At 66.9% G+C, this 56596-nt stretch carries 52 protein-coding genes, 7 tRNA genes and 1 riboswitch (1 of these 60 running past the window's edge); of the genes, 38 read left to right on the forward strand and 21 right to left on the reverse strand.

The features are described 5' to 3' along the window. From ACQ3DC_RS16395 to ACQ3DC_RS16435, 9 genes are all read left to right on the forward strand, one after another. On the forward strand, positions 1-245 hold the end of the coding sequence (locus tag ACQ3DC_RS16395; RefSeq protein ID WP_157238469.1) for an aconitate hydratase. The gene continues 2581 nt to the left of window position 1, outside the view; 245 of the gene's 2826 nt are visible here — the last part of the coding sequence; its start codon lies beyond the left edge, outside the window; its stop codon occupies positions 243-245. Between the two features lie 127 nt (positions 246-372). Beyond that, positions 373-2346, forward strand: a complete 1974-nt coding sequence (dxs, locus tag ACQ3DC_RS16400) for a 1-deoxy-D-xylulose-5-phosphate synthase (RefSeq protein ID WP_321215964.1) — start codon at positions 373-375, stop codon at positions 2344-2346. Continuing rightward, positions 2343-2960, forward strand: coding sequence for a DUF402 domain-containing protein (locus ACQ3DC_RS16405; protein WP_321215965.1), 618 nt, complete (start codon positions 2343-2345; stop codon positions 2958-2960). Before dxs ends, ACQ3DC_RS16405 begins: the two co-directional genes overlap by 4 nt. Beyond that, positions 2957-3517 (forward strand): hypothetical protein, encoded by a 561-nt coding sequence (locus ACQ3DC_RS16410; protein WP_157238467.1) that lies wholly within the window; start codon positions 2957-2959, stop codon positions 3515-3517. The genes ACQ3DC_RS16405 and ACQ3DC_RS16410 overlap by 4 nt, the downstream gene beginning before the upstream one ends. A 9-nt stretch (positions 3518-3526) precedes the next feature. Beyond that, on the forward strand, positions 3527-4504 hold the full coding sequence (locus tag ACQ3DC_RS16415; RefSeq protein WP_430752770.1) for an aldo/keto reductase: 978 nt from the start codon (positions 3527-3529) through the stop codon (positions 4502-4504). An 8-nt stretch (positions 4505-4512) separates the two neighbouring features. Further along, a complete protein-coding gene (locus tag ACQ3DC_RS16420) occupies positions 4513-5538 on the forward strand; it encodes a nucleoside hydrolase (protein WP_157238466.1) in 1026 nt (341 codons plus the stop codon). Positions 5539-5700: 162 nt separating this feature from the next. Continuing rightward, a complete protein-coding gene (locus tag ACQ3DC_RS16425) occupies positions 5701-6519 on the forward strand; it encodes an ECF transporter S component (protein WP_157238465.1) in 819 nt (272 codons plus the stop codon). An 8-nt stretch (positions 6520-6527) separates the two neighbouring features. Next, complete coding sequence (locus ACQ3DC_RS16430) at positions 6528-7271, forward strand: energy-coupling factor transporter transmembrane component T (RefSeq protein ID WP_430752771.1); 744 nt, start codon at positions 6528-6530, stop codon at positions 7269-7271. A gap of 3 nt (positions 7272-7274) precedes the next feature. Continuing rightward, positions 7275-8867 (forward strand): ABC transporter ATP-binding protein, encoded by a 1593-nt coding sequence (locus ACQ3DC_RS16435; protein ID WP_430752772.1) that lies wholly within the window; start codon positions 7275-7277, stop codon positions 8865-8867. Between the two features lie 13 nt (positions 8868-8880). On the opposite strand, the gene ACQ3DC_RS16440 is transcribed toward ACQ3DC_RS16435, so the two are convergent. The 9 genes from ACQ3DC_RS16440 to ACQ3DC_RS16480 all read right to left on the reverse strand — a co-directional run bounded on the left by ACQ3DC_RS16440 (position 8881) and on the right by ACQ3DC_RS16480 (position 19181). Continuing rightward, positions 8881-11040 carry a 3-hydroxyacyl-CoA dehydrogenase NAD-binding domain-containing protein gene (locus ACQ3DC_RS16440; protein WP_430752773.1) on the reverse strand — a complete coding sequence of 720 codons (2160 nt, stop codon included), beginning with the start codon at positions 11038-11040 and terminating at the stop codon, positions 8881-8883. Beyond that, a complete protein-coding gene (locus tag ACQ3DC_RS16445) occupies positions 11037-12326 on the reverse strand; it encodes a thiolase family protein (RefSeq protein ID WP_370460314.1) in 1290 nt (429 codons plus the stop codon). Before ACQ3DC_RS16445 ends, ACQ3DC_RS16440 begins: the two co-directional genes overlap by 4 nt. Positions 12327-12591: 265 nt before the next feature. Beyond that, on the reverse strand, positions 12592-13935 hold the full coding sequence (locus ACQ3DC_RS16450) for an HRDC domain-containing protein (RefSeq protein WP_321215971.1): 1344 nt from the start codon (positions 13933-13935) through the stop codon (positions 12592-12594). 122 nt (positions 13936-14057) lie between these two features. Then, entirely contained in the window at positions 14058-14708 is a 651-nt protein-coding gene (locus ACQ3DC_RS16455; RefSeq protein WP_323057353.1) for a DUF3000 domain-containing protein, read from the reverse strand. A gap of 67 nt (positions 14709-14775) precedes the next feature. Continuing rightward, positions 14776-15861 (reverse strand): threonine aldolase family protein, encoded by a 1086-nt coding sequence (locus ACQ3DC_RS16460; RefSeq protein WP_430752784.1) that lies wholly within the window; start codon positions 15859-15861, stop codon positions 14776-14778. Between the two features lie 8 nt (positions 15862-15869). Next, the gene (locus tag ACQ3DC_RS16465; protein ID WP_321216243.1) at positions 15870-16634 is read right to left on the reverse strand and encodes an SDR family NAD(P)-dependent oxidoreductase; all 765 of its coding nucleotides are present in this window, start codon (positions 16632-16634) and stop codon (positions 15870-15872) included. 8 nt (positions 16635-16642) lie between these two features. After that, positions 16643-18010, reverse strand: coding sequence for a DUF6421 family protein (locus tag ACQ3DC_RS16470; protein WP_430752774.1), 1368 nt, complete (start codon positions 18008-18010; stop codon positions 16643-16645). Between the two features lie 143 nt (positions 18011-18153). Next, positions 18154-18675, reverse strand: a complete 522-nt coding sequence (gene msrB / locus ACQ3DC_RS16475; protein ID WP_157238458.1) for a peptide-methionine (R)-S-oxide reductase MsrB — start codon at positions 18673-18675, stop codon at positions 18154-18156. A 14-nt stretch (positions 18676-18689) separates the two neighbouring features. Further along, complete coding sequence (locus ACQ3DC_RS16480) at positions 18690-19181, reverse strand: hypothetical protein (RefSeq protein ID WP_157238457.1); 492 nt, start codon at positions 19179-19181, stop codon at positions 18690-18692. 124 nt (positions 19182-19305) lie between these two features. Between ACQ3DC_RS16480 and ACQ3DC_RS16485 the strand changes: the two genes are divergently transcribed. Beyond that, the gene (locus tag ACQ3DC_RS16485) at positions 19306-20586 is read left to right on the forward strand and encodes an alpha/beta hydrolase family protein (protein ID WP_157238456.1); all 1281 of its coding nucleotides are present in this window, start codon (positions 19306-19308) and stop codon (positions 20584-20586) included. Here ACQ3DC_RS16485 and ybaK read toward each other — a convergent pair. From ybaK to ACQ3DC_RS16500, 3 genes are read right to left on the reverse strand one after another with little or no spacing between them, the layout of a single operon-like run. Further along, entirely contained in the window at positions 20563-21069 is a 507-nt protein-coding gene (gene ybaK, locus ACQ3DC_RS16490; protein WP_157238455.1) for a Cys-tRNA(Pro) deacylase, read from the reverse strand. The genes ACQ3DC_RS16485 and ybaK overlap by 24 nt on opposite strands. A gap of 21 nt (positions 21070-21090) precedes the next feature. Beyond that, the gene (locus tag ACQ3DC_RS16495) at positions 21091-21549 is read right to left on the reverse strand and encodes a SufE family protein (protein ID WP_197432387.1); all 459 of its coding nucleotides are present in this window, start codon (positions 21547-21549) and stop codon (positions 21091-21093) included. A 38-nt stretch (positions 21550-21587) separates the two neighbouring features. Then, positions 21588-22511 carry a sulfurtransferase gene (locus ACQ3DC_RS16500; protein WP_157238453.1) on the reverse strand — a complete coding sequence of 308 codons (924 nt, stop codon included), beginning with the start codon at positions 22509-22511 and terminating at the stop codon, positions 21588-21590. Positions 22512-22727: 216 nt separating this feature from the next. On the opposite strand from ACQ3DC_RS16500, the gene zapE reads away from it, so the two are divergent. Continuing rightward, the gene (gene zapE, locus ACQ3DC_RS16505; protein ID WP_157238452.1) at positions 22728-23765 is read left to right on the forward strand and encodes a cell division protein ZapE; all 1038 of its coding nucleotides are present in this window, start codon (positions 22728-22730) and stop codon (positions 23763-23765) included. Between the two features lie 136 nt (positions 23766-23901). Here the strand turns inward: zapE and ACQ3DC_RS16510 are convergent, their stop codons facing one another. The 6 genes from ACQ3DC_RS16510 to ACQ3DC_RS16535 all read right to left on the reverse strand — a co-directional run bounded on the left by ACQ3DC_RS16510 (position 23902) and on the right by ACQ3DC_RS16535 (position 24872). After that, positions 23902-24165 (reverse strand): antitoxin, encoded by a 264-nt coding sequence (locus ACQ3DC_RS16510; RefSeq protein ID WP_321215975.1) that lies wholly within the window; start codon positions 24163-24165, stop codon positions 23902-23904. Between the two features lie 159 nt (positions 24166-24324). Then, positions 24325-24396: transfer RNA gene (locus ACQ3DC_RS16515), tRNA-Val, on the reverse strand. A 40-nt stretch (positions 24397-24436) separates the two neighbouring features. After that, positions 24437-24509: transfer RNA gene (locus ACQ3DC_RS16520), tRNA-Gly, on the reverse strand. Between the two features lie 58 nt (positions 24510-24567). Beyond that, positions 24568-24642, reverse strand: a tRNA-Val gene (locus ACQ3DC_RS16525). A 39-nt stretch (positions 24643-24681) separates the two neighbouring features. Further along, positions 24682-24752 (reverse strand) — tRNA-Cys (locus ACQ3DC_RS16530). A gap of 47 nt (positions 24753-24799) precedes the next feature. Continuing rightward, positions 24800-24872: transfer RNA gene (locus ACQ3DC_RS16535), tRNA-Gly, on the reverse strand. A 297-nt stretch (positions 24873-25169) separates the two neighbouring features. Between ACQ3DC_RS16535 and ACQ3DC_RS16540 the strand changes: the two genes are divergently transcribed. From ACQ3DC_RS16540 to hisF, 14 genes are all read left to right on the forward strand, one after another. After that, positions 25170-25241: transfer RNA gene (locus tag ACQ3DC_RS16540), tRNA-Val, on the forward strand. 102 nt (positions 25242-25343) lie between these two features. Continuing rightward, positions 25344-26204 carry a cytochrome gene (locus ACQ3DC_RS16545; protein WP_321215976.1) on the forward strand — a complete coding sequence of 287 codons (861 nt, stop codon included), beginning with the start codon at positions 25344-25346 and terminating at the stop codon, positions 26202-26204. Positions 26205-26267: 63 nt separating this feature from the next. Then, the gene (gene def, locus ACQ3DC_RS16550; RefSeq protein WP_430752775.1) at positions 26268-26879 is read left to right on the forward strand and encodes a peptide deformylase; all 612 of its coding nucleotides are present in this window, start codon (positions 26268-26270) and stop codon (positions 26877-26879) included. Continuing rightward, the gene (fmt, locus tag ACQ3DC_RS16555; RefSeq protein ID WP_323057349.1) at positions 26876-27796 is read left to right on the forward strand and encodes a methionyl-tRNA formyltransferase; all 921 of its coding nucleotides are present in this window, start codon (positions 26876-26878) and stop codon (positions 27794-27796) included. The genes def and fmt overlap by 4 nt, the downstream gene beginning before the upstream one ends. Then, entirely contained in the window at positions 27793-29367 is a 1575-nt protein-coding gene (locus ACQ3DC_RS16560) for an RsmB/NOP family class I SAM-dependent RNA methyltransferase (RefSeq protein WP_430752776.1), read from the forward strand. Before fmt ends, ACQ3DC_RS16560 begins: the two co-directional genes overlap by 4 nt. An 18-nt stretch (positions 29368-29385) precedes the next feature. Then, the gene (gene rpe, locus ACQ3DC_RS16565; protein WP_323057416.1) at positions 29386-30066 is read left to right on the forward strand and encodes a ribulose-phosphate 3-epimerase; all 681 of its coding nucleotides are present in this window, start codon (positions 29386-29388) and stop codon (positions 30064-30066) included. A 39-nt stretch (positions 30067-30105) separates the two neighbouring features. After that, a riboswitch (FMN riboswitch) is annotated at positions 30106-30255 on the forward strand. 290 nt (positions 30256-30545) lie between these two features. Then, the gene (ribD, locus tag ACQ3DC_RS16570) at positions 30546-31613 is read left to right on the forward strand and encodes a bifunctional diaminohydroxyphosphoribosylaminopyrimidine deaminase/5-amino-6-(5-phosphoribosylamino)uracil reductase RibD (protein WP_323057415.1); all 1068 of its coding nucleotides are present in this window, start codon (positions 30546-30548) and stop codon (positions 31611-31613) included. Beyond that, entirely contained in the window at positions 31613-32257 is a 645-nt protein-coding gene (locus ACQ3DC_RS16575; protein WP_430752777.1) for a riboflavin synthase, read from the forward strand. The genes ribD and ACQ3DC_RS16575 overlap by 1 nt, the downstream gene beginning before the upstream one ends. Beyond that, entirely contained in the window at positions 32254-33006 is a 753-nt protein-coding gene (gene ribB / locus ACQ3DC_RS16580; protein WP_157238446.1) for a 3,4-dihydroxy-2-butanone-4-phosphate synthase, read from the forward strand. Before ACQ3DC_RS16575 ends, ribB begins: the two co-directional genes overlap by 4 nt. Next, positions 33003-33743 (forward strand): GTP cyclohydrolase II, encoded by a 741-nt coding sequence (gene ribA / locus ACQ3DC_RS16585; protein WP_321215981.1) that lies wholly within the window; start codon positions 33003-33005, stop codon positions 33741-33743. The genes ribB and ribA overlap by 4 nt, the downstream gene beginning before the upstream one ends. 64 nt (positions 33744-33807) lie before the next feature. Then, positions 33808-34296, forward strand: coding sequence for a 6,7-dimethyl-8-ribityllumazine synthase (gene ribH / locus ACQ3DC_RS16590; protein WP_157238444.1), 489 nt, complete (start codon positions 33808-33810; stop codon positions 34294-34296). A gap of 101 nt (positions 34297-34397) precedes the next feature. Beyond that, positions 34398-34661 carry a phosphoribosyl-ATP diphosphatase gene (locus ACQ3DC_RS16595; RefSeq protein ID WP_009358176.1) on the forward strand — a complete coding sequence of 88 codons (264 nt, stop codon included), beginning with the start codon at positions 34398-34400 and terminating at the stop codon, positions 34659-34661. 91 nt (positions 34662-34752) lie between these two features. Next, positions 34753-35613, forward strand: coding sequence for an ATP phosphoribosyltransferase (gene hisG / locus ACQ3DC_RS16600; protein WP_157238443.1), 861 nt, complete (start codon positions 34753-34755; stop codon positions 35611-35613). A gap of 16 nt (positions 35614-35629) precedes the next feature. After that, a complete protein-coding gene (hisF, locus tag ACQ3DC_RS16605; RefSeq protein ID WP_157238442.1) occupies positions 35630-36406 on the forward strand; it encodes an imidazole glycerol phosphate synthase subunit HisF in 777 nt (258 codons plus the stop codon). A 73-nt stretch (positions 36407-36479) separates the two neighbouring features. Here the strand turns inward: hisF and ACQ3DC_RS16610 are convergent, their stop codons facing one another. Continuing rightward, complete coding sequence (locus tag ACQ3DC_RS16610; RefSeq protein ID WP_157238441.1) at positions 36480-37124, reverse strand: TIGR03085 family metal-binding protein; 645 nt, start codon at positions 37122-37124, stop codon at positions 36480-36482. A 112-nt stretch (positions 37125-37236) separates the two neighbouring features. Here ACQ3DC_RS16610 and hisI point away from each other — a divergent pair, with 112 nt between their 5' ends. The 11 genes from hisI to pyk all read left to right on the forward strand — a co-directional run bounded on the left by hisI (position 37237) and on the right by pyk (position 52534). Beyond that, complete coding sequence (hisI, locus tag ACQ3DC_RS16615) at positions 37237-37680, forward strand: phosphoribosyl-AMP cyclohydrolase (RefSeq protein WP_157238440.1); 444 nt, start codon at positions 37237-37239, stop codon at positions 37678-37680. A 138-nt stretch (positions 37681-37818) separates the two neighbouring features. Continuing rightward, entirely contained in the window at positions 37819-39381 is a 1563-nt protein-coding gene (locus ACQ3DC_RS16620; RefSeq protein WP_321215983.1) for an anthranilate synthase component I, read from the forward strand. Continuing rightward, the gene (locus tag ACQ3DC_RS16625; protein ID WP_323057345.1) at positions 39378-40013 is read left to right on the forward strand and encodes a Trp biosynthesis-associated membrane protein; all 636 of its coding nucleotides are present in this window, start codon (positions 39378-39380) and stop codon (positions 40011-40013) included. Before ACQ3DC_RS16620 ends, ACQ3DC_RS16625 begins: the two co-directional genes overlap by 4 nt. A 104-nt stretch (positions 40014-40117) precedes the next feature. Next, positions 40118-40405 (forward strand): HGxxPAAW family protein, encoded by a 288-nt coding sequence (locus ACQ3DC_RS16630; protein WP_157238438.1) that lies wholly within the window; start codon positions 40118-40120, stop codon positions 40403-40405. After that, positions 40405-41226, forward strand: coding sequence for an indole-3-glycerol phosphate synthase TrpC (gene trpC / locus ACQ3DC_RS16635; protein ID WP_321215985.1), 822 nt, complete (start codon positions 40405-40407; stop codon positions 41224-41226). Before ACQ3DC_RS16630 ends, trpC begins: the two co-directional genes overlap by 1 nt. 118 nt (positions 41227-41344) lie before the next feature. Continuing rightward, positions 41345-42673, forward strand: a complete 1329-nt coding sequence (trpB, locus tag ACQ3DC_RS16640; RefSeq protein WP_430752778.1) for a tryptophan synthase subunit beta — start codon at positions 41345-41347, stop codon at positions 42671-42673. Next, complete coding sequence (gene trpA, locus ACQ3DC_RS16645) at positions 42670-43494, forward strand: tryptophan synthase subunit alpha (protein ID WP_321215987.1); 825 nt, start codon at positions 42670-42672, stop codon at positions 43492-43494. Before trpB ends, trpA begins: the two co-directional genes overlap by 4 nt. A gap of 3 nt (positions 43495-43497) precedes the next feature. Further along, the gene (gene lgt, locus ACQ3DC_RS16650) at positions 43498-44652 is read left to right on the forward strand and encodes a prolipoprotein diacylglyceryl transferase (RefSeq protein WP_321215988.1); all 1155 of its coding nucleotides are present in this window, start codon (positions 43498-43500) and stop codon (positions 44650-44652) included. A 264-nt stretch (positions 44653-44916) separates the two neighbouring features. Further along, complete coding sequence (gltB, locus tag ACQ3DC_RS16655) at positions 44917-49530, forward strand: glutamate synthase large subunit (protein ID WP_430752779.1); 4614 nt, start codon at positions 44917-44919, stop codon at positions 49528-49530. Then, positions 49523-50980 carry a glutamate synthase subunit beta gene (locus tag ACQ3DC_RS16660; protein WP_321215990.1) on the forward strand — a complete coding sequence of 486 codons (1458 nt, stop codon included), beginning with the start codon at positions 49523-49525 and terminating at the stop codon, positions 50978-50980. Before gltB ends, ACQ3DC_RS16660 begins: the two co-directional genes overlap by 8 nt. 63 nt (positions 50981-51043) lie before the next feature. After that, positions 51044-52534, forward strand: coding sequence for a pyruvate kinase (pyk, locus tag ACQ3DC_RS16665; RefSeq protein WP_157238433.1), 1491 nt, complete (start codon positions 51044-51046; stop codon positions 52532-52534). A 110-nt stretch (positions 52535-52644) separates the two neighbouring features. On the opposite strand, the gene ACQ3DC_RS16670 is transcribed toward pyk, so the two are convergent. Further along, positions 52645-53250 carry an ANTAR domain-containing response regulator gene (locus ACQ3DC_RS16670; protein ID WP_009358190.1) on the reverse strand — a complete coding sequence of 202 codons (606 nt, stop codon included), beginning with the start codon at positions 53248-53250 and terminating at the stop codon, positions 52645-52647. Positions 53251-53453: 203 nt separating this feature from the next. Between ACQ3DC_RS16670 and ACQ3DC_RS16675 the strand changes: the two genes are divergently transcribed. Further along, positions 53454-53535: transfer RNA gene (locus tag ACQ3DC_RS16675), tRNA-Leu, on the forward strand. Between the two features lie 682 nt (positions 53536-54217). Here the strand turns inward: ACQ3DC_RS16675 and ACQ3DC_RS16680 are convergent. Continuing rightward, on the reverse strand, positions 54218-55381 hold the full coding sequence (locus tag ACQ3DC_RS16680) for a low temperature requirement protein A (protein WP_430752780.1): 1164 nt from the start codon (positions 55379-55381) through the stop codon (positions 54218-54220). 591 nt (positions 55382-55972) lie between these two features. On the opposite strand from ACQ3DC_RS16680, the gene ACQ3DC_RS16685 reads away from it, so the two are divergent. Beyond that, positions 55973-56395: a hypothetical protein gene (locus tag ACQ3DC_RS16685; RefSeq protein ID WP_430752781.1), complete on the forward strand. Its 423-nt coding sequence runs from the start codon at positions 55973-55975 to the stop codon at positions 56393-56395. Positions 56396-56596: the final 201 nt, after the last annotated feature.

A 56596-nucleotide genomic window follows, 5' to 3' on the forward strand; every position in this document is an offset into this window, starting at 1 on the left:
AGTTCCCGGCCGGCGAGTCCGCTGCAACCCTGGGCCTTTCCGGTACGGAGACGTTCTCGGTTGAGGGCGTCACCGCCCTGAACGAGGGCACCACGCCGAAGACCCTCAAGGTCACCGCAACTGCCGAGGACGGCACCTCGACGTCGTTCGACGCCGTCCTGCGCATCGATACCCCGGGTGAAGCGGACTACTACCGCAACGGCGGCATCCTGCAGTACGTGCTGCGCCAGATCTCCGCCAACTAGCGGGTTCCGCCAGCAGGCACCACCTCCCGAAGCCCCGGCCGGTCACCGACCAGCCGGGGCTTCGGCTTTGCATTTGAGCCGACGCGTTAGAGTTAAACGGCACGTCTACCATCCGAAGGAGGGGTCATTGGGAATCTTGGACACCATCCGGAATCCGCAGGACCTGAACGAGTTGTCCGAAGAACAGCTAAAAGAGTTGGCTTCGGAGATCAGGGAGTTCCTGATCACGAACGTCTCCCAGACAGGCGGCCACCTCGGACCAAACCTCGGCGTGGTGGAACTGACGCTGGCCGTGCACCGCATCTTCGATTCGCCGCGTGACAGCATCGTTTTTGACACCGGCCACCAGTCGTACGTCCACAAGCTCCTAACGGGGCGCCAGGACTTCAGCACCCTGCGCCAGGAGGGCGGCCTCTCCGGCTACCCGTCCCGCGCGGAGTCCGCACATGACATCGTGGAGAGCTCGCACGCCTCCTCCTCGCTGTCTTGGGCCGACGGCATCTCGCGCGCCCGGCAGTTGACCGGCGAAGGCGACCGGCACGTCGTCGCCGTCGTGGGCGACGGTGCCCTGACCGGCGGCATGGCCTGGGAAGCCATCAACAACATCGCCGCAGACAAGAAGCGCCGCGTTGTCATTGTGGTCAATGACAACGGCAGGTCCTATGCTCCCACCGTGGGCGGCTTCGCGGACTACCTGGCCTCGCTGCGCCCCACCATTGACTCCTTCCGCGCCACCCCCGCCTACGAACGGGCGCTGGACTGGTGGAAGAAGAAGCTGCAGAGCGGTGGACCCGTGGGCCAGTTCACCTACAAGAGCCTGCACGCCATGAAGAAGGGCATCAAGGACTGGTGGGCGCCGCAGGGGATGTTCGAGGACCTGGGGATGAAGTACATCGGCCCGGTGGACGGCCACAACCTCCAGGCGATGGAGCATGCCCTCGCCACGGCCAGGCACTACGCCGGCCCGGTGATTGTCCATGCCATGACCGAAAAGGGCCACGGCTACGCCCCGGCACGCGCCCACGAGGCTGACCAGTTCCACGCCGTCGGCATCATCGACCCCGAAACCGGCGAGCCCACCGGAACTGCCGGGGCCCAGTCCTGGACGTCTGTATTTGCCGATGAGATCGCCGCCATCGCGGATGAGCGGAAGGACGTCGTGGGCATTACCGGCGCGATGCTCATCCCCGTGGGGCTGCACAAGTTCGCTGCCCGGCACCCGGACCGCGTGATCGACGTCGGAATCGCCGAACAGCATGCCCTCACCTCCGCCGCCGGCATGGCGTTCGGCGGCCTGCATCCGGTGGTCGCCGTCTACGCCACCTTCCTCAACCGGGCCTTCGACCAGCTCCTGATGGACGTTGCCCTGCACAAGGCAGGCGTCACGATCGTCCTGGACCGCGCCGGGGTCACCGGGCCGGACGGCGCCAGCCACCACGGCATGTGGGACATGGCCATGGTCCAGATCGTTCCCGGCCTCCACCTGGCCGCGCCTCGCGACTCCACCAGGCTGCGCGAGGAACTCCGCGAGGCAGTGGCGGTCAGCGACGCCCCCACGGTGGTCCGCTTCTCCAAAGGCTCCGTTGGCGCCGAAGTGGAAGCGCTGGAACGCCTCAGCGACGGCGTGGACGTGCTGGCCCGCAGGCCCAGCGGCTCAACCGAGAACGATGTCCTGATCATCAGTGTGGGCGCCATGTCCGAACTCGCGCTGGATGTGGCCAACCGGCTTGGCGCGCAAGGCATCAGCACCACGGTGGTGGACCCGCGCTGGGTCCTGCCCGTGCCGCGCTCCATTGTTGCACTGGCGTCCCACCACCGCCTGGTCATCTGCATCGAGGACGGCGTCCGTGCCGGCGGCGTCGGCTCACGGATCCGCCAGGAAATGCGCGCATCAGGCGTGGACACCGCCCTGAACGAGGTGGGCCTGCCGGTCGAATTCCTGGACCACGGCACCCGCGGGCAGATCCTCGAACGCGTGGGCCTGACGGCCCAGCAGATCACGCACGACGTCGTCGCGCAGGTTCTCGGGACAAAGGTCCCGTTTGCCCGTCCGTTGCCCGGCCAGCAGCACCCCACCACCGGCAGCCTTCCGATTCTGTGAGGGAAGAAGACGCACTGAAGTACCCGGGTGCAGTGGGGGAGTCCGGGCGGCCCATGCACACCACCACCACCCGGGTTCCCGCCGGGCTGAAGCCTGGCCAGCTGGTAGTGGCCAGGAACAGGAAATGGAACGGCAAGGCGCACTGGGTGGTGCCGGGGCGCTACCTGGGCGAAGACGAACATGGGTGGTGGATCTTCCAGGGAACCAATGAGTTCTGCTCCAGGCCCGGTGCGGCGTTCTACACCAAATCCGACGCCGTGCTGCTGGTTCCGCGCTCCGGCGACTGGGTTGCCACGTTCTACGATGACGTACACCCGAACCAGGTCCGGGTGTACGTGGACTTGGCTGTGGGCCACGAGTGGACAGTCATCCGGCCCGCCGTCACCGAGTTCCATGTGATTGACATGGACCTGGATGTCATCCGCACCGAAGACCGCGGCGTGTTCATCGATGACCAGGACGAGTTCGCCGAGCACAGTATCTCCATGCATTACCCGGACCGGCTGGTGGCGGACATCCAGAATGCCGCAGACCAGCTTTACCATGCCGTCAAGGCGCAACAGGCTCCGTTCGACGGCACTGACGTCGCATGGTTCACAGAGGGACGAAAATGAGCGGAATTGTCAGGGTCTACAAGCGCGACGACGAGGGCACCCTCCACTTCCGGGAGGCCTGGTATGACGGGGACTACAGCCAGTTCGTCATGAACTACGGCGCGGTGGGGCACCAGAGCAAAACGGAAGAGACCGACGTACCCGATGCGGAGGCAGCCGAGGGGCTCCTGGACGCCTTCGCGGCCCAGTGCGCCGAGGACGGCTACGCCGAAATCCCCGACGAGGAGCAGTTCTGGGTGGTAGCCCAGTTCGCACTCAAAACCAGGGAAGGCACGGACCGGGACCGCTACCTCGAAGAGAAGGCAACGGACGCCCTCATCAGCCACCTCGCCTGGCGTGGACTGGGAACCGTGGAGCGTTCCGGGTTCACGGATTACAAGCTGAACATCTTCTGCCTTTGCCCCGACGTGAACAAGGCCGTCAACGCCATCAAGGTCTGCACCCGCGGCGAGGACCTGGACTTCACCAAGCTGAGCATCGGGGCCGCCCCGTACAACGAGCCCGAGCACTTCAAGCTCAAGCACTCAGCCAAGCCCGCCACCGGCTTCAGCCTTTAGGAGCATCCCGTGACCGCGTACCGCCGCGTCGGCAAATCCGGCCTGACTGTCTCCACCGTGGGCCTGGGCTGCAACAACCTTGGCCGCGCCAACACCGTCACCGAATCCCAGGAAGCCACGGACGCCGTCGTCCACGCCGCACTCGACGCCGGAATCACCCTGTTCGACGTCGCAGACACCTATGGCCGGGAACCCGGCCTCAGCGAAACGATGCTGGGCAGGGCCCTCGGCAGCCGGCGCCCCGACGTCGTCCTTGCCACCAAGTTCGGCATGGACATGAAAGGCGCCAGCGGGCCGGACTTCGGCGCCCGAGGCTCCCGCCGCTACATCATCCAGGCGGTGGAGGCGTCGCTGCGGCGGCTGGGCACCGACTGGATCGACCTCTACCAGTTCCACACTCCGGATCCGCTGACCCCCATTGACGAAACCCTGTCCGCGCTGGACACGCTCGTCACCAGCGGCAAGGTCCGCTACCTCGGGCACTCCAACCGCGCCGGCTGGCAGATCGCCCAGGCCGAGTACGTCGCCCGCGAACTCGGCGGCGCGCGGTTCATCTCCACCCAGAACCACTACAACCTCCTGGACCGCCGGGCCGAACTCGAGGTGACCCCGGCCGCCGAGGAGTTCGGACTGGGCGTCCTGCCCTACTTCCCCCTCGCCAACGGCCTGCTGACCGGCAAGTACTCGCCCGGCCATGCCCCGGAGGGCTCCAGGCTCAGCCACACCCGCACGCACCTCGTCCACGACGCCGACTGGGACCAGCTGGACAGGTTCAGCCGCTTCGCCGGGGACCGCGGCCTGAACGAAGTCCGGGTTGCGTTCTCCTGGCTGGCCGCCCAGCCCTCGGTGGCCAGCGTCATCGCCGGGGCCACCCGGCCTGAGCAGGTGCGCCAGAACGCGGAAGCAGCGGACTGGGTTCCTTCTGACAAGGACCTTGCCGAGCTGGACGATATCTTCCCCGCAGCGCCCAAGGTGGCGCTCTTCTAGGAAACGACATGACCGCCTTCCTGCTGGATGTGGACACCGGCATCGACGACGCCCTGGCACTCGCGTACCTTGCCGCCCTCCCGGACACCGAGTTCGTCTCGGTCACGGCCACCCCCGGAAATGTGGACGCGGACCAGGTGGCCCGCAACACCCTGGCACTGCTGGAACTCTGCGGACGCCCCGGTGTGGAAGTGGCGGTCGGCGCGCGCGGACCACTGGCCATACCGCTGCTGACCACCCCGGAAACGCACGGCCCGCAGGGCATCGGGTACGCGGTCCTGCCGGAACCGGCCGGCGCTGTGTCGGCGCGCCACGCCGTCGATCTGTGGGTTGACCACGCACGCAACCGGCCGGGGGAGCTCACGGCCCTGATCACCGCGCCCCTGACCAACTTCGCGCTGGCCCTGCGGCAGGAACCCAGGCTGCCCGAGCTGCTGGCAAAGGTTGTGATCATGGGCGGAAGCTTCTACCACCAGGGCAACACCACGCCCACGGCGGAGTGGAACACGCACGTGGATCCCCACGCGGCCAAGGAAGTCTATGCCGCCTTCCGCGGGCAGCCGCCGGAGAAACTGCCGGTGGTCTGCTCGCTGGACACCACTGAGCGGATCGAGCTGCACCCGGCGCACGTCCAGCAGCTGGCCGAGGCGGCCGGCGCGACAGTTCCCGAGCTGGTGCTGCCCGGCCAGCCCGAAGGACAGCGCAGCACCTCGGACAACAAGCTCATCAGGCACCTGTCCGATGCCCTGCGGTTCTACTTCGAATTCCACCGCCACTATGACCAGGGATACCTGGCCCATGTCCACGACTTCTTTGCCGCTGGCGTGGCCGCGGGCACCCTGGAGTTCCAGGCACTGCCCGCCACCGTCGACGTCGAGACCGGGTCTCCGCTCCTGATGGGCACCACCGTGGCGGACTTCCGGGGACTGTGGGGCATTCCGCCCAATGCCAGGGTGGTGACGGCAAACCAGCCCGAAGCCGCCTTCCGGGAACTGGTGTCCGCCGTCGGGAGCATGGCCCGGCGACTGGGCTGAGCGCCCCCGAAACCTCGCTGGGCCGCGCAAAACTGCCGCGGTAGAATGGTTCGCGTCCGGCCCGGCCACACGCCGCCGGCTGCTGCCGAGGTGACATAGGCGGCGCTCCGCCCGGCCCGGGAACTCCGGGTCACCCGCGCCCCGCACCCTGAAGGAACCTCCATGTCATCGCACTCCCTGACGTTGCCGTCCCCGGCGCCCGCCGCTGCCCGCAGGCGCCGGCTGCTGGAAATCCTCGGCGCCCTGGCCATCGCCGGCACCTACGTCTACCTGGTGCTGAACCAGCCTGCAGACATCACCGGGGGACCAGGCAGCGCGTCCGCCCTGATCGCCCTTTCCGGCTTCCTCGTCGGCGCCGTGCTGCTGATTGTCGCCGTCCTGCCCACGCTGCCGGCCTCCACCGTGGTGCTGATCCCCGTGGCGCTGGTGCTGAACATTGTGCTGGGCCAGTTCGTAGGCAGCACCCTGGTCCCGTTCTACCTTGACACCATCGGCACGGTCCTCATCGCGGTGCTGGCCGGCCCGGCGGCAGGCGCGGCGACCGGTGCACTGAGCAGCATTGTCTGGTCCTTCTTCAACCCCACCGTGCTGCCGTTCGCCGCCGGGGCCGCACTGATCGGCTGCCTTGCCGGCCTCGCCGCCCGCCATGGAATGTTCCGCCGCTTCTACCTCGCCCCCGTGGCAGGGTTCGTCACCGGCATCATCGGCGGCGTGGTGTCCGCGCCGGTGGCGGCCTTCGTCTTTGGCGGCACGTCCGGCGTGGCCACCGGTGCCATCGTCAGTGCCTTCCGCGCCATGGGCGACACCCTCCTGGCCGCCATCACCAAACAGGCGCTCATCTCCGACCCCATGGACAAAGCGATTGTGTTCACCGTGGTGGCCATCCTGGCGTACGCGCTTCCGCGCCGCGCACGGCTGCAGTTCCCGTTCATCCGCCGGCACCGCGTGCTGGCCGGCAAGATGCCGGAACAGGGTTCCTGACCAGTCTGATGCGCCTCCACCCGCTGACCTCGCTGGCAGCCGCCGGCAGTACGGCGGCCATTACGACGGCGGCAGCCAGTTTGCCGCTGTCCCTCGCCGTCGTGGCGGCGGCCGTCGTCGTGTCGGCCCGCGCGGGTACGGCGCGCAGGATGCTCCCGGCCGCCGCGGCTGTCCTGCTCCCGCTGGGGCTGTCCCTGCTGGTCCTGCATGGGCTGTTCTTTCCCGAGGGCCGGACCGTCCTGGCGCAGTGGGGGCCGGCCCGCGCCACCGCGGAGGGGCTTTCCTTCGCCGTGGAACGGGCGGCACAGCTGGGAGCGGTAATCCTTGCGCTCCTGGTGTTCTCCTTCAGTGTCAGCGTTCCGGACCTGGTGGCGGCGTTGTCCGCACGCGGCGTCCAGGGCCGGTTCGCTTTCGTGCTGGCGTCCACCCTCACCCTGCTGCCGGCCATCACCTCCAGGGCGGAGGGGATCCGGCAGGCCCAGGAATCCCGCGGCCTGGTGATCCGGCGCGGACTCCTGCACCGCGTGGCGGCCTTCCGCCGCCAGGCGGTCCCGCTGGTCCTGTCCCTGGTCGAGGACGCCGGAACCCGGGCAGCGGCGCTGGAGTCCCGCGGCTTCAGCAACCCGGGACCCCGGACCAGCTACCGCGTTGTACCGGATTCCCGACTCCAGCGCGTGCTCCGGGTTGTCCTGCTGGTGGCCGCCGCAGCGGCGGTCGGTGCCCGGCTCTGGTTTGCCGCGGAGGGGACCTAGGACATGGCTGGCGGCCGGAACGCCCTTGAAACCGCCGGACCGATACTCTCGGCCGGCATCAGGACCTTCACTTTCCATGACGACGCCGCCCCGGTCCTGCACGGGGTGGAGCTCGCCTTCGTCCCCGGAACGTTCACCGCTGTGCTTGGACCGTCGGGAAGCGGGAAATCCACCCTGGGCCGGGTGCTGGCCGGCTGGCTTCCGCCCGGAAGCGGGGGAACCCTCCATGGCTTCCTGGAGCTCGCGGGTACCCGCCTGCAGTTCGGCGGCGGCGGGGATCCACGCATCAATCCCGCGGAATGGGGACGCCAGGTCGGGTTTGTTCCCCAGGATCCAGCCGCCGTCCTGTCCACGGTGCGGGCCACGGTGGCCGAAGAACTCGCGTTCGGCCTCGAGAACAGGGCGGTGGAGCGCACCGCCATGAAGTCCACGGTGGAACGTACCGCCGCGCTCCTGGGACTCACGGACCTCCTGGACCATCACCCCGCCCGGCTTTCCGGCGGCCAGCTGCGCCGGCTTGCCATTGGCTGCGCCATCGTCACGGAACCTCGGGTGCTGATCATGGACGAGCCCTTCGCTTCGCTGGACAGCGCCGGCACCGCCGGACTGGCACAGCTGGTGCGGGACCTCGTCAGGCGCGGCACCGCCGTCGTGATCCTCAGCCAGGTGGTCGATACGCCGCTCCTTGACGCCGGGACATGGCATGTTGTGGTGGACGGCAGGGTAACGGCCAGCGGCACCCCTGCCGAACTGCATCCGGGCTCCGGCCTGCTGCCGTCGGGCATCCGGCGCCCCGGCAGCCTGCCGGAAGGAAAGGATGCGGCACGGCCCCGCGGAGCAGCGCGCCCGGCCGTGCCAGCCAGTGTGCCGCCTGGCACGGCACCAACCGTCCCGGTGCTGGAACTCCGCGGCGTCTCCTTCGACTACCCGGATGGCGGGAGGAAGACCCCTCGCCGCACGCGGCCGGGAGGCGGTCCCGGCCCCGCCAGGCAACCGCGGGTGCTGCGGGACGTCAACCTGGCGGTCAACCCCGGGGAGATCGTGGCAGTTACCGGCCCCAATGGTGCAGGGAAATCAACGCTGCTGCGCCACCTCAACGGACTGCTGCGGCCCGCCTCCGGGCAGGTCCTCGTCCGTGGCTCGGACATAGCCGGGACGCCGGCCGGCGTGGTGGCCCGATCAGTGGGCCTGCTGTTCCAGCAACCCCGGGACCAGCTGTTCGAGCGGACCGTACTCCGGGAGGTGCGCTTCGGCCTGGACAGCCTCTTCCAGCCCGGTGAGGCGCCGGGCCGGGCCCTCGAGGCGCTGGCCGCCGTCGGCCTGGCAGGGGCTGCCGGTGAGCACCCCGCCGAACTGCCCGCGTCCAGCCAGCGCCTCCTTGCCCTGGCCACGGTCCTTGCCCGCAAACCCGCGGTCCTGGCCCTGGACGAACCCACCGTGGCGCTCGACGGCGACGGCCTGGCCCTGCTGGACGCTGCGGTGCGTTCCGCGGCAGGGGAGGGCGCCGCCGTCGTGCTGGTCACGCATGACCTCGCCTATGCCCGGTCAATGGCACACCGCGGTGTGGAGCTCGACGGCGGCCTGCTGGCCGGGTGATCCGGCCGGTTGATCAGGCCGGGCGGGACGCCGCTCCCGGCGGCAGGAAGCGCCTGCCGTTGACGCGTTCGGAGGCACCCACCCGGTCAAGGTACGGGGTGATGCCGCCGAGGAACATGGGCCATCCGGCGCCCAGGATCATGCAGAGGTCAATGTCCTCCGGCCCTGCAACCACGCCTTCTGCGAGCATGAGGCCGATTTCCTCCGCGAGGGCGTCCTGGGTGCGCCGCAGCACCTGCTCCGCCGTGGAAGGGGAGGTGCCGGAGGACATCAGCGCCAGCGTGGACTGCGGGATCTCCTTCGAGCCGTCCGGGCCGGCCGCCCAGAGGCCCTTCACGCCGTTGTCGATGAGCTTTTGCAGGTTGGCGGATACCGTGAACCGTTCGCCGAAGGCGGCGTGGAGCGATTCCTGCACGTGCTGGGCCACGGGAAGCCCCACCATGGCGCCCAGTGTGAAGGGCGTCATCGGCAGGCCCATGGGCCGCAGGGCGTTGTCGGCCACTTCAGCCGGGGTGCCTTCGTCAAAGGCGGCCGTCACCTCACCCATCAGCCGCAGCAGGATCCGGTTGACCACGAACGCCGCGGCATCCTTGACCAGCACGGCAGTCTTTTTGAGCCCCTTGGCCAGCTCAAACGCGGTGGCGAGGACGGCGTCGTCGGTCCGCGGGGCACGGACGATTTCCAGCAGCGGCATGACGGCCACGGGGTTGAAGAAATGGAAGCCCACCACGCGCTCCGGGTGCTTCAGGTCCTCCGCCATGGCCGTGACGGACAAGGAAGAGGTGTTGGTTGCCAGGATGCAGTCCGGGGTAACGATCTCCTCCAGTTCCGCGAAGACCTGTTTCTTGACGTTGAGTTCTTCGAAGACGGCTTCGATCACAAAGTCGGCGTCCGCGAAGACCTCCTTGGACACCGAGCCCGTGACCAGCGCCTTCGTCCGGTTGGCGGCGTCCTGGCTGATGCGTGCCTTGCCCAGCAGCTTGTCCACCTCAGCGTGGACGTAACCCACTCCCTTGTCCACCCTGGCCTGGTCGATGTCCGTCATCACCACGGGGACCTTCAGCTGGCGGGCGAACAGCAGTGCCAGCTGGCTGGCCATCAGTCCGGCGCCAACAACGCCCACCTTTGTGACCGGGCGGGCCAGCTTGCGGTCCGGGGCCCCGGCCGGCCGCTTGGAGCGCTTCTGGACCAGGTCAAGGAACGCGTAGACGGTGGCGCGGAATTCATCGGTCTGCATGAGTCCGGCCAGCGTTTCGCATTCAAGCGCGGCGGATTCGGCCTGGGTCATGGTGCGGTTCGCCTCGAGGAGGTCCAGGACCTTTTCGGGGGCGGGCGCTGCATTGGAGGTCTTGGCCTCCACGAAGGCCCGCCCGGCCGCGACCGCACCGGCCCACCTGGCGGCAGTTTCGGGTTCGGAAGGGTCGACGGCGTTGGCTCGTTCCGGGATGACGTCGCCGGAGATGACTCCCGCCGCCCAGGCCAGGGACTGCTCCAGGAAATCGGCCGGTTCGAAGATGGCGTCGGCCATGCCGAGGCTGAATGCCTGGGGGCCGGTCAGCGTCCGGTTGTTGCTGAGCGGGTTTTCGATCATCACCTTCACGGCGTTTTCCGGCCCGGTGAGGCGGGGCAGGATGTAGACACCGCCCCAGCCCGGGACCAGTCCGAGGAAGGCTTCCGGCAATGCCAGTGCCCCGGCTCCGGTGGACACGGTGCGGTAGGTGGACTGCAGCGCGATTTCGAGGCCGCCGCCCAGGGCTGCGCCGTTGATGAAGGCGAAGCTGGGGACTCCAAGGTTGGCCAGGGTTGCGTAAACATCGTGGCCCAGCTGCGCCATCCACAGCCCGTGCTCGCGTTTTTCGAGGTTCTTGACGGCGGAAAGATCGGCGCCGGCCACGAGGTAGTAGGGCTTGCCCGTTATTCCGACGCCGACGATCTCACCGCGGCCGGCGCGCTCGCGAAGGCCCTCCAGCACCGTGCCGAGCTCAACCAGGGTGTTGGGTCCCAGCGTGGTGGGCTTGGCGTGGTCCAGGCCGTTGTCCAGGGTGATGAGCGCGAACGTGCCGGGGCTGGGCTTGCCCGCCGGAGCGGGCAGTTCGATGTCCTGGACGTAGGAGTGCGTGACGGTCTCGTTCGGGAACATTTCTGCAAGCTTGGTGAAATCTGCGGCGCTCATGCGGCTCCTTCGGAAGCGGTTTCGGTGGCGGCGGAGCCCCCGGGCCGGGCTCCGCTGTTGTCTGTGTATTCCGGGTGATGCGGGTTTTCCCAGATCACGGTGGCTCCCATGCCGAGGCCGACGCACATGGTGGTGATGCCGTACCGGACGGAGTGGTCCTCCTCGAACTGCCGGGCGAGCTGGGTCATCAGCCGAACACCGGACGAGGCCAGGGGGTGGCCCACGGCGATGGCGCCGCCGTAGCGGTTGACCCGGGGGTCGTCGTCGGGAATGCCGAAATGGTCCAGGAAGCTGAGCACCTGCACGGCAAAAGCTTCGTTGATTTCAAAGAGGCCGATGTCCGCGATGGTGAGCCCCGCATTCTTCAGCGCTTTCTCGGTGGCCGGCACGGGCCCGATTCCCATGACTTCTGGTTCAACACCGGCGTACGCGTAGCTGACCAGCCGCATTTTGACCGCCAGTCCCAGCTCGGCGGCAGCCTCGGCGGACGCCAGGACCGCTGCGGTGGCGCCGTCGTTCAGGCCTGCGGCGTTTCCGGCGGTGACGCGGCCGTGGGCCCGGAACGGGGTGCGGAGGCCGGCGAGGTCGGCCAGGGAGGTGCCTGGCCGCGGCGGTTCATCCGCGGTGTTCAGTGTCCAGCCCTGACCGGGCTTCAGGGCCGCGACGGGAACCAGGTCCGGCTGGATGCGGCCGTTGCGGCGGGCATTCTCGTACTTGGCCTGCGAGGCGACGGCGTAGGCATCCGTTCGTTCCTTGGTGATGGCCGGGAAGCGGTCGTGCAGGTTCTCGGCCGTGTTCCCCATGTTGAGCGCGGCCGGGTCCACCAGCCGCTCTGACATGAACCGCGGATTCGGGTCGGTGCCTGAGCCCATGGGGTGGTTGCCCATGTGTTCCACGCCCCCGGCCACCACAACGTCGTACGCGCCGAAGCTGATCCCTCCGGCCACGGCGGTCACCGCGGTCATGGCTCCGGCGCACATGCGGTCAACGGCAAAGCCGGGAACCGTCCTGGGCAGTCCGGCAAGCAGGGCAGCCGTCCGGCCAAGGGTGAGGCCCTGGTCTCCGGTCTGGGTGGTTGCCGCAATGGCCACTTCATCGATCCGCGCGGGCGGCAGGGACGGATTCCGCCGCAGCAGTTCGCGGATGCACTTAACTATCAGGTCGTCAGCCCGGGTGCCGGCGTAGATGCCCTTGTCCCCGGCCCTGCCGAATGGTGTGCGGAGGCCGTCCACAAAGACGACGTCCCGGACAGTGCGCATGGATGCGCCGCTTCCCTGGTGGCTCACGTATAACTCCTCATCGAGACGTAGGCGCCGGTGCATGCCTTTGCTGGCAATGGCCCGGCGGCAATACGTTCGATGTTACTCGTGAGTAACTTAGCCCGCAAGGTCCCCGGATTGAATGGACCCTCTCTCACTTAATGCCCATTTTTGGCCAACGCTCTCTCACTCTCTTCAAGAAAGTGAGAGAGCGTTGGCGGTTTTCACGCATCAAGTGAGAGAGCGTCTGGGGATTCGGTTTGGGAGCCGGTGGCGGTGCAGACGGCTGCGCCTACTTGCCCGCTGCGGTGGCGTCCGCCTTGGCTTCCTTGGCTTCCTTGGCGGGCAGCGGCTGCGGGTGCAGGAACGCTTCAACGATGAGGGGCGTTGCCAGTTCCACCTGCCACTCACGTGCGCCCAGGGCGCGGAGTTCGGTGGCGACTGCTGCTTCGGTGATCTCCGCCGGCGGCCGCCAGGCCACGCGCCGCAGGTAATCCGGGGTGAGCAGGTTTTCCAGCGGGAGGCTCAGCGACTCTGCCTTCGCCTGCAGCAGCGGCCGGGCGGTGGCCAGGCGGGCGGCCGCCTCCGGGTCCCGGTCCACCCAGACACGGGGCGGAGGCGGCGCGTTGGTGGGCAGGTGCAGCGGCGGGAGTTCTTCGAGATCCCGGGCAGCTGCGATGCAGCGCAGCCAGCGGGGCGCTTCACGTTGCGCCGCCCGGCCGTGGAAGCCCTTGGTGCCCAGCAGCTGCGGCACGGTGGTCGGCATGGCTTTGGCCGCCGCCACCAGGGCGGAGTCGGGAATCAGCCGTCCCGGTGCCACGTCCCGTTTCTGTGCCAGGGAGTCGCGCTCCAGCCACAGCTCACGTACTGCTGCCAGCTGCCGGCGGTCCCTGATCTGGTGCAGGCCGGAGGTCTTCCGCCACGGGTCCACGCGGGCTGGAGGCAATCCGGCGGCCAGGATCGCCGCAAATTCCTGCTCGGCGTATTCCAGCTTTCCGTCGGCCTGGAGGAGCTCGATGAGTTCCTCCCGCAGTTCCGTGAGGACTTCGACGTCCAGTGCGGCATACCGCAGCCAGGGTTCAGGCAGGGGCCGGGTGGACCAGTCCGCTGCCGAGTGCTCCTTGGCGAGTCCGAAGCCGAGCAGCTGTTCGATGACGGCTGCCAGGCCCACGCGGGGCAGCCCGGCCAGCCGGGCGGCAAGTTCAGTGTCGAAGAGCTTGTCCGGCCACATGCCCAGCTCTGAGAGGCAGGGCAGGTCCTGGCTGGCGGCGTGCAGGATCCATTCGACGCCGCGGAGGGCATCGTTGATGATGTCCAGGTTCTCGAAGGGTTCGGGGTCGATCAGCCAGGTCCCGGCGCCCTCGCGCCGGATCTGGACCAGGAAAGCGCGCTGCCCGTAACGGAAGCCGGAAGCCCTCTCGGCGTCCACCCCTGCCGGTCCGGTTCCGGCGGCGATGGCCGCAGCGCAGCGCTCCAGGCCGGACTGCGTCTGGATGACCAGCGGAACGCCCTCCCGGGGAGCAGCCAGCTCAACGATTTCGGGGACGGGGCTGTCAAAGCCTTCCACCGTGATGTGGGGTGCGGCATCAGCGGCCGGGACGCCGGCCGTGGTGTTTTCCGGAATGTTAGGGGTCATGATGCCTCCAGTTTACCGGCCGGCCGGTAAACGCCTGCCTGCCGGGCCGGTGCCTTGCCCGGCCATCCCGTCCGCGGCCCTGCGCCATCGGTCCGCCTTCGGTCCGCCACTGACAAACGGTCTCAGTTCCGGCGGCGCAGCGTCAGCGGCGTCACGCCGTCCGGCAGGGGCGGCAGGCCGGCGAAGGTGCAGACCATGTCGGACCAGGCCTCAAGATGGGCCTGGACGTCGGACGTGGCGGGTGTCCAGGACGCGCGCAGTTCGATGTCGATGGATCCGGGCCTTTCGGACAGGGTGCCGAAACTCTCCGAGAGGACCCTGGTGGCAGTGCCGCCGGCGGCCCGGTACGCCGCCTTGTGGTTCTCCAGTGCCTCCACCAGCCAGGTCCAGGCGACTGTTCCGAGCATTTCGTCGTTGCCCATCTCGGGTTCCAGCTCCGCACGGATATAGGTGACAATGCGGAATTCCCCGTCCCAGACCTCGGAGCCTTGGGGGTCGTGGAGAAGGATGAACCGCCCCGTCGCCAGTTCCAGCCCGTCCTCGTCTTCCGTTCCGGACGCCGCAGCGAGTGCCATGGCGGCGGGGCCGTGAAGCGGGGTTCCGGGAGCACCGGAGCCGGGGGCAAAAACTTCTGCGCCCAGGGCCACGGCAAAGGGCGCCAGCCGGGCCGGCGCCGGGATCTCCGCCAGGCGCAGTTCCCGGCGGCACTGGGCTTTCCTGAGGGTTCCCAAAGCGTGGAGAAACTCCGGGGGAACCTGGTCAAGTGCGTTCACCTTCGCAGGTTACGCAACTGGGCGGGGCAGGGCGGTTAGGCTCGCCGCCGGCTTCCGGCGCGGACCGTCAGTTCCCGCCATTGTGCAGTTCCCGGCGGAGTGCGGCAACGAAGGCATCCACATCCTCTTCGGTGGTATCGAAGGAACACATCCAGCGCACCTCGCGCGTGGCTTCATTCCAGTCATAGAAGCGGAACGACGCGCGCAGCCTGTCGGCCACGCCTTCGGGGAGGACGGCAAAGACGCCGTTGGATTCGGTCTCCTGGGTGGGCCGGACGCCGTCGATGGTGTCGACGGCGGCGCGGAGCCGGGCGGCCATGGCGTTGGCGTGGGCGGCGGACCGCAACCACAGGTCACCTTCCAGGAGCGCGATGAACTGCGCCGACAGGAAGCGCATCTTGGAGGCCAGCTGCATGTCCATCTTGCGCAGGTAGAGGAGCCCGTGGGCTGCTTCCGGATTCAGTGCCACCACCACTTCGCCGAACAGCAGGCCGTTCTTGGTGCCGCCAAAGGACAGGATGTCCACCCCGGCGTCGCGCGTGAAGTCCCGCAGCGGAACCTGGAGGTGGGCTGCGGCGTTGGCCAGCCGGGCACCGTCCATGTGCAGCTTCATCCCCTTGGCATGGGCATGCCCGGCAATGGCCCGGACTTCCTCCGGCGTGTAGCAGGTGCCAAGTTCCGTTGTCTGGGTGATGGACACGGCCAGCGGCTGGGCGCGGTGCTCGTCCCCCCAGCCCCAGGCCTCCCGGTCAATCAGTTCGGGCGTGAGCTTGCCGTCCGGCGTGGGGACGTGCAGCAGCTTGATGCCGCCGACGCGTTCCGGCGCGCCGTTCTCGTCCATGTTGATGTGGGCGGTAGAGGCGCAGACCACGGCGCCCCAGCGGGGGAGCAGCGACTGCAGTGAAAGGACGTTCGCGCCGGTGCCGTTGAAGACCGGAAAGCACTCGATGCCGGAACCGAAGTGGCCCTCCATCAGTTGCTGCAGCCGGGCGGTGTAGTCGTCCTCGCCGTAGGAGACCTGGTGGCCTTCGTTGGCGGCCGCCAGTGCCGCCAGCACCTCGGGATGGACGCCAGAGTAGTTGTCCGAGGCGAAACCCCGCACGTTCGGATCATGGAGGCGGATACCGGCGGCGGTTTCAGCGGTTGTTGTCATGGCTTTGCTCACGCTTTCAGTGTAGGTAAAGTCCGGGCCGGGGACAGTGACGCCGCCAGCTGCAGCCGCCGGCCGTTCAGTTCGGCGGCCGGGGCATCAAAGAGTCCGACGACGGCGCGCGCCAGGTCCTCGACGTCGGTGGCGCCCGAGAAGGACCGTTCGGGGTGGCGGCGGCGCAGTTCCTCATCGACCAGCGCCTTGACCACCAGCACGACGGCGGCTGCCGCGCTGCCGCCGTTCCTGCCGGCGGCGCGCCTGAAGCCATCAGCGATGGCAAGGGTCCAGGCTTCGGCCGCTGCCTTCGCGGCGGCGTAACTGGCCGTTGCCGCGGTGGGCTCGGCGGCGGTGGTGGAGGACACCATGGCGAACCGCCCGCACGCGGAGGCGGCGACGTCGTCGTAGAAAACCCGTGAGACGTTGCGGAGCGTGGTAATTGCTCCGCGCTCAAGGAAGTCCCAGTCCTCGTCGGTCTGGTCCGCGATCCCCTGTGCGCCCCGCCAGCCGCCCACCAGGTGGATCACAGCATCCATCGGCCCGGCAGCGGCGGTGACATCAGCCCGCAGCTGCCGCACCTCCTCCATGCGTGCAAGGTCGCACACGAAGGGGGCAACGCCGTCACCCGCCCGTCCTGCCGCGGACCTGATCCGCTCCGGGTCTGAGCCCACGGTGAACACACGGTGCCCGGCCTCGCGCAGTGCCCGGGCCACGGCGACGCCGGACGCGCCGCTGCCGCCCGAAACCAGGACGTTCAGCGGCGGTTTTGCCGGCTCCATAGCAGCTGTCACAGCGCGGATGCTCCAGTGATGCCGGCAGTGGATTCAATGACCGGGCGCATCTTCTTTTCCAGTGCTTCGTAGAACATGGACAGCGGGAATTCGTCATCGAGCACCTGGTCGGTGAGGCCACGCGGCGGCCCCGCCAAGGGCAGCGCTTCCGGCCCCTTGGCCCAAACAGATGCCGGGTGGGGCGTGACGGTGGCGGAGATCAGCTGGTATGCAGCCAGCCAGTGGGCGGTTTTGGGGCGGTCGATGGAGCGCCAGTACAGGTCGTCGATGCGGGCGCCGAGGGCGATGACAGCATTGGCTACTTCATCCCAGTCGATGGTCAGCCGGGTGTCCGTCCAGTGCAGGACGCGCTGCTGGTGCAGCCACGCGAACAGCAGCTGGCCGCCCAGGCCGTCGTAGTTCCGCACGCGGCTGCCGGTGATCGCGAACCGGAAGATGCGGTCAAAGATGATGGCGTACTGCACCAGTTTGGCGTGGCGCCGGGCTTCAGGATCGGCGTCCTCGTCTTTTTCTATCCGCACGGATTCGCGGAACGCGGTCAGGTCGCAGCGCAGTTCTTCAAGGGAGTACAGGAAGAAGGGCATCCGCTGCTTGATCATGAACGGATCGAACGGCAGGTCGCCCCGCATGTGCGTCCGGTCGTGGATCAGGTCCCACATGACAAACGTGGCCTCGGTCAGGTCCTGGTCGGCGAGCATCTCCGCTGCCCCTTCCGGCAGTTCCAGGCAGGTGGTCTCGGCTGCGGCCTTGAGGACGCGGCGGAACCTGGCCGCCTCCCGGTCTGCGAAGATGGCCCCCCAGGTGAAGGTGGGGGTCTTGCTGACAGCGACGGTCTCAGGGAACAGCACGGCGGAATTGGTGTCATAGCCGGCGGTGAAGTCCACGAAGCGGATGGGGACGAACAGCTTGTTCGAGTAGTCTCCCGCCTCAAGGCCGGCAATGAACTCCGGCCAGATCACTTCGACCAGGACTGCCTCCACCAGACGGTTGCTGCTGCCGTTTTGGGTGTACATGGGGAAGACAACCAGGTGCTGCAGGCCGTCCCGGCGCTGTTTTTGGGGCTGGAATGCCAGGAGGGAGGAAAGGAAGTCGGGGGTGGCGAACCCGGCCTGGGCCCACCGCGAGAAGTCGGTGCAGGCAGCTTCCAGGTACGCCGCATCATGCGGGAAGGCTGGGCTGAGGGCACGAAGCGCATCGATGATCTCATTTACCAGGGCAGCAGCTGCTGCGTGGTGTGCGGGATCCGGAATGGAGCCGTCCTGGACCTGGAAGACCTGGATGGCGGTGGCGGCTGCCTTGAGCCGGAGCCAGTCATTGTTTTCGGCTGAAATCCCGGTGACGGCGGTGGTCAGGGTTTCGGTCATCGTCGGCTGCCTTTCTGGTTGCTTGCTATCTATGGCGAGCGTAGCAAGCAACCAGCAGAGCTAATTGAAAAAGTAGCCAAACATAAGAATTACTTTGGCTCAGAGCCGTTTCCAGTGCCCGGAGCAGGTCTTTCCCTGCGGGATCAGGACTCCTGTTCCGGGCCTTTGACCTGCGGTTCCTCGGCGGGAACCAGCCGGATGGAGATGGAGTTGATGCAGTAGCGCTGGTCGGTGGGGGTCCCGTAGCCCTCGCCTTCAAACACGTGCCCCAGATGGGAGTCGCACGTGGCGCAGCGGACCTCTACCCGGTCCATTCCCAGCGTGCGGTCGTGGATGTAGCGGACGTTTCCTTCGGCAAGCGGGGCCCAGAAGGACGGCCAGCCGCAGTGGGAATCAAACTTTTCGTTGCTGGTGAACAGTTCCGCTCCGCAGGCGCGGCACTGGTACACGCCGGCAGTGTGGGTGTCCCAGTATTCGCCCGTGTATGGACGCTCGGTTCCCGCCTGGCGGAGCACGTGGTATTCCTCCGGCGTGAGCTCCTCACGCCATTGCGCGTCGGTTTTTTCCACGCCGTTGCCCGGGACGCCGGCCCCGGCCGGACGCGCCTCCGTGGCCGGCGGTTCCGTGGCTTTGTTTCCGAATATGCTGTTTCCGAAGATGCTCATAGACTTGTCAACGCTTACGAGTCGCCGATAAATCCCGAGCCTGCATAAAGGTGGAGTACCGGCACGCCCAGTTGGTCCTGTGCCTTGTTGGCCCAGTCCGTATGGAAGGTGTCAGCGACGGCATGCGGCCGGGTGATCACCACGGCCTGCCCGGCGCCGGTTTCACGGACCTTGGCGACCAGCCCGTTGACGGCCCCGCCATCCACTATTTCCCCGGTGACGCCTGTGCCCAGTCCCTCCAGGGCGGCCAGGGATACGGCCAGGGTCTCCGCTGCCTGTGCCCGCTCCTGCGTGGGATCGGGGGTGTGGGCAGTGAGCTCCCTGAATGCCTTGGCAATGTCCAGCATCGAAAGGTTTTCAAGGAAGTCCACCAGCAGGTGCCGCTCGGTGTTTGCGGGCACGAGCACCACCAGGCGCGTTTCCGCCCCGTCCACCAGGCGCTCGATGTTCAGGCGGTCGTCCGCCCCCAGGGGTTCTTCGGTCAGGATGACGATCGGTTCACTCATGGCCCTAGCCTAGTCCCGGAGCCGGTCCGTGCGCAGGGGGCGCCGCACCGGCGACGGGCAGGGGCAGGCCTGACGGTCCGCGGCGAAATGCGGGCTTCGGTGCCCGGGCGGTAAGAATAGTTCCATGGCACCTTTCCAGCGAACCCGCCCCGCCCCCGTTCATGGCCCCGAAACCGGTGGAATGTCGTTGCGGGCAAAATGGGCAATCGGGGGAGCGATCGGCGGGGGCGGCCTGGCCGGACTCCTGGGCGCCGGTTCGTCGGCGCTGGCGGTGTACTTCGCACGCCGGGTCATCACTCCCGCCCGGCAGCGGACGTCGGACCAGGAGATGCTTGCCGTCATCAGGGACGGCCAGGGGCAGCGGGCCATCTTTGCCGCGACTGACGACACCACGGTTGACGGCGTCTACGGATTCTTCTTCGACGGCGGCAAGGGGCACGCACGGATCGGCCGCATCGTCTCCTACTCGCCCGCCGACAGGACCGTGCTGCGCGAGGTTGAGGCGGTATACGCCGGCGATCTTTCCGCGGCGCGCCGCGGCTGGTGGAGCGGGGCCGTCTATCCGGACCCTGCCGCCGCCGGAATTCCCTATGAGGATGTCAGCATCGACGTAGAGCGCGGGCAGGCTCCCGCCTGGCTGGTCCGCGCCGGCGGCACGGCCCGAACCTGGGCGGTGATGGTGCATGGACGCGGCGCCACCCGGCAGGAGGCGCTGCGCGCGGTCGGTCCCGCGCTGGAGCTGGGGCTCACCAGCCTCCTGGTTTCCTACCGGAATGACGGCCTGGCGCCATCCGCCGACGACGGCCGCTACGGCCTGGGCTCCACGGAATGGCGTGACATTGAAGCTGCCATCGAGTACGCGCTGGCCAACGGGGCGGAAGAAATCGTGCTGTTCGGCTGGTCCATGGGAGGCGCCATCTGCCTGCAGACCGCCGACCTGTCCCGCTACCGGCACCTGATCCGGGCCATGGTGCTCGATGCGCCGGTCACCGACTGGGTCAATGTGCTGGCCCACCACGCACAGCTGAACAGGATCCCCTCCCTGGTGGGGCGGTATGGCCAGCTTATGCTGGGGCACCCCCTGGGCAGGCGGCTCACCGGACTGTCCGCGCCCGTGGACCTGAAGGTGATGGACTGGGTGTCCCGCGCAGTTGAGCTGCGGACGCCCACCCTGATCCTCCACAGCGTGGACGACGAATATGTGCCCTACGAGCCTTCGGCCCTGCTTGCGGAGCGGAACCCGGAGATGGTGACCTTCGAGCCCTTCCACCAGGCCCGGCACACCAAGGAATGGAATGTCGACCCCGACCGCTGGGAAGGCCAGGTCAAGGCCTGGCTGCGGCAGCAGCTGGCTCCCAGGCTCAACCCGGGCGCCTTGAGCTCAATGGCTTCCGGGGGCGAGTGAGCTGATGGAGGCCGTGACGGCGTCCGTGAGGCGGACCAGGTCTGCCGGTGCCAGCTCGATGTCCAGCCCGCGCCTGCCACCGGAGACCAGCAGGGTGTCCAGCGCTAGGGCGCTGGCGTCCAGCACAGTGGGGGACGGCAGCCGCTGGCCCAGCGGTGAAATGCCGCCGAGCACGTAGCCGGTGCGCCGTTGGGCCGCCGCGGGATCTGCCATTGCCGCCTTCTTGGCTCCCAGTGCTGCGGCGAACGCCTTCAGGTCAAGGGTTCCGCTGACCGGCACGATTCCCACGGCCAGCCGCCCCTCCACTTCCACCATGAGGGTCTTGAAGACCCTCGACGGATCGACGCCCAGGACCTCGGCCGCTTCCGCACCGTAGCTAGCGGCTGCGGGATCGTGGGTATACGGGTGGAGCACAAAGGGAACCCCGGCCGCGGCCAGAGCCGCTGTTGCCGGGGTTCCCTGTGCTGCGCTCTTGCGTGCCATGGGTGCTTTCCGCCGCGGGTGCTAGGAACGTCCGGCAGTAGCCGCAGCGACCCTGCGCTTGATCCTCCCCAGCATCGCGGTCATGCCCCGCATGCGCAGGGGCGTGATGGCCCTGGTGAGCCCCAGGAGCTCGGGCATGTCGTCCGGAACCGAGAGGATCTCCTCGGCGGACAGCCCGTCCAGGCCCTCATGGAGCACGCCGGCGAAGCCGCGTGTTGTGGGAGCCTCCGCAGGGGCCTTGAAGAACAGCCGCACGGCGGCGCCGGGCCCGCCCTCACTCTCCGTCTCGATGGTCAGGAAGAGCGGCGACTGGCACTCCACGACCTGTTCCAGCAGTTCGGGGTGGTCCTTGAGCCGGTCCGGCAGTTCCGGGAGGCCCTGGGAGAATTCCAGCAGCAACTGGAGCCGCTCGGGTTCAGTGAGGGCCTGGAAGTCATCCACGATTGCCGCCAGGGCGGAAGGCAAGGCTTGAGTAGTCATCAGTCCAAGTCTACGCAATTACGCCGCCGCGGGCCGCGTCAGGCGCCGACGGCGGCAGGGACGGAACCGCGTTCCGCACCCTTGGCGATCGGTACGCGCACGGCGTTGCCCCATTCGGTCCAGGAGCCGTCGTAGTTACGGACGGTGTCGAAGCCGAGGAGGTATTTGAGGGCGAACCAGGTGTGGCTGGAACGTTCGCCGATACGGCAGTAGGCCACGACGTCGTCGCCTGCCTTCAGGCCTGCCTCGCCAAGATAGAGGGCTTCAAGTTCCTCCCGGCTGCGGTAGGTGCCGTCCGCGGCGGCAGCGCGTGCCCACGGGATCGACGCAGCAGTGGGAATGTGGCCGCCGCGCAGGGCGCCTTCTTCCGGGTACGCCGGCATGTGGGTGCGCTGGCCGGTGTATTCCTCGGGGGAGCGGACATCGATGAGCGGCTTGCCGAAGTGCGCAAGGACGTCTTCCTTGAAGGCGCGGATGGGAGCGTCGTTGCGCTCAACAACCGGGTAGTCGGCCCTGGCAGGTGCCGGCTTCTCCGTGGTGAGTTCGCGTCCTTCGGCAATCCACTTGTCCCGGCCGCCGTCGAGGAGCCGCACATCCTCGTGGCCGAAAAGGGTGAAGACCCACAGGGCGTAGGCGGCCCACCAGTTGGACTTGTCTCCGTAGATGACCACGGTGCTGTCACGGGAAATCCCCTTCGACGCCGCCAGTTCCGCGAACGCGGCCCCGTCCACGTAGTCGCGGGTCACTTCGTCATTGAGGTCCGTGTGCCAGTCGATCTTTACGGCGCCGGGGATGTGGCCGGTTTCGTACAGGAGCACGTCCTCGTCGGATTCCACTACCACCAGCTCTCCGTTGGCGGCAGCGCCACTTTCCAGGGCGGCAGCAAGCCACTCCGTGGAAACCAGCCGCTCCGGGTGGGCGTAGGCGGCAAACTTCTCATTCTGTTCAACGGGATAGGGCATTTTTCCTGGCCTTTCATTGAGGACACGGGCGGCCTGCTGGACCTGAAGGGGACCTGGTTCCACCCTAGCCAGCGCCCCGGGCCATGTCCGCATTCCGTTAACAGGGCGCAATGTTGCCTTCATCACGCCGGCCGCCACAGGGACCTGCGGCATTAAAAGCCCGGGCGCAATGCCGGTATCCTTTCTGGGGACCACCCACCAGCAGAACGGACCACCTTGGTACAGATCGAACAGCTTGCCGCCCGCACTCCGGCAGTTTCGGTGGATGAACTCCTTAAAGGGTTTTACCCGTCACCGCGATTCGGCCAGGTTTCCTTTGCCAGCTACCGCCCCGATCCCAAGCAGCCCAGCCAGTCCGCCGCCGTGCGGGCGTTGGAGGGCTTTGCCGACGGCGTCGGTTCCAACGGCGGTGGGGGGCTGTTCAAGAAACTGTTCGCGAAGAAGGACGGTTCCCGCGCCGGCATCTACCTTGACGGCGGGTTCGGCGTCGGCAAGACCCACCTTCTGGCCTCGTTGTGGCACGCGGCGCCCGGCCCGAAGGCCTTCGGCACGTTCGTGGAGTACACCAACCTGGTGGGTGCCCTGTCCTTTCGCAAGACCGTTGAGGCGCTCAGCAGCTACAAACTTGTCTGCATCGATGAATTCGAGCTCGACGATCCGGGCGACACTGTCCTGATGTCCCGGCTGATGCGCGAGCTGGCCGACGCCGGGGTGAAACTGGCAGCCACCTCCAACACGCTGCCAGGATCGCTGGGCGACGGCAGGTTCGCGGCGGTGGACTTCCAGCGCGAGATCCAGGTGCTGGCGGACCAGTTCGACGTCATCCGGATTGACGGGGAAGACTTCCGCCACCGGGGCCTGCCCGCGGCGCCGGCCCCGCTGAAGAACAGCGAACTGTCCTCCCACATGAAGGCGGAGTTCGACGGAAAGACGGTTGCGCAGGACGAGTTCAGCACCCTGATTGCGCACCTGGCCGGGGTGCACCCCAGCCGCTACCGCCAGCTGATCGACGGCATTGACGGGGTGGTGTGGCGCAACGTGCACACCATCACGGAGCAGGCTGTGGCGCTCAGGTTCGTGGTGCTCGCCGACAGGCTGTACGACAAGGACGTGCCCATCCTTGCCAGCGGCGTGCCGTTCGACCAGCTCTTCACCGAGGACATGATGACCGGCGGCTACATGAAGAAGTACTTCCGCGCTGTCTCCCGCCTCACCGCGTTGGCCCGCGAGGGCCAGAACCACGAGCCGTCCTAGGCCTCAGGCGCCTGCCGGCCACCCGCCGTCGTCCTTGAATGCCGGCAGTCCTTAAACGCCAAAGGTGCAGGTGCCGCCTCCCGGCGGGACCTGCACCCCCTTGACGTGCTAGGGCAAGACCCTGGCCAAATCCTTGTTACGGAGTCCTGTCAGCCGGCGGAACCGGGTTGACGGGAGTGACCGGCGGAACCTGCTCAGCGGCAGGTGCCTGGCCCGGGGTTCCGTTCTTGTCAATGAGCTTGGAAGCGCCATTCTGGACTTTGTCGACGTGGCCCGAGTACTTTCCTCCGGTCTTGGTGTCGACGAAATCACCGGCCTTGTTGATGCCGTTCTTGATGGCCTGCTCGTTGCCGCGGATGAGACCCTGAGCCTTGCCCTTTAGATCGTCAATCAGTCCCACGAGCACCTCCCTTCAATCGCGGAGCCAGGTCGCTCCTCCGCGTTCGATCCTAGCCCCGCGGGGAACACCCAACAAGGAAACCGGGGGCTTTGGCCGTTCGCCCGTAGCGGATGCCGGCTACCGGGCAAGAAAAAAGCAGCTCCGGGGAGCTGCTGCATGTGGGCGATACTGGGATCGAACCAGTGACCTCTTCCGTGTCAGGGAAGCGCGCTACCGCTGCGCCAATCGCCCGGAACCGGAAGCCCGGTCTTATGGGATTTTAGAGTAAGAGAGCGGACGACGAGATTCGAACTCGCGACATCCACCTTGGCAAGGTGGTGCTCTACCAGCTGAGCTACGTCCGCGTATGAAGTGCGTTCCGGCCGGAGCCGGTGCGTACTGCATGAAGCAAGTTTCCTTGCTTGGTGGGCGATACTGGGATCGAACCAGTGACCTCTTCCGTGTCAGGGAAGCGCGCTACCGCTGCGCCAATCGCCCATTGCATCCGGTTCAATCCGGAAACCATGGTTTTCACCGAGGTGGGTACGGGATTCGAACCCGTGTATACGGCTTTGCAGGCCGCTGCCTCGCCTCTCGGCCAACCCACCGTGTAAGCGTCGGTTCCGGAGAACTTTTGCTGTGACAGTGTCCTGCGAGCGGACGACGAGATTCGAACTCGCGACATCCACCTTGGCAAGGTGGTGCTCTACCAGCTGAGCTACGTCCGCATTTTGGAGGGTTGATTCCTTGCCGTTCCCGGCATTTCCTCGCGTTCCAACGAGTAAAAACAATATAGGAGGTTCAGGGATTCTCCAAATCGCCGCCGCCAGGTGCGCGCGGCGTGACCGTGCTTCCCAGTGCTGGCGCGGAAGCAGGTGAGTTACAGGGGTGTAATTCACGACGGCGGACGGGGACCTTTTGGCTCTTCCCTTGCCGTGTTGCGGGGCCGCAGCAGGGCGGCCCGGGCGGGTCGAGGCCGGCGATTTTTGAATTACGTAAACGTCGGCTAGCATTCAAATGCATCAGGGCGATTGGCGCAGTGGTAGCGCGCTTCGTTCACACCGAAGAGGTCACTGGTTCGAACCCAGTATCGCCCACCGCACAGAGGTCCGTTTCCGCTCGTTCGCAGCGGAAACGGGCCTTTTTGTTTGCGGATCCTGCCTGCAGATTTTGTCGGCCCCCTGTGAAAGAGTTTTTCTATGACAGCTCCACTCCTCGCCCATGCCACCGAATACGGCCGGATGTACGCCCGCTCCACGTCGGAGCAGTTCTCGGTGCCCTCCATCACCACGGTCATCAGCCAGCAGCCGCACGGACTGGACGGCTGGTTCGGGTACATGGGAGCGAGCAGCCTGGCCAAGGATCCGCTGCTGGCGGACTGCCTGGGGAGCCCGGCCAAAATTAAGCAGGCCGTCAACCGTGCGGCCAAGGCTGCCGAAAACTACCGCGATGACGCGGCGAAGCGCGGGGACCGGGTACATAACTATTGCGAGCAGGTGGCGCTTCGTGCGTTGGGGCGTCCCCACGCCATGAAGGAGGCCCGCGAGGCCTTGGCCGCCAACGGGGAAGAGGCCTTCGCTGTCCGGTTCGATGAATGGTGGGAGCTGTTCCGGGTGGAACCCATCGCCCCGGAAATCACCGTCTGGAACAACGCCGTGGGGTACGCCGGCACCCTGGACCTGGTGGCCCGCATCAACGGCCGCGTATGCCTGATCGATTACAAGACCAAGGGCACCACGCGGGACGGCCTGGTCAAGCCGCTCGATGACAAAGTGGTGATGCAGCTGGTGGCCGGCATGAAGGCCGAAGAAAGCCTGGTGGACCCCGAGGCAGGGACGTGGGAGCCCTGGCAGTACGGTGAAAACCCTGTCCTGCTGGCGGTGGCCATCGGGGAGACGGAGGTCCGTCCCGTGCGCGCCAACCCGGAAGTCCTGAAGCATCACTGGTGGAAGTTCTGCGCCCTGCGGCGGGTCTGGGAGCTGTCCGCGGACACCATCAGCGCCGGCGCGGCGCTGCTTCCCATCGCCCCGCCGCCGCTGGCGCAGGTGCAAACGGCCTAGCAGTTTCTCTGCGCCTAAACTGGATTGGTCCCCTTTGCCGTCAATCGTGAGGAACTACAGCGCATGGCTATCCTGAATATCCGCATCATTGGTGACCCTGTGCTGCGCACAGTTGCCGATCCCGTGACGGAATTCGGGCCGGAGCTGGCCAAGCTGGTCGCGGACATGACCGAAACCATGGAAGACGTGGACGGTGCAGGCCTGGCCGCGCCGCAGGTGGGCGTAAGCCAGCGCGTTTTTACCTACCGCATCGACGGCGTCGAGGGCCACATCATCAATCCTGCGCTGGAAAACAGCGAGGACTACCAGCCCGACCATGTGGAAGGCTGCCTGTCCATCCCCGGCCTCAGCTTTCCGGTGCGGCGTTTCCGCGCCACCCGCGTCACCGGCGTCGACATGCACGGCAACCCTGTCACGGTGGAGGGGGAGGGGCTCATGGCCCGCTGCTTCCAGCACGAGAACGACCATCTGGACGGCATCCTCTACACGGACCGGCTCGAGGGTGAGGACCGGAAGACCGCCCTGCGGTCCATCCGCAACGCCAACTACGACTCCATCGCCGAACGTACGACGACGAAACGCGCCAGGACTGTCGGGTCCAGTTTCGGCGGCCCCGCCCAAGGCTCCCCGCGGGGCTCGAGCTTCGGCGCCGGGGCAGCCGGCGGCGCAGGGTGAGGGTCCTGTTTGCGGGAACCCCCGCCGTCGCCGTCCCTTCGCTGGATGCGCTCGTAAAAGCCGGCTTCGAGGTTGCTGCTGTCCTGACGCGCCCGGATGCCCCCGTGGGCCGCAAGCGCGTGCTCACGCCGTCCCCCGTCGCTGCGCGCGCGGCTGACCTGGGAATCGAGGTCATCCACGCCGCCCGCGTGGACGCGGAGGCAACGGCCAGGATTTCCGGGGTAAACCCTGACGTCGCCGCCATCGTGGCCTACGGCGGACTGGTTCCGCCGGCCGCCCTCGGGATCCCGCGGCACGGCTGGATCAACCTGCACTTTTCCCTGCTGCCGGCCTGGCGCGGCGCGGCCCCGGTACAGCGCGCCATCATGGCAGGGGACGATGTCACCGGAGCGGTGACCTTCCAGCTGGAGGAAGGACTGGATACGGGACCCGTGTTCGGCACCCTCACGGAATCAGTGGGGCCGGAGGACACGGCGGGAGAGCTCCTTGAGCGGCTGTCCCACAGCGGCGCCGTGCTCCTGGCCCAGACATTGTCCGCCATCGAGGCAGGGAAGGCCTTCCCGCAACCCCAGGCGGGCGAGGTTTCCCACGCGCCGAAGTTGACCCTTGAAGATGGCCACCTTCAGTGGAACCATCCGGCGCTGGCGATCGGGCGGCAGGCCCGGGGCGTAACCCCCGAACCCGGTGCGTGGACCTTCCTGGACGGACAGCGCGTCAAGCTGGAACCGGTCCGGCTGCGGCCCGATGTCACCGGCCTTGCCCCCGGGACCCTGTTCCTCGAAGGCAAGAGCGTGCTGGTCGGCACGGGATCGCACGCCGTGGAACTGACCCGCATCCAGCCTGCGGGCAAAAAAATGATGGCCGCTGCCGACTGGGCACGCGGCATGGCTTCCCTTGAAAGTGTGGTGTTCGAATGAGCGCGTCCGGCGGCAATCCAGGCGGAGGCGGCAACGCCGGGCGCGGCGCCGCGGGCGGCGGCCGCGGCAAGGGGGGACCCCGGGACAGCAGCCGGCGGAATGCCCAGGGCCGTGAACGCAACCGCGGTCCGCAGCGCAGCTTCACGGAAAACGCGCCCTCCCAACGGACCCGCCGGGCCGATCCCGCGCGGCTGGTGGCCTTCGAAGTCCTGCGCGCCGTCGCTGCCGAGGACGCCTACGCCAACCTCGTGCTGCCGGCACGGATCCGCCACCACGGGCTGGACAAGCGCGACGCCGGCTTCGCCACCGAACTTACGTACGGTGCCCTGCGGGGCCAAGGCACCTACGACGCCATCCTGGCGCGCTGCGTGGACCGCCCGCTTGACCAGCTTGACCCGGCAGTCCTGGACGCGCTGCGAATCGGAACCCACCAACTGCTGGCCATGCGCGTCCCTGCACACGCCGCCCTCGACCAGACCGTCGGCCTGGCGCGTGCCGTGATCGGAGCAGGGCCCTCAGCGCTCATTAACGCTGTCCTCCGCAAGGTTGCTGCACGCACCCTTGAGGAGTGGCTGGACGTGCTGGTGGCCGGAGAGACCGACGAAACAAGAATCGCTGCACTCCGCTACGCCCACCCGGAATGGATCGTCCGCGCCATGCGCCAGTCCCTGGTGGCGCATGGCCGGCAGGCCAGCGAAGTGAACGACCTCCTGGAAGCGGACAACGCCGCCCCCGTGGTCAACCTGGTGGCCCTGCCAGGCCTGGGCAACCTGGACGAGGTGCTGGAGAACGGTGCCATTCCGGGCGAGCTCGTCCAGGGTTCTGCCCTTTCCAGCGGCGGTGACCTGGGGCGGTACTCCTCCGTCCGGGAAGGAACCACCCGGGTCCAGGACGTTGGCTCGCAGCTGGTGGCCCGCGCCATGGCCGCCGTTCAACTCGACGTGCCGGCAGGCGGGACAGGCAATTCGAAGGCGGAGGCGTGGCTGGACCTCTGCGCCGGCCCCGGCGGAAAGGCAGCCCTGCTGGGCGCCCTGGCCAGGCAGCGGGGCGCAACGCTGCTGGCCAACGAACCCGCTCCCCACCGCGCCAAGCTCGTCAGCCAGGCGCTCTCGGCCGTGCCGCCGGAAACCTGGCAGGTCCGGACCGGAGACGGCCGCGAGGTCGGATCCGAAGCGCCCGAATCATTCGACCGTGTCCTCGTGGACGTCCCCTGCAGCGGCCTCGGCGCATTGCGGCGCCGGCCGGAATCCAGGTGGCGCCGTTCACCCAAGGACCTCGCGGACCTCGGTCCACTGCAGCGCGAGCTGCTGGCCTCCGCCCTGGCAGCGGTTCGTCCGGGGGGAGTGGTGGCCTATGTGACCTGTTCACCGCATCCGGCGGAGACGACGGCCGTCGTGGCTGATGCCCTCCGCAAACGCGATGACCTGGAACTCCTTGACGCCGGAGCGGCGCTGGACGCCGTCAGCCTCCCCGGAAAGCTGGACGCCGGGCATGACTCCACGGCCCAGCTTTGGCCGCATGTCCACGGCACAGACGCCATGTTCCTCGCGCTCATCCATAAGAAGCCCTGACCCGTGAAAGGTTCCCCCGTGACGCAATGCTGCATCAATCCGAGCATCCTCTCGGCCGACTTCGTCAACCTGGAGGCCGAGCTGCAGCGCATCAGCACCGCTGACGCCGTGCACGTGGACGTCATGGACAACCACTTCGTCCCCAACCTGACCATCGGACTGCCTGTGGTGCAGCGCATCCAGGAGGTGAGCCCCATACCCCTGGACGCGCACCTGATGATCGCTGACGCAGATCGTTGGGCGCCGGGCTTCGCCGACGCCGGCCTGGCGTCCGTCACGTTTCACGCGGAGGCGTCGATCGCGCCCGTGAAGCTGGCGCGCGAACTTCGCAGCAGGGGGTCGAAAGCCGGCATGGCAATCCGGCCGGCTACCCCCGTGGAGCCCTACCTGGACATGCTGTCCGAGCTGGACATGCTGCTCATCATGACGGTGGAGCCCGGATTCGGCGGCCAGGCCTTCCTGGACCTCACCCTGCCCAAGATCCGGCGGGCCAGGGCTGCCATCGACGGCTCCGGGATCGGGGTGGCCATCCAGGTTGACGGCGGCATCACTGAAGAAACAATCGTCCGGGCCGCGGAAGCAGGCGCCAACGTATTCGTTGCCGGCTCCGCCGTCTACGGCGCCGAAGACCCCGCGGCGGCCATCGAGAGGCTGCGCCGGGAGGCAGGCAGGACGTTACACGCGGTGACGGGGGAATAGCCGGGAGCCGGTGCCGGTTATGGCACAATAGCAACACACATACGTGCTCCGGGGTCGGTGTAAGTCCGAACCGGCGGTGACAGTCCGCGACCCGCGAGCCGGTGGTTTCCGCAAGGAAATCCCGGCGGACGGTTGAACCGGTGAAATTCCGGTACCGACAGTTAAAGTCTGGATGAGAGAAGCACGTACAGCTGTATCTGTGGGGCCATTCCGGCGCCGCAGCCTTCTGCTGTCGTAAACCCCCGGAGCCATCGCGGTTCGAGAGGGAAGGAACGACACGGAATGAACCCCAAGCGATGGCTCTTCGATGCCAAACACCCTGCCGCTTCACTGGAGGGCGCAGCCGCCGCGCCGGTCGCCGCATGACGGCGGGCAACCCGGCCACGGCTGACGCAATCAGCACGGAGCCGCATCCGGGCCACCCCCCGGGGCACGCTGACGAGGTGGTTACCGCCTTCAGTGCTGCCGAGTCCGGAGCCATGGGGGCTGCCCTCGAGGCAGCCCTGCGGGGTCCGCGGGGGGCGAACCCGTTGGTGGGCGCCGTCGTCGTGGATCCTGCAGGCCGCCACCTCGTCACCGGTTTCCACCGCGGCGCCGGCACCGCGCATGCAGAGGCGGATGCGATCAGCCAGGCAACAGCCGCGGGCCTGGATCTCTCCGGCTGCACCATGGTGGTTACCCTGGAACCCTGCAACCACGTGGGACGCACAGGCCCTTGCGCCGAGGCCATCATTGCCGCCGGAATAACGGACGTGGTGTACGCGGTGGATGATCCGCATGACCCGGCAGCAGGCGGAGCGGCAACGCTGCGCGCCGCGGGCGTCCGCGTCCGCAGCGGGCTCGGGGCCGCGGAGTCCCTGGACCTGAACCGCCAATGGTTTGAGGCTGTGACGGCGAAACGGCCTTTCGTCACCCTCCACATCGCCCAGACGCTGGACAGCCGCATCGCGGCCGAGGACGGCACCAGCCAGTGGATTTCCAGCCCGGAATCCCTGGCCGACAACCATGCCATCCGCAGCCGGATCGATGCCATCCTGGTGGGCACCCAGACCGTCCTGGTGGACAATCCGCGGCTCACCGCCCGGAACGCATCGGGAGCACTGGCGGCGAGCCAGCCGGTGCGGGCCGTTATGGGGCTGCGGGACGTCCCCGCCGGCGCCGCCGTACGCGGAACAGACGGACTCGTGGCGCATCTCCGCACCCGTGACCCGCGCGAGGCACTGACCATGCTGTACCGATCCGGGACACGCCACGTCATGGTGGAGGGAGGCTCGCGCATCCTGAGCGCGTTCCTCTCTGCCGGGCTGGTCGATGAACTCATCGTGTATTTGGCGCCCACCCTGCTGGGCTCCGGTACGCCGGCCCTCGGGAGCCTGGGGATCACCACCCTCGCCGATGCCCAGCAATGGGACTGGGACGGGTCCGACGGCGGTGCCGTGCGAAAGCTGGGCCGGGACCTGCGACTTCACCTTAGACCGCAACGGACCGTTGCACTGGATCCTCAACCAACCCGCGACAGCGCGGAGCCAGCCCAGGGAGGCTACTGATGTTTACCGGAATTATTGCCGAACAAGGGCACGTCCTGTCCGTGGAGCGGGACGGGAACGCCAGCGCCACCGTGCGGCTGCACGCGCCCGGCACCACCGAAGGGCTCGCGTTCGGCGGCTCCATCGCCGTCAACGGGGTGTGCCTCACGGCCACGGAGATCAACGGCAAGGAATTCAGCGTTGACGTGATGGGGGAAACCCTGGTCCGCAGCACCATTGGCGAACTTGCGCCGGGTGATTCGGTCAACCTTGAACGCTGCGTTCCGGCCGGCGGCCGGCTTGACGGGCATGTGGTGCAGGGGCACGTGGACGGCGTCGGGGTGCTGCTGGAACGCGAGGCCCTCGGCAACTGGGAGCGGCTTCGGTTCGGCGTGCCCGCCAACCTGGCGCGCTACATAGCGGAAAAGGGCTCCATCGCCATCGACGGCGTCTCGCTCACGGTGACCGCAGTCAGTGAGGCCAGTGAGCAGGCGCCCTGGTTTGAGGTGGGGCTCATTCCCACAACCCTGGCTGAAACCGGCCTCGGCGCCAAGAGCACCGGCAGCCGGGTGAACCTGGAAGTGGACGTCCTGGCCAAGTACACCGAACGCCTGCTGGCGTTCAATGCCCCGTCGCCCGCCGCCGTTGAGGGAGGGACCCGATGAACGCCGCAGTAAAGCTGGAACAGGCAGGGCCGGCCGGATCCGCCGCCCCTGCTGCCCGAACCGGCGGGCCAGCGGCTGCCCTTGGACTCGACACCATCGAAGAAGCCGTACGGGCCATCGCCGCCGGCAGGCCTGTGCTGGTGGTGGACAACGAGGACCGGGAGAACGAGGGCGACATCATCTTCGCCGCCCAGCATGCCACCCCGGCCCTGATGGGGTGGACCATCCGCTACAGCTCCGGTGTTATCTGTGTTCCGCTGTCCGGGGACCGGGCGGACGCCCTGGCACTGCCGCCGATGGTGGCGGTCAACGAGGACGCCAAAGGTACGGCCTACACGGTGTCCTGTGATGCCGCCTTGGGTGTGAGCACCGGGATCTCCGCAACTGACCGGGCCCTGACGGCCCGCGTCCTCGCGGATCCGCAGGCCGGGCCGGAGGCCGTGACCCGTCCGGGGCATATTTTCCCGCTGCGGGCCGTTAAAGGGGGAGTGCGGGAACGCCCCGGCCACACCGAAGCGGCCGTGGACCTGTGCCGGCTCGCCGGACTGGAAGCTGTGGGCGTAATCGCCGAAGTTGTCTACGACGACGGTGAGATGATGCGGCTGGACGGGCTTCGCGCCTTCGCTGCCGAACACGGGTGCCCACTGATCTCGATTGAAGACCTGGTGGCCTACCTCGAGGCAGCGGGCACATCGGTTGGCAGCAATACCCGGGCAGGACGCGCGGGCGGAGAAGAGGAGATACGATGACGGCTTCCGGAGCTTCGGGCAACGGCCACCACCTGTCAGGGTCGGGCAACGGCCACCACCTGGAGGCGGGCAACGGCCAGATGCCCCATCCCGTCAGCGGCGGACCCATCGTGCAGCTGCCGACGGCTTTCGGCGACTTCATTGCCCAGGCGTGGACGGACCTGGTCACCGGCCACGAGCACCTTGCCGTCAGCTCCCCCAACCCGCCCAAGGACGGGAAAGCACCCCTGGTCCGGCTGCACTCCGAATGCCTGACCGGGGATGTCTTCGGCTCCTACCGCTGCGACTGCGGGGAACAGCTTGCCTACGCCCTGGAGATGATCGGCGAGCAGGGCGGCACCCTGCTGTACCTGCGCGGCCAGGAGGGCCGCGGCATCGGCCTCGCCAACAAGATCAAGGCCTACGCGCTGCAGGAAGCCGGCTTCGACACCGTCGAGGCCAACGAGCAGCTGGGCCTGCCGGTGGATGCCCGCTGCTACAAGGCTGCCGCCCAGGTGCTCGCGGAAATGGGGCTGCACGAGGTGCGGCTCCTGAGCAACAATCCGGACAAGCAGAACAGGCTGGCGAAGGCCGGTGTCAGGGTGGTGGAGATGGTCCCCACGGAGGTGCCCTCCCGCGACCAGAACATCCGGTACCTGCAGACCAAGAAGGACCGCATGGAGCACCGGCTGACGCTCGATACCCACGTGGCCGCCGTCCCCGCCGCCGCTGATTCCTTTGACCACGAACAAGACTGACCGCAGCACAAGACTCACCACACCACAAGACTGACTACGAGACTGAACGGAACAGAACTGACTTATGAGCGGACACGGCGCCCCCGACATCGACCTCACCACCCTCAACCCCGCGGAAACCTCGCAGCTGCGGCTGGCCATCGTGGCAGCAAGCTGGCACACGCAGATCATGGATGGCCTCCTGGACGGCGCCCTGCGGGCCGCCAAGGACGCCGGGATTGCCGAGCCCACTGTCCTGCGCGTCCCCGGCAGCTTTGAGCTTCCCGTGGCTGCCGCGCGGCTGGCGCCGCACTTTGACGCCGTGGTTGCCCTCGGCGTCGTCATCCGTGGCGGAACCCCGCACTTTGACTACGTGTGCCAGGCCGCGACGTCGGGCCTCACCGATGTCAGCGTGCGCACCGGGGTCCCGGTGGGCTTCGGCGTCCTGACGTGCGATACGGAACAGCAGGGCCTGGACCGTGCGGGCCTGCCGGGCTCCAAGGAAGACAAAGGCCACGAGGCCGTCACCGCGGCCCTCGCCACTGCCGTTGTGCTCAAGCAGTACGGCAAGTAGCACGCCCCGCATGGCGGGCGCGTGTGTATTCGCTCACATCGCGCCCGTCATGCAACGGCCCGGGAAGCGCCCTTTGGGCCGCAGCAAGTAGGCTGTAGGGCGTGAAGAATTTCGAGACGCTGTTCGCTGAGCTCAGCGAGAAGGCAGCCACCCGCCCGGAAGGCTCCCGCACCGTCGCTGAATTGGAGTCCGGTGTTCACGGCATCGGCAAGAAAGTCGTTGAGGAAGCAGCCGAAGTGTGGATGGCTGCCGAATATGAATCCGATGAAGCCGCGGCCGAGGAAATCTCCCAGCTGCTGTACCACCTGCAGGTCCTGATGCTCGCCAAAGGCCTCACCCTGGAAGACGTCTACAAGCATCTGTAGCCACCGGCCCGGCGCGCCCCACGCCGCCGGTGCCCGCCGTGGCCTGCATTGCCTGAACACCTAGACCTCCCTCCACCCAGAAAGACCTTCCATGCTGCGAGTAGCTGTCCCCAACAAGGGCTCCCTGTCCGAAGCCGCATCCGCCATGCTGTCCGAGGCGGGGTACCGCCAGCGCCGTGATTCCCGCGAGCTGGTGATGGTGGACCCGGACAACGAGATTGAGTTCTTCTTCCTCCGTCCCCGCGACATCGCCGTGTACGTCGGCCAGGGAACGCTCGACGTCGGCATCACCGGCCGCGACCTGCTCCTGGACGCCGAGGTGGAGGCTGAAGAGCTGCTTCCGCTTGGTTTTGCTGCCTCCACGTTCCGTTTTGCGGGTCCCGTGGGAGACTTCGCCAAGGTTGAGGAACTGGAAGGGAAGCGGCTTGCCACCAGTTACGACGGCCTCCTCCGCGGCTACCTGGCCGGGCGCGGCATCAAGGCCAAGGTGGTCCGCCTGGACGGCGCCGTGGAATCCTCGGTCCGGCTGGGCGTCGCGGACGCCATCGCGGACGTCGTCGAAACCGGCAACACCCTCAAGGCTGCCGGGATGGAGATCTTCGGCGAACCCATCCTGAAGTCCGAAGCCGTCCTGATCCGCCGGACCGGCGAAGGCGGTGCCGCGAACGGCACGGCCAAGGAGATCGAGGTCCTGATCCGCCGGCTCCAGGGCGTGCTGGTGGCCCGCCAGTACGTGCTGATGGACTACGACATCCGCAAGGAGCTCGTGGAACAGGCCGCTGCCCTCACTCCCGGCCTGGAATCGCCCACGGTCTCGCCGCTGCGCGACTCGGACTGGGTTGCCGTCCGGTCCATGGTGCCCAAGAAGGAAACCAACCGGATCATGGACGAGCTGTACGATCTCGGCGCCCGCGCCATCCTGGTCAGCAGCATCCACGCCTGCCGCATCTGATTTCCAGGAGAATCCCATGGCTGTAGCTGTACGAGTCATTCCCTGCCTCGACGTGGACGCCGGGCGCGTCGTCAAAGGCGTCAACTTCGAGGGCCTGCGCGACGCCGGCGACCCCGTGGAGCTCGCCCACCGCTACGACAACGCCGGGGCGGATGAACTGACCTTCCTGGACGTGACGGCGTCCTCCGGCAACCGCGAAACCACGTTCGATGTAGTCCGCAGGACGGCCGAAGAGGTCTTCATCCCGCTGTGCGTTGGGGGCGGCGTGCGGGGAGTCGCGGAGGTGGACAAGCTGCTGCGCTACGGCGCGGACAAGGCGTCCATCAACACAGCGGCGGTGGCGCGGCCGGATGTCATCAACGAGATTACCCGGCACTTCGGTTCCCAGGTCCTCGTCCTGTCCGTGGACGCCCGCCGCACCCGCCCGGGATCCCGGCCAACGCCGTCGGGATTTGAAGTGACTACCCACGGCGGACGCACAGGCACCGGGATCGACGCCATTGAATGGGCCAGGGAAGCCGCGGACCGCGGCGTGGGGGAGATCCTGCTGAACTCCATTGATGCCGACGGCACCAAGGACGGGTTCGACCTCGAACTGATCAAGCTGGTCCGGGCCGCCGTCAAGGTGCCCATCATCGCTTCCGGCGGCGCGGGAGAGCCTGCGCACTTTCCGCCCGCCGTCGCGGCCGGAGCTGACGCCGTCCTGGCAGCATCCATCTTCCACTGGGGCCCGGACAACATGATGTCGCAGGTCAAGGACGCCATCCGGGACGCGGGTTTCGAAGTCCGCTGACCAATAGCAACGCGGGGTCACTTCCAGCCCAAAAACCTTGGTTTATTGAGCCGGATGTGACCCCGCGTTGCTTTTAGAGCCCGACTTCCGCTGACTGGAGAAGCGCGACGGCGTCCGGCTGGCCTTCGAAGGTCACCAGCGCGTGGCGGGTCCGGCCGTGGGCATGCATCAGCAGTTCGCCCGGCTCGCCCACGATGGCCACCGAAACAGGGGCCCGCTTGGCCACATGGCGAGGCCCGGACGGGCGCACCAGGACGATGCCCAGGTCCACACCGCGGTACAGGATGGCGGCGCGTTTGACGAGTTCGTCCCACAGGGCTTCCGAGTAGGCCTCGTCCAGTGCCCGGGGCGCCCAGCGGTCAACCGCCCGGCGGATATCCTCCGTGTGGACGAAGTACTCGATGAGGTTGGAGCTTTCGTCCAGCGCCTTGATGTTCATCGGCGACAGTGCCGGGGGCCCCGCGCGGAAGGTGTTGACGAGTTTCGCGTACTCCTCGGGCGTGGTGAGCTTCGCGGCGAGCCTGGCAGTCGCCTGGTCCGAGGCCTTGGCGAGGCGCTTGATGATCAGGCCCAGGCCCACGGCCGCCTTGCGTTCGCGCAGGTAAAGGTGGGCGGCAAGGTCCCTGGTACGCCAGCCCTTGCAGAGCGTGGGCGCGTCAGGTCCCGCCGCAAGCAGGGTCTCGGCAAGGACTTCTCGGGACGGTTCGACGAAATGCATCACTTGTGAAACTAGCACGACACGCGCAGGGTTGGGCAGCACGTCCGCCCCTGCTGGCGTGCCGTCGTTCACACACAATCGGGGGCCGGGTGGAGGCACTAGACTTGACCTGATGTCTGAGCAGCCCGCCCCCGTCCTGAACCCCGGTATTGCCGCGCCCGCAGCCACTTCGCCCGGCCAGTCCCCGGCTCCGCTGGCGAGCCCGCTTCCCGCGGAGCTGGCAGCCGCGCTGAAGCGTGACAGCGCCGGCCTGGTGGCCGCCGTCGTCCAGCAGTACGACACCAACGAGGTCCTGATGCTGGGCTGGATGGATGACGAAGCCCTGCACCGGACCATGACCACCGGCCGCGTTACCTTCTACTCGCGCTCCCGCCAGGAGTACTGGCGCAAGGGGGACACCTCCGGGCATGTGCAGTGGGTCAAATCGGTGGCGATGGACTGCGACGGCGACGCGCTGCTTGTGCGCGTTGACCAGGTGGGGGCCGCGTGCCACACCGGCACACGCACGTGCTTCGACGGCCGGGACCTGGCTGTTGCCACAGGCCAGGCAGGCTGACCCTTTTTCTGACCGCAGCCCGCTGCGGAAGGGGGCCGGGCCACCCCCTCCAAGCGCAACCACCGCCGGGATTCCCGGCCCCAGGCACCTGGCCCTTCCAGAACCGGCCCCTACCAGAACAGGCGGAACAGCATAGCCATGCAGGACCTTGGAATCATCAGCCCCGGCCTTGAGGAGTTCCGGGAACTGGCCGGCCACAGCCGCGTCATCCCCGTCCGGCTCAAGGTGCTCGCGGACGCCGAGACGCCCATCGGCCTTTACCGCAAGCTGGCGCAGGGGCAGCCTGGCACCTTCCTGATGGAATCCGCTGCGGTGGGCGGCGCCTGGTCCCGTTACTCGTTCATCGGAGCCAAATCCCGGGCGACATTGACCACCAAGGACGGCCAGGCGCACTGGCTGGGTGAACCGCCGGCGGGTGTTCCCGTGGACGGCAGCCCCGTCGACGCCATCCGCGACACCATCGAAGCCCTCCGCACCGACAGGTTCGAGGGGCTGCCGCCGTTCACCTCCGGCCTGGTGGGATTCCTGGGCTGGGAGACCGTCCGGCACTGGGAACGCCTGGTGAGCCCGCCGGAGGACGACCTGCACCTGCCGGAAATGGCGCTGAACCTGGTGACCGACATGGCCGTCCACGACAACGTTGACGGCACGGTGCTGCTCATTGCCAACGCCATCAACTTCGACAACAGCTCCGAACGGGTGGATGAGGCCTGGCACGATGCCGTGGCCAGGGTCAAGGCGCTCCTTGCCAAGGTCAGCAGCCCCGTTGCGCAGCCCGTGTCCGTCCTCGCTCCGGCGGCACTGGACTTCGCCTCCAGCGTCCAGGAACGCTGGGACGAAGCCGAGTACCTGGCGGCCCTGGACCGTGGCAAGGAAGCCATCGTTGACGGTGAGGTGTTCCAGGTGGTCATCTCGCGCCGCTTCGAGATGGAATGCAAGGCGTCTGCCTTGGACGTCTACCGGGTCCTGCGGAACACCAACCCCAGCCCGTACATGTACATTTTCAGCCTCGAGGACGCCGACGGCCGGGAGTACTCGATTGTGGGTTCTTCGCCGGAGGCCCTCGTCACGGTGACCGGTGAAGAAGTCATAACCCACCCCATCGCCGGCTCGCGCCCGCGCGGCAAGACGGTGGAGGCGGACAAAGCCCTCGCCGACGAGTTGCTGGCGGACCAGAAGGAACGCGCCGAACACCTGATGCTCGTGGACCTCTCACGCAACGATCTCTCCAAGGTCTGCGTAGCGGGAACCGTGGACGTCACGCAGTTCATGGAGGTGGAACGCTTCAGCCACATCATGCACCTGGTGTCCACCGTCGTTGGCCGGCTCTCGCCCAAGGCCAAGGCCTATGACGTGCTCAAGGCCACGTTCCCGGCCGGCACCCTGTCCGGGGCCCCGAAACCCCGCGCCCTGCGCCTCCTGGACGAACTCGAGCCGCACCGCCGGGGTATCTACGGCGGCGTGGTGGGCTACCTGGACTTCGCCGGCGACATGGACATGGCCATTGCCATCCGTTCGGCGCTGATCCGGGACGGGCGTGCGTACGTCCAGGCCGGAGGCGGGATCGTTGCTGATTCGGTTAACCCGACGGAGGCCCTGGAAACGGTCAACAAGGCAGCGGCACCGCTCCGGGCGGTCCACACGGCCGGTTCCCTGCAGAACATTTCGGCGGACTCGCTGCCCGGGGCGGACTCCCGGTGACTGGCAGCGGACCGGCGGCAGCGCAAACGGGGACTGCCGGCAGGCGCACGCCGGCGTGGGCACGCAAGTCCACGCTGGTGCTGCTTATTGCGGTCCTGGCGCTGGCGGTCTTCGGCACCACCACCCAAACCTGGATGACCGTCACGCTCGATCCGAACCAGGTGGGCCAGGCCGGGGCCGCACAGGACGCGCTTGAGGTCCAGGGAAGCAAGGCTGCCACCACCGTCACTGCGCTGGCGCTGGTGGCCCTCGCCGGCGGCCTGGCGGCAGCCATAGCGGGCAGGATTGCGCGGTGGATCATCACCGCCATCATTGTCCTCGCCTCCGCTGGAATTGTTGCCGCAGCAGCAACAGTCCTGGCCAACCCGCTGGCGGCCGCCCAGGGCTCCATTGCGGAAGCGACCGGCATCACCGGAAGCCAGGCGCTTGTTGCCGTCACCGCCTTTCCCGTCCTCGCCGTCGTGGCAGGCTGCCTGCTGGCCCTCGCCGCGCTGGTTATTCCCTTCGCCGCGCGGCACTGGAAGGCGCGGACGAAATATGACGTGCCGGCCACGGGCAGCGTTGCCGCCTCCGGTCCCGTGGATGAAATCGACAGCTGGGACCGGCTGTCACGGGGCGACGATCCCACCTGACCCGGCGGGTACGCACCGCCGCTCCCGGCAGGGTCCCGGCGGATAACCGGTCACCGGCCAAAAAATGGCAGAATGTAAGCAGTATTCACCCTGAGGAGATTTCCATGAGCAAAGCACCTGCGTCCGTTTCCAAGTCCGGCACCCGAACGGTGGCCCCCGGCGCCATCGACCACAGCCAGGAACTCGGCCACGGCAACAGCCCCGCAGCCTGGACCTGCGTCATCGTCATGCTGGTGGGCGCCCTCATCGCATCCATTGCCTTCGTGATCGCCAGCACGCCCATCTTCATCGCCGGCGCCGGCGTCATGGTGCTCGGCCTGATCCTCGGATACGTCATGCGCAAGGCAGGCTACGGCGTCGAAGGCAGCAAGCTGAAGAACTCCGGCCACTGATGTCCACTGTTCTCGATGACATCAACGCTGGTGTCAGGGAGGATATGGAGGCCCGGAAGCAGCTCGTTTCGCTGGCTGAACTGAAGGACCTGGCGGAGGCGGCGGCACCTGCCCGCGACGCGTGGGCAGCCCTTGGCGGAACCTCCCCGTCACGGAACGAGCTCAAGGTCATCGCGGAAATCAAACGCCGCAGCCCCTCCAAGGGTGACCTCGCCGCCATCGGCGATCCCGCGTCCCTCGCCCGGCAGTACGCCGACGGCGGTGCCTCCGTCATCAGCGTCCTCACCGAGCAGCGCCGCTTCAACGGGTCCCTGGCCGACCTCGATGCGGTGCGCGCCGCCGTCGACGTGCCGCTGCTGCGGAAAGACTTCACGCTGGACGAGTACCAGATCTGGGAGGCCCGCGCCCACGGCGCGGACCTGATCCTGCTCATCGTTGCTGCACTCTCGGACGCCCAGCTCGCCGAATTCAGCGGCCTCAGCCACGAACTTGGCATGAACGTCCTTGTGGAGACGCACACGGAAGAGGAAATCGAGCGGGCAGTGGCCGCGCAGGCGCGCATCATCGGCGTCAACGTGCGGAACCTGAAGACGCTCGACGTCGACCGTTCAGTTTTCGCTTCCCTGGCCGGGCGGATCCCGGCCGGCGCAGTCGTGGTGGCCGAGTCCGGCGTCCGCGACGCCGGCGACGTCACCCACTACGCCGCCAGCGGCGCCAACGCCGTGCTTGTGGGCGAGGCGCTGGTCAGCCACTCGACGCCGCGGGAGCGGATCGCCGAGTTCAAGGCAGCCGGCGCCGCCGCGATAGCAGCCCGGGGCTGAGGCCAACGCACCTGCGCACAGGCGGGCGGGATGGATCCCCGCCCGTCGAACACGCCCGGCAGGCTGCCCTGCCGGGACGACACACTTTTGCACCACCAACTCGAACAGGACGGGACTGATGGCTGAAGCACCCTCAGGAAACGCTGACAACAACGCCGCAGAAGCATTCCTGCAGGGCGGCTCCCTCAAGCACGCCCCGGGACCCTACTTCGGAAGCTACGGCGGACGCTGGATGCCTGAATCCCTGATCGCCGCCCTGGACGAACTCGAGGAGACGTTCAACAAGGCCAAGGACGACCCCGAATTCCGGGCGCAGATCGCGGACCTCAACAAGAACTATTCCGGCCGGCCGTCGCTGCTGACCGAAGCAAAGCGCTTTTCCCAGCATGCCGGCGGCGTCCGGGTCTTCCTCAAGCGCGAGGACCTGAACCACACCGGTTCGCACAAGATCAACAACGTGCTGGGCCAGGCGCTGCTCGCCAAGCGCATGGGCAAGACCCGCGTCATCGCCGAGACCGGCGCCGGCCAGCACGGCGTGGCCAGCGCAACCGCTGCCGCCCTGATGGGCCTTGAGTGCGTTGTCTACATGGGCGCAGAGGACTGCCGCCGCCAGGCCCTCAACGTGGCCCGCATGGAACTCCTTGGCGCCACCGTGATCCCTGTGACCAGCGGATCGCAGACCCTCAAGGACGCCATCAACGACGCCCTGCGCGACTGGGTGGCCAACGTGGACAACACCCACTACCTCCTGGGCACCGCCGCCGGCGCGCACCCGTTCCCGGCCATGGTCCGCTACTTCCATGAGGTCATCGGCGAAGAAGCCCGCGCCCAGATCCTTGAACAGGCCGGACGGCTGCCCGACGCCGTCTGCGCCTGCATCGGCGGCGGCTCCAACGCCATCGGCATCTTCCACGGCTTCCTGGACGATCCGTCCGTCAGGATCTACGGCTTCGAAGCCGGCGGCGACGGCGTGGACACCGGACGGCACGCAGCCACCATCACGCTGGGCAAGCCCGGCGTCCTCCACGGTGCGCACTCCTACCTCATGCAGGACGACGACGGACAGACCATCGAGTCCCACTCGATCTCTGCCGGCCTTGACTACCCCGGCGTAGGCCCGGAGCACTCCTACCTCGCCGACATCGGCCGGGTGAGCTACGAGCCCATCACGGACAGCGAGGCCATGGATTCCTTCCGGCTGCTGTGCCGCACGGAGGGCATTATTCCCGCCATTGAGTCCTCGCACGCCCTGGCCGGTGCCATCAAGGTAGGGCAGCGGCTGGCTGCCGAAGCCGCCGAGGCCGGCGGTTCCGCGCAGGACAAAATCATCATCGTGAACCTTTCCGGGCGCGGCGACAAGGACGTGGCCACCGCAGCCGAATGGTTCGACCTGTTGGACAAGGATTCCGCCGAGTCGGAAATCGGCAAAGAGGGGGAGCAGCTGTGAGCACCGCACAGACCACCAGCAAGTCAGCCGCGGCCATTGACAAGGCCCGTGCTGAAGGCCGCGCCGCGCTGATCGGCTACCTGCCCGCCGGCTACCCCAGCGTGGAGGAGACCATCGCCGCAGGCATTGCCCTGGCTGAGAATGGTGCCGACCTGATCGAGATCGGTATTCCCTACTCCGACCCCGTCATGGACGGCCAGGTCATCCAGGCCGCCACCACCGAGGCGCTTGCCAAGGGCTTCTCCGTGCGCCAGGTCTTTGATGTGGTTGCCGGCATCACCAGCAAGACGGACGCCGCCGTCCTGGTGATGACCTACTGGAATCCCGTGGTCCGGATGGGCGTGGACGAGTTCTCCCGCCGCCTGTCCGAAGCCGGGGGAGCAGGGCTCATCACCCCTGACCTCATCCCCGATGAGGCAGCGGAGTGGATGGAAGCATCGGATAAATACGGGCTGGACCGGGTGTTCCTCGTGGCGCCGTCGTCCACGGCCGAGCGCATGCAGCGCACCGTGGACGCGAGCCGCGGCTTCGTCTACGCAGTGTCCATCATGGGGGTCACCGGCGCCCGGACGTCCGTCAGCACCGCAGCCAAGGACGTGGTGGCGGCGGCACACGCCGCAGGCGCCGAACGCGTGTGCGTCGGACTGGGCGTCTCCACTGCGGACCAGGTCCGCGAGATCGCCGCCTACGCCGAAGGCGTCATTGTGGGCACCGCCCTGGTGGCCGCAATCCGCGACGGCGGGGTGGACGCAGTAGCCGCCCTCACCAAGGACCTCAGCACCGGACTGAGCCGCACCGGACTGACCAGGGAAGAAGCCTAGGCCATGCAGACCCTCCTCCAGGCAGCAGCAATGGTGCCGGCCAGCATTCCGAGCCCGGACTGGTCCGGCTTCGACATTCCCCTGCCGTGGGGAACGCTGCGCATCCACGCCTACGCCCTGTGCATCCTGGCAGGCATTGTGGCGGGCCTGTGGCTCACCTCCATCCGCTGGGCCAAGCGCGGAGCACCTGAAGGAAGCGTCTGGGACATCGTGGTCTGGGCCATTCCCTTCGGCATCATCGGCGGCCGCCTGTACCATGTGGTCTCGTCGCCGGACGCCTACTTCGGCCCCGGTTTTGACGGCACAGGCGACCTTTCCCTGATCCCGCAGATCCAGCGCGGCGGCCTCGGCATCTGGGGTGCCGTGGTCCTCGGCGTCGTGGGCGCGTGGATCGGTTGCCGCCGCAGCGGCGTCAAGCTCAGCGCCTTCCTGGACGCGGCGGCGCCCGGACTGCTGCTGGCCCAGGCCGTGGGCCGCTGGGGCAACTACTTCAACCAGGAACTCTTCGGCGGGCCCACCACCCTGCCGTGGGGCCTGCAGATTGACGCAGACAACCCGAACTTTCCGGCCGGAACCCCGGCGGACACCCTGTTCCACCCCACGTTCCTGTACGAATCACTGTGGAACGTGGCCGGCGTCGTCATCCTGCTCGCTCTGGACCGGAAGTTCAACTTCCGCCGCAGCCGGCTGTTCTGGCTTTATGCCATGTACTACACGCTGGGCCGGGTGTGGATCGAGGCGATGCGCATCGACGACGCCGAGCAGATCTCCCTGTTCGGCATCACCACCCGCCTGAACGTGTGGACCAGCATTTTCGTGTTCCTGGCCGCGCTCGTGGCGTTCATCCTGCTGGGCATGAAGAAGCGGACAGAGCCGGACAGCCCCTATCTTCCGGGCCGGGAGCCCGCCAGGGACGATGATCGGACGGCGGCCGTGGAGGGTGGCGACGAGGTCCGGGATCCGGACCCTGTTGTCTCAGATAGTGAATCGCGTGATAATCTCCCTGATAACCAAAGCGGTTCCCGGCATGCTTCCGTCCCAACGGAAGAGGCCGCGGCTGCGCCGGCGGGCCCCACGCCCGGACCGGACGCAACAGTTGCCGGAAAGTCCGGCAGCACAGCCACAGGAAGCGCGCCGGAAGCCGGCACTACCAAGTAGCGCGCGGGCCAGGCAGGGCAGCAGAGCCACCGCTCGAAGCGCCCAATCACCACAGCGTCGTGGCAGCGGGGCCGCCCCGGACAGCATGGAAATGCTGTCAGGTGTTGCCCGGGGCAGGGGCCTGCGTAACTGTTAGTTCAGCAGGCCATGCTGACCTACAATTTCCAGTAAATAACACTTTGTTGTGCCCATGTGAGCGGCGCCCGACGAGTGGGGCCAACGGTGTCCCTTCCATACGCACGATCAGGAGGAAGGACGTCTCCCATGACCCAAACTCTTCACACTCCCAGCTGGTCTGAACCAGATCAGCCTGAGACTGCCATGTCGCCGTTCAAGCGCTTCGCGGCCCTTCCGGAGGCACGCGGGCTCTACAACCCGGAGCAGGAGAAGGACGCCTGCGGTCTTGCGATCATCGCCACCCTCCGCGGAGAGCCCGGCTATGACATCGTGGACGCCGCCCTCACCGCCCTGCGCAACCTTGAGCACCGCGGTGCGGTGGGTGCGGACGAGGGAACCGGTGACGGCGCCGGCCTCCTCATGCAGATCCCGGACGAATTCTTCCGTGCAGTTACGGACTTCGAACTTCCCGCCCCCGGCCAGTACGTGGCCGGCACCGCTTTCCTTCCCGCCGAACAGCGCGAGGCAGACGCCGCCAAGGCCGGGATCGAGGGCCTCGCGGCTGACGAGGGCCTGAAGGTCCTCGGCTGGCGCGAAGTGCCTATCGTCGCCGACCTGGTGGGTGCCATGGCACGCGCCTGCATGCCCTATTTCTCCCAGCCGTTCCTGGCCTCCGCCACCGGCGAGGAACTTGACCGCAACGAACTGGACTCCCGCGCCTGGCGGATCCGCAAGCGCGCCCAGAACAAGTTCGGCGTGTACTTCCCGTCGCTGTCCTCGCGCACCATTGTCTACAAGGGCATGCTCACCACCGCCCAGCTTGAGCCGTTCTACCCGGACCTTTCGGACAAGCGCTTCAAGACCAAGCTGGCAATCGTCCACTCGCGCTTCTCCACCAACACGTTCCCCTCCTGGCCCCTGGCCCAGCCGTTCCGCACCATTGCCCACAACGGTGAAATCAACACCGTCAAGGGCAACCGGAACTGGATGCGCGCCCGCCAGTCCCAGCTCGCCAACCCGCTGCTGGGCGATACGCCGGAAGAGCTGTACCCGATCTGCACCCCGGGTGCCTCGGACTCCGCGTCCTTCGACGAGGTGGCCGAGCTGCTGTGGCTCTCCGGCCGCCCCATCACGCACTCCATCATGATGATGATCCCCGAGGCCTGGGAAAACCACGCCACCATGGACCCGGCCCGCCGCGCGTTCTACGAGTACCACTCCCTCCTGATGGAACCGTGGGACGGCCCGGCGGCCGTCTCCTTCACCGACGGCAACCTCGTGGGCGCCACCCTGGACCGCAACGGCCTGCGCCCTGGCCGCTTCTGGATCACCGAGGACGGCCTGATCGTCTTTGCGTCCGAAGTGGGCGTCATCGACGTCGAGCCCTCCAAGGTGGTCAAGAAGGGCCGCGTCTCCCCGGGCAAGATGTTCCTGGTGGACACCGAGGCCGGCCGCATCATCGACGACGAAGAGGTCAAGGCCGAAGTCGCCGCCGCCAACCCGTGGGCGGAGTGGGTCAAGGACAACCTGATCGACCTCAACGACCTTCCCGAGCGCGAGCACGTGGTCCACACCGCCGCGTCGGTGAACATCCGCCAGCGCACCTTCGGCTACACCACCGAGGAACTGAAGATCCTGCTCGGCCCGATGGCCCGCACCGGCGCAGAGCCGCTGGGCGCCATGGGCTCGGACACCCCGGTGGCCGTGCTGTCCAAGCGCCCGCGCCTGCTTTTCGACTACTTCGTGCAGTCCTTCGCGCAGGTGACCAACCCGCCGTTGGATGCCATCCGCGAAGAACTCGTCACGTCGCTGACCTGTGCCATCGGGCCCAACGGCAACCTCCTGGACACCAAGCAGGTGCGCCAGCCGCAGGTCCAGCTTCCGTTCCCGGTCATCAACAACGACCAGCTCGCCAAGATCGCCAACATCGAGAACGCCGACGGCGACAAGGTGGCCATGAAGGTCCGCGGGCTTTACCGCCCGGAGGGCGGCGAGAACGCGCTCCGTGCCCGGCTCACCGAGATCTGCGAGCAGGTCTCCGGCGCCATCAACCGCGGAGTCCAGTACGTGGTGCTGTCCGACCGGGACTCCAACGCGCAGTGGGCGCCCATCCCGTCGCTGCTGCTTGTCAGCGCCGTGCACCACCACCTGCTCCGCAGCGCCAACCGCACCAAGACCGCACTGGTGGTCGAGGCCGGCGACGTCCGCGAGACGCACCATGTGGCTGTCCTGATCGGTTACGGCGCCTCCGCCGTCAACCCGTACCTGGCGATGGAATCCGTGGAGCAGCTCATTGCTGCCGGCGACGTCACCGGTGTCACCCCGCAGGACGGCGTCTACAACCTGATCAAGGGCCTCGGCAAGGGCGTCCTGAAGATCATGTCCAAGATGGGCATCTCCACGGTGGCCTCCTACACCGGCGCCCAGACATTCGAAGCGCTTGGCCTGGGCCAGGACCTCGTGGACGAATTCTTCGCCGGCACCCACTCGCAGCTGGGCGGCGTGGGCCTGGACGTCATCGCCGCGGAAGTTTCGGCCCGCCACCAGATGGCCTACCCCGAGGGCGGCATCGAGCAGCCCCACCGCCCGCTGCTGGGCGGCGGCGAATACCAGTGGCGCCGCGACGGCGAGCCCCACCTGTTCAACCCGGAGACCGTCTTCCGGCTGCAGCACGCAACCCGTGAGCGCCGCTACGACATCTTCAAGGCCTACACCCGCGGCGTGGACGACCAGTCGCAGAACCTGATGACCCTCCGCGGCCTCCTCAAGTTCAAGAACGAGCGCCCCGCCGTTCCGCTTGAGGAAGTTGAGCCGGTGTCCAGCATCGTCAAGCGGTTCTCCACGGGTGCCATGAGCTACGGCTCCATCTCCCAGGAGGCCCACGAAACACTGGCCATCGCCATGAACCAGCTGGGCGGCAAGTCCAACACCGGCGAAGGCGGCGAGGACGTGGACCGCCTGCTCGACCCGAAGCGCCGTTCCGCGGTCAAGCAGATCGCGTCCGGCCGTTTCGGCGTGACCAGCCTGTACCTGACCAACGCCGACGACATCCAGATCAAGATGGCCCAGGGCGCAAAGCCCGGCGAGGGCGGCCAGCTGATGGCGCAGAAGGTCTACCCGTGGGTGGCCCGCACCCGCCACTCGACCCCCGGCGTCGGGCTCATTTCCCCGCCCCCGCACCACGACATCTACTCGATCGAGGACCTCGCGCAGCTGATTTATGACGCTAAGCGCGCCAACCCCTCGGCCCGGGTGCACGTCAAGCTCGTCTCCGAGGTGGGCATCGGCACAGTTGCCGCCGGTGTCACCAAGGCGAAGGCCGACGTCGTCCTGGTCTCCGGCCACGACGGCGGAACCGGCGCCTCGCCGCTGAACTCGCTCAAGCATGCCGGTGTCCCGTGGGAGCTCGGCCTGGCCGAGACCCAGCAGACCCTGATGCTCAACGGCCTGCGCGACCGCGTGGTGGTGCAGGTGGACGGCCAGCTCAAGACCGGACGCGACGTTGTGATCGCCGCGCTGCTGGGCGGCGAGGAGTTCGGCTTCGCCACCGCCCCGCTGGTGGTTGAAGGCTGCATCATGATGCGCGTCTGCCACCTGGACACCTGCCCGGTGGGCGTCGCGACGCAGAATCCTGAGCTGCGCGCCCGCTTCACCGGCAAGCCGGAGTTCGTGGTCAACTTCTTCGAGTTCCTGGCCGAGGAAGTCCGCGAGATCCTGGCGGAGCTGGGCTTCCGCAGCCTGGAGGAGGCAATCGGCCACGCCGAGGTGCTGGACGCCCGGGACGCCGTCAACCACTGGAAGGCCGACGGCCTGGACCTGGACCCCATCCTGCACGGGCTGGAGTTCGACGACGACGCTCCGCTGCGGAACCTGACCGGCCAGAACCACGAGCTGGACAAGCACTTCGACCAGCGCCTGATCACCATGGCCACGGAGGCGCTGACCGACCGCAGCCCGGTGAAGATCGCCGTCGACGTCATCAACACCGACCGCTCGGTGGGCACCATGCTGGGCCACGTCGTGACCAAGACGTTCGGCACGGATGTCCTGGCGACGGACACCATCGACATCACCCTCAGCGGCACCGCCGGCCAGTCGCTGGGCGCCTTCCTGCCCGCAGGCATCACGCTGCGGCTGTACGGCGACTCGAACGACTATGTGGGCAAGGGCCTCTCCGGCGGCCGCATCATCGTCCGCCCGGACCGGACCAACGTGTTCAAGGCGGAGACGAATGTCATCGCGGGCAACGTGATCGGCTACGGCGCCACCAGCGGCGAGATGTTCCTCCGCGGCCAGGTGGGCGAACGCTTCCTGGTCCGCAACTCGGGTGCCACCGCCGTCGTCGAAGGCATCGGTGACCACGGCTGCGAGTACATGACCGGCGGCCAGACGCTGATCATCGGCCGCACGGGCCGGAACTTCGGGGCCGGCATGTCCGGTGGAACCGCCTACGTCCTGGACCTGGACACCGCCCGGGTCAACAAGGAAGCCCTGCAGTCCGGCGAACTCCAGCTCCGCGAGCTGGATGCCGAGGACCGCGACATCGTGCACGGCCTGCTGGTCAAGCACGTTGAAGAAACTGATTCCCAGCTGGCTGCGCGGCTCCTCGAGAATTTCGATGACACCGCAGCCCGCATTACCAAGGTGCTGCCGCGCGACTACGCGGCCGTGCTGCAAACCCGTCTCGACGCCATCGAAGAGGGCCTGGACCCCGACGGCGAAGAAGTATGGTCTCGAATCCTGGAGGTGACCGGTGGCTGATCCACGCGGATTTCTGAAAGTACGCCAGCGGGAAACCCAGCCGCGCCGTCCCGTTTCCGTCCGCATCATGGACTGGAAGGAAGTGTACGAGGCGCAGGAAAAGGGCACGCTGAAGGCGCAGGCCGGCCGCTGCATGGACTGCGGCGTCCCGTTCTGCCACCAGGGCTGCCCGCTGGGCAACCTGATTCCCGAGTGGAACGACCTCATGTGGCGGGACAAGGGCGAGGAAGCGATCGAGCGCCTGCACGCCACGAACAACTTCCCGGAATTCACCGGCCGCCTGTGCCCCGCTCCGTGCGAGGCGTCCTGCGTCCTGGGGATCAACCAGCCTGCCGTCACCATCAAGCAGGTGGAAGTCTCCATCATCGACGAGGCCTGGGACAACGGCTGGGTGGAGCCGCTGCCTCCCGCCCGGTTGACCGGCAAGACGGTGGCCGTCGTTGGCTCCGGACCCGCCGGCCTGGCGGTGGCCCAGCAGCTGACGCGCGTGGGCCACACCGTCGCGGTGTACGAACGCGACGACAAGATCGGCGGCCTGCTGCGCTACGGGATCCCCGACTTCAAGATGGAGAAGGAGCAGGTGGACCGCCGCGTCGAGCAGATGAAGGCGGAAGGCACCCGCTTCCGGACCGGCGTCGCCGTGGGCACCGACGTGACGTGGGAGCAGCTGCGCCGGCGCTATGACGCCGTCGTGGTCTGCACGGGCGCCACCGTGCCGCGCGACCTGCCCATCCCGGGCCGGGACCTTGACGGCGTGCACTTCGCCATGGACTACCTGGTCCCGGCAAACCGCGCAGTCGCGGGGGAGCACATCGAAAACCAGATCCACGCCCAGGGCAAGCATGTTGTGATCCTCGGCGGCGGTGACACCGGGGCGGACTGCCTGGGCACCGCGCACCGCCACGGTGCGGCATCGGTGACCACCCTCGCCATCGGCAAGCAGCCGCCGGCCGAGCGTGCCAGCCACCAGCCGTGGCCCACGTTCCCCAACCTCTTCGAGGTAGCCAGCGCCCACGAGGAAGGCGGTGAGCGCACGTACCTTGCCTCCACCGTCGAGTTCGTGGGCGAGAACGGCAAGCTGACCGGCGTCAAGGTTGCCGAGACTGAATTCGTGGACGGCAAGCGCCTGCCCAAGGCCGGCACCGAGCGGATCATCCCCGCGGACCTGGTGTTCCTGTCGCTGGGATTCACCGGCGCCGAGCCCGCCGGGATCACCGAACAGGTCAAGGCTGAGTTCGACGGCCGCGGCAATGTGTCCCGCGACGGCTACTACATGACCAACACCGAGGGCGTCTTCGTGGCCGGCGACGCGGGCCGCGGACAGTCCCTCATTGTGTGGGCCATCGCCGAAGGCCGCGCCGCGGCTGCAGCAGTGGACAAGTTCCTGATGGGGAGCACCATCCTTCCCGCCCCCGTGGCCCCCACGGACCGCGCCATCGCCGTGCTCTAGGCATGCATCGGGGGTTCACCTCCACGACAACTAACCAATGCAAGAGACCAATAGGGTAGGTATATGAGACGCGCAAAAATTGTGGCTACGTTCGGCCCGGCAATCGCCAGCTACGAGAACACCCTCGCGGTGCTGGAAGCCGGCGTTGACGTCGCCCGCATGAACATGAGCCACGGCGACTACTCCGTGCATGACAACACTTATGAGAACGTCCGGAAGGCAGCTGCAGACCTCGGCAAGGCCGTGGCCATCATGGCTGACCTGCAGGGTCCCAAGATCCGCCTGGGCCGTTTCGTTGACGGACCGCACTTGCTGGCTGTTGGAGACACCTTCACGATCACCACCGAGGACGTTCCCGGCACCAAGGAAATTTGCTCGACCACGTTGAAGAGCCTCACCGAGGACGTCAACGTGGGCGATGCCCTGCTGATCGACGACGGCAAGGTGGCATTGCGTGCCATCGCCGTTGACGACGTCAAGGTGGTCGCCGAGGTGACCGTGGGCGGCATGGTGTCCAACAACAAGGGCATCAACCTTCCCGGCGTGGCCGTCAACGTGCCCGCGCTGAGCGAAAAGGACGAGGACGACCTGCGCTGGGCCATGCGCCGCGGCGTTGACCTGGTGGCCCTGTCTTTCGTCCGCGATGCCTCCGACATCACCCGCGTGCACGAGATCATGGACGAGGAAGGCCGCCGCGTGCCGGTCATCGCCAAGATCGAAAAGCCGCAGGCAGTGGAGCAGCTGCCCGAGATCATCGACGCGTTCGACGCCATCATGGTGGCACGTGGCGACCTCGGTGTGGAGCTTCCGCTGGAGGAAGTGCCGATCGTGCAGAAGCGTGCCATTGAGCTGGCCCGCCGCTGGGCCAAGCCGGTCATCGTGGCCACCCAGGTCCTCGAATCCATGATCGACAACCCGCGCCCCACCCGCGCCGAGGCCTCCGACTGCGCCAACGCAGTGCTGGACGGTGCCGACGCGGTCATGCTCTCCGGTGAGACCAGCGTGGGCAAGTACCCGATCGAAACCGTCAAGGTCATGGCCCGGATCATCGAGTCCACCGAGGTCCACGGCCTGGAGCGCGTCCCCCCGCTGGGCACTAAGCCCAAGACCCGCGGCGGCGCCATCACCCGTGCCGCCGTCGAAATCGCCGACCAGCTGGACGCCAAGTACATCTGTGCGTTCACCCAGTCCGGTGACTCCGCACGCCGGCTCTCCCGCCTGCGCCCCATCAAGCCGGTCTTCGCCTTCACCCCGGTGGAGCAGGTCTGGAACCAGCTTGCGCTGACTTGGGGCATCCAGCCGGTGCTGGTCCAGATGGTGGACCACACCGACGAGATGACCGCGCAGGTGGACCGCAGCCTGCTGGAGATGGACCTCGTTGAGGACGGTGACCTGGTGGTCATCGCCGCCGGTTCGCCTCCCGGAAAGGCCGGCTCCACGAACTCGCTGAAGGTGCACAAGGTGGGCGACCTCGCCGACTCCACCCGCGTCGGCGAAGCAGTCAGCAACAGGGAAAAGCTCGGCCCCTGGCCGGAAAAGAAGAAGAAGGCCTAGGCTTTCGGACCCCGAAAAGGACCCCTGCCGGTTGGCAGGGGTCCTTTTCGGTTTGCTCTGTGCTTTGCGGCTGGACCTGCCGGCTTTGCGGCAGGCCCAGCCGGCGGCAGTCAGTTGACCTGGTTGATGATGGTCTCGGCGACTTCGCGCATGCTCAGGCGGCGGTCCATGGACGTCTTCTGGATCCACCGGAAGGCTTCCGGCTCCGTGAGGCCCATCTTGGTGGTGAGCAGGCTCTTGGCGCGCTCCACGAGCTTGCGGGTGGCGAACTGTTCCTGGAGGTCGGAGACCTCGCTTTCGAGGGCCTTGATCTCCTCGTGGCGGGAGAGGGCGATCTCCAGCGCGGGGATGAGGTCCGCGGGGGTGAAAGGCTTCACGACGTATGCCATGGCGCCGGCGTCGCGGGCACGCTCCACGAGTTCCTTCTGGCTGAATGCGGTCAGCAGCACGACGGGGGCAATGCGGGCCTTGACGATCTTCTCGGCTGCCGAGATGCCGTCCATGACGGGCATCTTGACGTCCATCAGGACCAGGTCCGGCTTCAGTTCCTCGGCGAGCTGGACAGCCTTCTCGCCGTTGTCTGCCTCGCCCACAACGTCATAGCCTTCGCCGCGCAGGATTTCGATGATGTCGAGGCGGATGAGGGTTTCATCCTCCGCCACAATGACGCGGCGCGCCGGCTGGGACGTGGGTTTTGACTCCGTCTGTTCAGTCACGGGATCTCCTTGGAAAGGTACGGCGGGGACATCACTATCTTAGGTGCGCCCGGTCCGGTACTTGATCTGCATGGTCGGTTGCGGCGTCAGCGGCGCGATTCTGGAATTCAGCCTATCTGGATGTAGAGTAATTCCGCGTACGTGAAGCGATCGCGTTGCTCACAATCAGCTGTGGGCGTACCGGTTTGCGTCATGTATTCCGCGCCCGAGTGGCGGAATTGGCAGACGCGCCGCACTCAAAATGCGGTATCGAAAGGTGTGTGGGTTCGAGTCCCACCTCGGGCACAGTGTTTCCGCAGGTCAGTCGCTTTTTGTCTTATTAGTGTTGACAAAGCTTGGCTTTGGCGAATCGTCTACCACAAATTTCCAGCCCTTGGCTTGCCCAAAACGGACCTGCCCTCGACCTTTCGTCTTATAACAATGCCGTCTCCGAGAGCGGCAGTGTTCCGGGAGCGCGACCCATGCCACAGCCACAAAAGGTGGGCTTCCTTCGCCGCGGGGAGCTTCCGGGCCCGGTAGTCGATCCGCTGGGTGTGCAGCCAGACGCTCAGGATGTTCTTCCTGGTCCTGGGTCTTGTTGCGGCGCGGCCATTCATTGCCGGAAGCAATATACGCAGCAACCTCTCCCAGGCACTGCGTCGCTCACACTTAAAAATTAAGACTGTGAAACGCAGCGCGGACGCGGTTACAGACGCGCGGCCGGTTCCGTATTTACTCCCCGGAGCGCATTTGCAAGCGCTGTATGTGCTACCAGCCGCGCTTGGCCCCGGCGGTGGGGAATCCACGTTACGAAGGCCCGTCGTCGGGCCTGTATCAGTGATCGGCTGCCGTCGGATCGGTGCCGATGACAATACCCGGGCTGCGAAGGATGTAACGGTGCACCGCGGGACAGTTGAGGGGGCTGGGAGAAGGCCCCTTAGGCCGTCAAAGCTGGCCCAGGATACATTCCCTGGCATCCAATAGTCCGTCAGCGTGCTGCCTCTTGCGTTCGGCGGCGGCGGTTTACCGTGTCGGAAAATGCTACGCCTATGAGGGGAAGAACGGCTCCGATGGCGGCAACGAAGGCGGGCAGGAGAAGGCTCACACCAGCGAACACCAGCAAGGCTCCAATGCCGATGAGATCAGATGGGTGGTGTAGGCCCAGGACCTGTCGAACAAAAAAGCCCCGGCCGGCAAGGAAGAGAACCGGCCCACTAAAGAGAAGTAGAACGGTGGACGCATCGGGGCGGGCGGCCGGCTCGCTGATCACGAGCTGATCACCAACGGCCACCAGGATCAGGCCTGCCAGCAACACAACCAACGTGTTGCCAGCCAAAATGCCGGGCCGGAACTGATCATCGACAGAAGCAAGCTTTTCCAGAATCTCCTTTTCGAGGCCATGGAAGTAGCACCACCAGATCGCGACACTTCCGGCCAAACTTATTGCCCCGGTCAGAAATATCAAGGGGTCCTCCAGATTGCCTGCAATCGCCAGGCCGGTCGAAAGGATTGTCTCGCCGAGCGCGATCAGGTAAAACAATCCGAACCTCTCGAAAATCCTCTCTCCCGGGAGCGGGACCCGACTTCCTTCGGTTTTCCGGCCCGGCAACCGGTGGGCCAGCATATGGCCGCCCAGATCGATCGCGGCAGCTACACCCCAGAACATCAAACGGGGCCCCGGACCGAAGAAGACGCCGGCAATCCAAAACGGCGCACTCATGCACCCCCAGACCAGAGTGCGCACGAAATGGTTGTGGGTAGTGCGGTCAAGTCCGACAGTGAGCATCCACGCACCCCGGCCCAGCTGGACCAGGAGATAGCTCGCAGCAAAGAGCCATCCGAAGGCGCCAAACGCTGAGCCGATTGAGGCGTTCATGAACAGTGTCACAAGCATGACGATCAGCAGCATCCACTGCACTTCAAGCCGCGAGGTGTCCAGCAACGTCGCCGACCAGGTCGTGTACACCCACACCTTGTAGACCGCAAGAAGAAGCACAAATGTCTCAGCGGCCCCCACCCAGGAGGGATATTCCAGCAAATGATGGGACAGTTGCGCCAGCGCGAAGACAAAGACCAGATCGAAGAATAGCTCAAGGCGCGTGACCGGGTCTCCGGAGGTCGCCGAACGCTTCAGCGACCCGGCACGGAACATCAGTATCCTCCACTGGACCAGGAGCGGGCGGATGCCCCCTCCAGCTTGTCGACAAGACTGACGACGGTCAGCAGGAAAGTCAAGGGGGCGCGTTGACTCATCAAAGATGCCCGCGTAACGGTATTCGAGGAATCATCTGAGAATGCCCGCTTAGCGGCGTGTCCGCCGGGTTGGTGTCCGCCGCTTCGGCAGTGTGAGCCATGGAGCTTTCGATGAGTGGACGCAGGGCTGTCACCAAGGCGATTGCCACCCGTTATGCCCGGTCGGACCGGGCGGCGAAGAAACAGGTTCTGGACGAGTTGTGCGCGACAACGGGCTGGCACCGGGACCATGCCCGGAAAGCGTTGCGACTGGCGCTGGTGCTGAAGCCGGTCCGGCCCCGGGCGCCGCGGGCTCCGCTCTACGAACAAGGCCCAGAAATGGGTCTTTGCCGCCATCAAAGACGCGACCGCCGCGTTCCCGTTCCCGACCCTCGGCATCGATTCCGATAACGGCTCGGAGTTCATCAACTGGGAGCTGCTGACCTGGTGCGAACAGGAGAACCTGACGTTCACCCGGTCCCGCTCCGGGAACAAGAACGACGGCGCGCATGTGGAACAGAAAAACTGGCACATCGTCCGCCAGACCGTCGGCTACCACCGCTACGACACCGCCGCCGAGCTCAAACTGCTGAACCAGATCTGGGCGCGCCAGCGGCTGCTGACGAATCATTTCGGGCCGCAGCAGAAGCTCCTGGCGAAGGTCCGGACCGGCGCGCAGATCAGCAAGACATACGACCGGCCAGCGACTCCGTTCCAACGCGTTCTGGCCGACACCGGCACCGTCTCCCGGGACGTGAAGACCCGACTACGGCGGGAAAACAAGCCCCTGAACCCGGCCGCCATCCAACGCCAGATCCAGGCACTTAGCGCCGAACTGCTAACCCTGACCACCGCGAAACAGGGCACCAAACCCCAACCCGCCATCCGGGCAAAACCAAATGATTCCACGAACCAACCTAGGCGGGCATCTTGACATGATTCCCCGGGGGGGCAACTCGCCAGGGAGTGTGCGCACCAGAACCGGACGAACCCGCCCGAGATGCGGATCACGAATTCCTGGAATCATGTTGGCTCCTTCGTCGCTCCGGCCGTGAAACCGGCCTCCGGGAAAGCCGCACTGAGCGTGGCGTTGGCACTGGGTAGGGGCGTTAGCAGTCCGCCGGCGCAAGCGCGC

It is taken from the genome of Paenarthrobacter sp. NEAU-H11 (genome assembly GCF_050573415.1).
Classification (GTDB): domain Bacteria; phylum Actinomycetota; class Actinomycetes; order Actinomycetales; family Micrococcaceae; genus Arthrobacter.

Excerpts from the sequence above, each read along its gene's own strand:
- trpB (WP_430752778.1), top strand. The coding sequence starts at position 41,345 with ATGGCTGAAGCACCCTCAGGAAACGCTGACAACAACGCCGCAGAAGCA.
- ribA (WP_321215981.1), top strand. The coding sequence starts at position 33,003 with ATGACGGCTTCCGGAGCTTCGGGCAACGGCCACCACCTGTCAGGGTCG.
- ACQ3DC_RS16425 (WP_157238465.1), top strand. The coding sequence starts at position 5,701 with ATGTCATCGCACTCCCTGACGTTGCCGTCCCCGGCGCCCGCCGCTGCC.
- ACQ3DC_RS16495 (WP_197432387.1), bottom strand. The coding sequence starts at position 21,549 with ATGACTACTCAAGCCTTGCCTTCCGCCCTGGCGGCAATCGTGGATGAC.
- ACQ3DC_RS16410 (WP_157238467.1), top strand. The coding sequence starts at position 2,957 with ATGAGCGGAATTGTCAGGGTCTACAAGCGCGACGACGAGGGCACCCTC.
- ribD (WP_323057415.1), top strand. The coding sequence starts at position 30,546 with ATGGGGGCTGCCCTCGAGGCAGCCCTGCGGGGTCCGCGGGGGGCGAAC.
- ACQ3DC_RS16465 (WP_321216243.1), bottom strand. The coding sequence starts at position 16,634 with ATGGAGCCGGCAAAACCGCCGCTGAACGTCCTGGTTTCGGGCGGCAGC.
- ribH (WP_157238444.1), top strand. The coding sequence starts at position 33,808 with ATGAGCGGACACGGCGCCCCCGACATCGACCTCACCACCCTCAACCCC.
- ACQ3DC_RS16470 (WP_430752774.1), bottom strand. The coding sequence starts at position 18,010 with ATGACCGAAACCCTGACCACCGCCGTCACCGGGATTTCAGCCGAAAAC.
- pyk (WP_157238433.1), top strand. The coding sequence starts at position 51,044 with ATGAGACGCGCAAAAATTGTGGCTACGTTCGGCCCGGCAATCGCCAGC.
- lgt (WP_321215988.1), top strand. The coding sequence starts at position 43,498 with ATGCAGACCCTCCTCCAGGCAGCAGCAATGGTGCCGGCCAGCATTCCG.
- gltB (WP_430752779.1), top strand. The coding sequence starts at position 44,917 with ATGACCCAAACTCTTCACACTCCCAGCTGGTCTGAACCAGATCAGCCT.
- ACQ3DC_RS16620 (WP_321215983.1), top strand. The coding sequence starts at position 37,819 with ATGCAGGACCTTGGAATCATCAGCCCCGGCCTTGAGGAGTTCCGGGAA.
- ACQ3DC_RS16610 (WP_157238441.1), bottom strand. The coding sequence starts at position 37,124 with ATGCATTTCGTCGAACCGTCCCGAGAAGTCCTTGCCGAGACCCTGCTT.
- trpC (WP_321215985.1), top strand. The coding sequence starts at position 40,405 with ATGTCCACTGTTCTCGATGACATCAACGCTGGTGTCAGGGAGGATATG.
- ACQ3DC_RS16680 (WP_430752780.1), bottom strand. The coding sequence starts at position 55,381 with ATGTTCCGTGCCGGGTCGCTGAAGCGTTCGGCGACCTCCGGAGACCCG.
- ybaK (WP_157238455.1), bottom strand. The coding sequence starts at position 21,069 with ATGGCACGCAAGAGCGCAGCACAGGGAACCCCGGCAACAGCGGCTCTG.
- ACQ3DC_RS16480 (WP_157238457.1), bottom strand. The coding sequence starts at position 19,181 with ATGAGTGAACCGATCGTCATCCTGACCGAAGAACCCCTGGGGGCGGAC.
- ACQ3DC_RS16545 (WP_321215976.1), top strand. The coding sequence starts at position 25,344 with ATGACAGCTCCACTCCTCGCCCATGCCACCGAATACGGCCGGATGTAC.
- ACQ3DC_RS16485 (WP_157238456.1), top strand. The coding sequence starts at position 19,306 with ATGGCACCTTTCCAGCGAACCCGCCCCGCCCCCGTTCATGGCCCCGAA.
- ribB (WP_157238446.1), top strand. The coding sequence starts at position 32,254 with ATGAACGCCGCAGTAAAGCTGGAACAGGCAGGGCCGGCCGGATCCGCC.
- ACQ3DC_RS16500 (WP_157238453.1), bottom strand. The coding sequence starts at position 22,511 with ATGCCCTATCCCGTTGAACAGAATGAGAAGTTTGCCGCCTACGCCCAC.
- hisG (WP_157238443.1), top strand. The coding sequence starts at position 34,753 with ATGCTGCGAGTAGCTGTCCCCAACAAGGGCTCCCTGTCCGAAGCCGCA.
- ACQ3DC_RS16630 (WP_157238438.1), top strand. The coding sequence starts at position 40,118 with ATGAGCAAAGCACCTGCGTCCGTTTCCAAGTCCGGCACCCGAACGGTG.
- ACQ3DC_RS16420 (WP_157238466.1), top strand. The coding sequence starts at position 4,513 with ATGACCGCCTTCCTGCTGGATGTGGACACCGGCATCGACGACGCCCTG.
- ACQ3DC_RS16435 (WP_430752772.1), top strand. The coding sequence starts at position 7,275 with ATGGCTGGCGGCCGGAACGCCCTTGAAACCGCCGGACCGATACTCTCG.
- ACQ3DC_RS16430 (WP_430752771.1), top strand. The coding sequence starts at position 6,528 with ATGCGCCTCCACCCGCTGACCTCGCTGGCAGCCGCCGGCAGTACGGCG.
- hisF (WP_157238442.1), top strand. The coding sequence starts at position 35,630 with ATGGCTGTAGCTGTACGAGTCATTCCCTGCCTCGACGTGGACGCCGGG.
- def (WP_430752775.1), top strand. The coding sequence starts at position 26,268 with ATGGCTATCCTGAATATCCGCATCATTGGTGACCCTGTGCTGCGCACA.
- ACQ3DC_RS16460 (WP_430752784.1), bottom strand. The coding sequence starts at position 15,861 with ATGACAACAACCGCTGAAACCGCCGCCGGTATCCGCCTCCATGATCCG.
- ACQ3DC_RS16575 (WP_430752777.1), top strand. The coding sequence starts at position 31,613 with ATGTTTACCGGAATTATTGCCGAACAAGGGCACGTCCTGTCCGTGGAG.
- ACQ3DC_RS16450 (WP_321215971.1), bottom strand. The coding sequence starts at position 13,935 with ATGACCCCTAACATTCCGGAAAACACCACGGCCGGCGTCCCGGCCGCT.
- msrB (WP_157238458.1), bottom strand. The coding sequence starts at position 18,675 with ATGAGCATCTTCGGAAACAGCATATTCGGAAACAAAGCCACGGAACCG.
- ACQ3DC_RS16560 (WP_430752776.1), top strand. The coding sequence starts at position 27,793 with ATGAGCGCGTCCGGCGGCAATCCAGGCGGAGGCGGCAACGCCGGGCGC.
- hisI (WP_157238440.1), top strand. The coding sequence starts at position 37,237 with ATGTCTGAGCAGCCCGCCCCCGTCCTGAACCCCGGTATTGCCGCGCCC.
- ACQ3DC_RS16440 (WP_430752773.1), bottom strand. The coding sequence starts at position 11,040 with ATGAGCGCCGCAGATTTCACCAAGCTTGCAGAAATGTTCCCGAACGAG.